Genomic DNA, 55,735 nt, shown 5'->3' on the forward strand with positions numbered 1-55,735 from the left:
TTTAATGTTTCAAGATGAATTACCATCTGATCAAGGAATGATATTTGTATTTGAACAATCTGGTCTTTATTCTCTTTGGATGCTTAATATGCAATTTCCACTTGACATGATTTGGTTTGATGAAGATGGCAAAGTTGTGCATATTGAAGAAAATATTCCGCCATGTAAAAGTCCTTTAGAAATTACAACTTGTCAAAGCGTAGTTCCTGAAAAAGAAGCAGTATATGTACTAGAAGTCACATCTGGATTTGTTAAACAAAACAACATTACTAAAGACTCTGTCTTGAGTATAATTTCTATCTGATTATAAAAAAAAGCTTTATGTGATATTCTCTTAATGTAATTATGATGAATAAATTAATCTTAATTTCAATTTTAATTGGACTTTTAATTATCGGTGCTGTTTCAATTGTAATTTTTTCTGAAGATTCTTCAGAATCACAAATCCAAAAAACTGTTTATGAAAACAATTTTACTTTTTATGATGTAGAAAAAATCGAAAAGTCTCTTGAAGAAAAGAATATTTTCATGTCTACTCCTGTTGCTATAACAGATCATACTGTTTCTCAATATTGTACCTATTTTGATTCTACAAACGAGCAAAAAACTGTAGAGTATTGTACGACTACGGCTCTCTTGAATTCTGATGATCAAACCATTGGTAATCTAAACATGGGTGGTACTACTGATGGCCCTGTAATGGCACTTGCAATTCTTGATGCATCTCCCTTTTTAGATTCAAGGTATGATGAGGTAAATTCTGTTTTTAAAATCATGGTTGAAACATTAGTTTGTGATTGCTGGGAACAGCGCCAACCCGGTGGCTTTGACACCGTCAAATCTTGGATTGATGCAGCTTCGGAGAAATATGAGAAATCCTCGCAAGCAACAATGAAGTCTGAAATTACTGGATTGGATAACAAGCGACTGATTCTAGAGATTACATCTAGTGGTGAATCCTACCTTTGGACGTTACTGGTGTTAAAGTAGCTTAATTATATATTGCAAAATTCTTTGATTGGCGATTACTATGATTGAACAATTTTGGTTTATCCTTTTAGGATTTGCAGCAGGTGTTTTGGGTTCGATGATTGGACTAGGTGGGGGAATTATTGTGGTTCCAGTCTTAACTTTTCTTGGTTTTCCACCTACTGTTGCTGCAAGTAACAGCCTTTTTGCAGCATTAAGCAATGCTGTAGCATCAACAATATCTTATTCTAAGCAAAAAAGAATTGAAATATCCCTTGGATTGAAACTAGGGTTACTTTCAATTCCTGGGACTGTTTTGGGTGCAATAATTTCAACTGATGTTGCACCTGAGATTTTTAAAATTTTATTTGGATTTGTTCTCATTGCCTCAGCATCTTACATTTTTTTGAGAAAAAAAATCGAAAGCAAAGAAAAAAGATTATCAAAACAAATTATGGTATTTGCAATTGGTGCAAGCTTTTTTGCTGGAATCATATCTGCATTTTTTGGAATTGGCGGTGGGATAATCTTTGTACCCTTAATGGTTGTTGGGATGGGAATGGTCATGAAAAGAGCAGCTCCTACATCTCAATTGATACTGTTGTTCTCTTCTTTATCTGGAGTTATTGTTCATAGTCTTTTGGGCCATCCTGATTTTACTCAAGCAGGATTTTTAGCGATTGGATCTTTTGCAGGTGGGTTAGTTGGCGCACGGTTATCGCTTGACATCAAAGAAAGATATTTACAAATTATTGTCTCTGTTGTAATTTTGGTAGCTGCTGCAAAATTATTTTTAGATTCTGCAACTGAAAATCCTGGCTTTTTTGGATTTTAGCCTTGAATTTTTTATTGTACTTTTATAGTTATTTTGTAATACATAATGTCTTTCAGGTCATTTGATCTGAGGGCTGGGGAGACTAGTCGGCTTCCCGGTATTTTATCTTGGTGGCTCTTTCTTTATTCTGTAAATGTTTCTTTTTGAAAGAACAATTATCTCTCCATCTTGGTTTGTTCCTTCATAATCAATCCCAATCTTGCCAAATTCTTCATCGATGTCATCCTTTTGTGATACTGTGAATTTCAATTTCAAAACTTGATCAGTGAATAGTGTTTTTAGAAATCTGGTATTTCTATTATCCCATTCTGGATCCCCATCTGTGCCAACAAAAACAATGTGGTTTCCATAAATTTGACTCAGCCTTGTAAATTCTCCCTCCATTCTTGATAGAATTGCTCTTCCTGAGACGATTTTCTGTTCGCCTTTCTTCCTTTCATCCAGAAATGCATTTCTTACTCTGGAAAAATTAAGATATTCTTCTAATTCTTTATCTGAAATACTGCATGTGGAATAAAATGAATCACCTATTCTGAATTCTGAAAATTTTTTCATTCTTATCTTGATTCATCAACACAGAAAACTATCTCTGATGATGACTCTGCATTGCCTGATACCAGAAAATTAAATGCATCTGCAATTCTTTGATTATTTGGCTCTGAACCTGTTACTGAACCTGGGAAAATTGTAAACATCCTGATTTTTGACTTTAAGACGTCACTTAATTCTTGATTGACTGTAGTCGTAAATGGTCTTAAAGCTCCTCTGAAAACCTCTACTTGTCCTCTCTGTGTACCTGTGACTTTTCTGCCCACTGGTAAATCTGGACCTATAATCATAATTGCACCTTTTACATCTTTGTAAAGACGTGGATCATTGGTTCCGCCTGGAACAAATTGTTCAAGTGTTCTTTGTGCAACTGTTGCAGGTGTTGTGATGAATTTTGCAATTAATGCCTCCCACTCTGCTCTTGATGATTCTGTTATTTTTGACATCTCTGGGAGTTTACCAGTAATGTGGATGACTCCTAGAATCTCTCCGATGTTGGTTTTTGCAGTGTTTAACCATTTTGTAACTTCATCTGGATTTTTAATATCTACAACATGAGAGTGAAATTTTCCACTGATGTATTCTTGAAGTTCTGTGGAAGTTGATTGGGATATGAAACATGCAACTTTGCCGCCATTTTTCTCAACGTGCTGTGCTAAAAATTCCACTCGTTCTGCATCTGCTTTATCTGTTGCATCAATTGTGAAGACAACGGCCTTTCCTGTAAAATCTGGTTGGTGGCAACCAGGTGTAGTAGTTCCAATGTATGGTTTGACTGGATAAAATACTCTGTCTCCAGGAATTACTTTACCGTTGATTATCTTTGCAATTTCATCATCGCAAAGATTGAGGACTGATTCTGCAACTTGTCCTTGTGATAGAAATTCTCTATTTGCAATCATATGTGATGTGTTATTTTGAACTTTTTCTGCAATCGTTTGAATTTTATTTAATAGATTTGTAAATGTCTCAGTTAATTTTGCAACATCTTTTCCGTTTGCAAGTTTTTCAGCTGCTTTTACAATCCCATCTTTGATTATATTCTCGTCTTCTCCCAATAATGGAAGTAGCTCTCTATTGGCCTCGTCAACTTCCGTTGGCACTAAATCTTCAAATCCACTAACTCTCATAAATTCAGCAGCTGCTTTAGGATATACTGTCTTGTAAATTCTATCTGAGTGAACTGGTCCTGGATTTGTTGCAATTGATATGATTCCTTTATCAGTTAGTTCCCATGACATTAATTCTGCTAATCTGTTCTTTGCACCTTGAGATGCTGTATATGGACTTCTAAACCTGTATGGTCTTTGCTCTAATGGCCTTTCTTCAGTAAAGAATGTTGAAATTGTAATTATTTTTCCTCCTTCTTTCATAATTTTTAATGCCTGAACAGAACCCCAGAATGTTCCTGTAAGATGAATTCCTATAGTACTTTTGAATTCATCAAGTGATGCATTTGCAAAACAAGTAACAGGTCCTGATACTCCTGCATTATTAATTATATAGTCTATTGTAATATTTTCATTTTTTAACGTATCAAACATGTTGTTCATTGCTGTTTCATCTGCAACATCAACTCCTGCAAAAATCCTAACTGATGAATTTGTACCTTGTGGGATCTTTCTTTCTAGTTCTTTGGCAGCTTCTTCTAATGGCTCTTTTCTTCTTCCAAGAATTATTACACTTGCCCCTTCTTCAATGAATTTTGTAGCAATGGCTTTACCTATTCCTGTTCCGCTTCCTGTTACTAGGGCAATTTTATTTTGGAATTTTAGCATTAGATAAAAACTCAAAACTTTTGTGATATTTAATTCGATTGATCTCCATGCCTTTTTTCTTGATATCTTTATTTGTGGGTACAGTTCATGATTTTTGATGCATGATACAGAGCCAGATACATTTGTTTATCAAACATGGCCTGAGAAATTTAGCAGTATGCTAAAAGAGATTGGGGTTGATTCTGAACCCAAAGAAATTGGAACTGATGAAGTTGAAAAAGGTGATTACTATAGTAGATATTTTGCTCATACAGCTAGAATGATAACAAACAGGGGCTGTCTTGATGTCAAGAACTCAAATATTGACACAATACAGATTATTCAAAAGGGATAGACATGCAAGATCCAAATCCACTTCCTTGGGGTGCTTTAGATAGATTTCAAGCACATTTTATTGTAAAAAAAGATGCTGGCAATTCAGTTGGAAACTTTGTTGCAAAAACTAAACTTACAACTAAAGGCCATTTTGCATCAAAGACTGTTCTAAAAGTTGAATGGATTGGAGCGGGCAGCCTAGCATCAAAACTCAATTCAGATGATGAACTAAATGAAATGATTGCAAAACAATCCGTAAATGATGCTACCATCTATGTTGAACCTACTGATGGTGCAATTAGAATTAGAAACAAGTGGAATAATCATTTGGCTTTTGGAATTACAAAAGAACTCTTTGAGATTTATGATCGAATTGCAGGCCACATAAAATCAGTTTAAGCTTTCCACCAGTCTAACGCAAGAAAATCAACTTTATCCTTTCCTTTAGGGATTGCCAAGATGAATTGTTTTCTAACAGTTGTTGCAAGTCTTCCTGCAAGAACAATTCCAGTAGCTGAAATTGATTCACTTCTGGTATAAACTTGAATTAAAAATGGTGCATGATCAATGCCTGGCCCTTTTTCATACACTGCAAAATCGCAACCGAATTTAATTCCTGGATTAATTATATATCCTTTATCTCGAAAATGTTTGTACACTAGAAATTTTTTATCAAACTCATGAACTTCTTTTTTACAAATCTCAGTTAATTTTTCTACAGTAATCTTTTGTTTTACATTAGTAATTGTGATTTTTTTATTTTCTAAAAGATACAACCCTTCAATCAAATCTAAAATTAAAGGTGCATCAATCTCTTCGATTTTTGGTTTTGGAATTCCAATTGGTTTACCATAATATCCTTGACTGAAAAGTTTACGAGAATCTTCGATATTCCAAACAATGATTCTATTTTCAATTAATTCACTCTTCATAACTTTCAAAATCCTTCTTTGTATATGAATTCTGTAGTTGTGATGGGATTTTTTTAAAATATTAAAAATAAAGTAAGATTTAGAATGAATTGTCTATAGACTCAATGCTAATAATATGAAAGAATCTGATACCCTCTGACACTTGTCTGACATCTCTTCGATTCCTTCAATCACATCTTTGATCAACATCAATTCTTTAGTAGATGACACTTCGTTGAGAAGTTTAATTGTAGCATCTCTGTATTTGATGTCTATTTCTCTCTCTATAGTCTGTGTTTCTTGAGCTAATTCAATCGCATTTGCAGTGTTTGTGTTTAGGCTTCTAATGATTTCATTTAACTTGTAGACTTCATCAACAACAAGTTCGATTAGTTTGGTGATGTCTTGATCAAGTTTTGAACTTTTTAGAGTAGCTGGTTTTACGTTTGATAGCTTAAACGAAATACCTGTGATGTATCCTGCAATTTCATCCATTGTATATGCAGTATTTAGAAGATTTTCTCTGTTCATGATTAATCCTCCAACGTCTGCCACTTCTCTTGTGATCTTTCTTCTTAGACTCTCTACTTCTTCCTCAATGGTTGAAATTTGCTCTAATGCATTTTTTATTCCTGTCTTATCTTTTTTCATCATAAGCTCAGGAAGTGTAGCCAGTTCTCTGGCAGCATTTAGAATTCTGTTAATTTCGTCTTGTAAAACTGCTATAGCCTTTCTTTTTGCTTGAACTTCAAGCTCTCCGCTATACATAACAGAATCTAAAAAATCTTCAGGTAATTTAAATCCTTTATGATTTTTGATGCTTTTAGTGCGTGATTACATCAAATTTTTATCATGTGCCACTTTTTTCTGACCTTTGTATAGTGTGATCACTTCTTCGTTGGTGGATGCATCTTCAACTGCTTTTTCAACTCTAATCTTTCCTGTAAACTTTGGAAATCTTAATGCAAGACCTGCACCTTTTCGTATCACATCTTTTGCAGCTTTGTGAATTGGACTCAGTGTAATTTCTGATGCAACTACTTCAATTACAAGCTCGGGTTCAAACCAAACATCTGCTTCCATCTCGCTAATGATGCGTGGGTTTTTTTTGATTGTAACTTTGGGATGCAATATTTGATATAACTGGTCTAGTGATTCATCTGAAAAACCTGTTCCGACTTTGCAGATGCTTGGAAATGTATCTTCGTCTTCATCATATGTTGCCAAAAGTAATGTTCCATAACTTCCTGTTCTTCTTCCTTTACCAAAAAATCCACCAATGACTACTAGATCAAGGCTGTCTCCTAATTCATTTTGGTATTCTCGTTTTAATTTTAGCCAATAATTTCCTCTGGAGCCTGCTTGGTATGGTTTGTCTAGCATTTTTAGCATTAGACCCTCGCTTCCAGCATTGATACTGTTTTCCATAAAGTCTTCGACCTCATTTTCATTTTTCACAATTGCCATTGGTATGTATTTGACAAATTCATCTTCTTTTACGACTTTTTCTAATTTCTCTCTTCTATCTTTGTAGCTCAACTCCAAACAGCTTTTCCCGTTACAATATAGAATATCAAATAAATTCACAGATATTGGATACTGCGTTACTGCTTTTTCTATTTTGTATTTTCTTCTTCTGTGCATTAATTCTTGAAAAGGAAGAAACTCTCCAGTGTTTTCATTCATTGCTACAGCTTCTGCCTCTAAAATAATATTGTCTGCTTGAATTGCTTTTGGGATTTTCTCTATGATGTCTGGATAATAGCTTGAGATATTCTCTAGGCTTCTTGAATACAATACAACTTTGTCTCCCTCAATGTGGAGTTGCACCCTTTCCCCGTCTAACTTGTACTCTGCTGCAAATTCTTCTCCCATCTTCTCCATTGCCTCTTCTTCGCTCTTTACTCTGTCTGCAAGCATTGGCCTAATTGGATTAAATAAAACAATTTCAAACTTCTCCATTCCCTCAATTCCTTTTGTTGCAATTACTTCGGCAACTTTTCCCAAGTCACTTGAGACACTATATGCATGCTCCAAACTTTTTCTATTTTCTTTACTGCCCGAGAATGCTATTGCCAATGCGTCCATTACAGTATTTTCTGCAACTCCCAGTCTTAACGTCCCTAACAAAATTTTCAGAATGTAACTTGCCTCTAATGGGTTTGCATCATTTAGTAGACTTGAAATGTATTTCATTTTCATGTCTTGAGAGCGTGAACCTTCTAGGTTTGCAATCTTGAATAATGTTTCATATACTCTTTCTATTGTAATGTCCTCTACAAGAAACGTTGTCTGTGTTTTTTGCTCCATTATTATTGATGCAGCTTGTCCCAAGTCTCCTCCCTTTCTATACTCGTCTTCAATTTTTTTAATTGTACTTCCTGATGATTTTGAAATTGCCCTTATTGCTAGCTTTTCAGCTACTCCTAATTCTACACCTTCAAAATCTGGTCTTAACTTTCCTTGTAGCAAGTAAACAATCTTTGCAATAACATCATGTGGAGTTTTTTCAAACAATTCTACTAGAAATTGTGTCAACTCTAATCTTTTTCTAGTTGATTCCATTTTGTAAAAAGCTTCAGCTAAAATAGAAAACTCCATTCTAATTCTCTACAAATCCTGAATAAAAGTTTGAATTCCTAGTATTATCATGTAATCCTTCATGTTTCTTTTTCTATTCTTACTTTGATGTGCATTCCTTTTCCGTGCGCTCTTTTATTTTGATTTATTTCCAAGACCTTCCATTTTTTTCCTTTAAATGTAATTCTTGGACTCTCCACATCAAGCTCATCTGTCATTTCTTTTGGAATGTCATCGAATTTTTCATATTGCTTGAGAGTTACCTCTTTGCCTTTTTCCCAAGTTGAAAACTCTATCAGTGTAGCTTCGAAAAAATCTTCGTGGGGCATTATTTTGATTAGATGTATCTGAAAATTGTTGGTCTATCTGTTTTTGGAAGTTCTGAAACTAGTGCAAAGTTGAAAAGCGGGTATACCTCTTTGTATTGTTTCATAAAACTCCATGCAACATCATGTGTTTTGAATTCTGTTCTTATTCCATCTATGTTACTGATTTTTCCAAACACATCAAAGACTACAACAGAATATTGCTTTGGACGATTATGTGGTTTTGCTTTAAGCAACCATGCAAGAGCAAAAATAAAGACTGCTCCTAATATCACATACTCTCCAGCTATTTTGAAAAACGCTAAAATCACTCCTGGAATGGTTTGCCCAAATAAGACTGCCATAAAATTTGAAAATGATATGACTGCTAATGCTGTGAAAATGTATGTCTTCCAATCAAAAATTTTCTGAAAAGAATTCAAAGATACTAAGTATACACTTCTTTTTGATTTAACTATTTCCTATGATTTACAAGAATTGAAAATTGTTAATCTGGATCTTCGTAATTCTCTTTTTTATCCCCGCTTGAGGATGACTCTTCCATTGGTTTCATCTTGGTTTCAAGAACATCCATTCTTGCTCTATATCCTTCAGCATATTCTAATTCTGATGGAACAAGTGTTGCTGGATGAATGAATCCTTGACTTCTGATTGCCATTGCTTTCTTTGTTGCAATCTCTCTTATGTAATCCCAATCAGGAGTTGAGAATCCATCAAACGGACCAGTTAGCTTCCCGTTATGCATACTAAACACTAATGCTTCAACAATTGGAATGCAAAAGTTGATTGTAGCTGCAGAGTTTAGCTTTACGGGCATCAATGGCATATTGTGACTGCCTCTAGTGTTTCCGGCCACATAATGTGGATTGTTAAACACACTTCCAACTTCTTCTGTTGCTGGAAAGTTTTTCTGAGTTCTTACTAGACAAATAGGATCATCTTTGCCAACATATGTTCCTGCAATGTTATGTAATCTATCAGTTGACGCATCTAAAATTGGTTCGCCGTCTTTAGTATATACTGAATCTACTACATATCTTCCTGGATACATTAGTGCTGCTTCGATTGTTGGCTTGTCTTGCCATAATTCAAGTTCTGCAATTTGTGCTTTTTCAACATCCATGATGTTGATCTTCACTCCCGCTGCAAGACTCTTGTTTACAATTAATCCTGTGTTACTTAGTGCGTCTACAAACATTCTGTAAATTGGATAGTTGAATGCGCCTGGTTCTGTTTTGTCAGCTGCAAATACTGTAAATGCTTCATTGGGTCTTTCTTCAAACTCCATCTCTGCAACTCCTGGACCCATTCCTTTTACATTTCCAGAGAAAGAATCTCGTAGAAGATCTTGTCCTGCTCCGTACAAACCTTCATCTTTTGCAACTTGGGTTCCTGCCATGAAAGCATCCCAAGCTAACTTGTGAATTTTTTCATTATCTACACCATGAGTATGTGTCATTACGATGTGGGTGTCGTCTCCGCAATATCCGATGTAATGATCGATAAGTAAATCTCCTGAATTTTTGACGGTATCTCTAATAGCTTGAATTAGTCCGTCACTTGGTTTTGTATGTCCTCCAACTCCACCAACATCTGCTTTGATAACTGAAACTGTAATTTTCATAATTTTTCTTTTTGCCCCTTTGATTTATGTGCTTTTGACAAAGTTCTGTGATCTATAATTAATTGAATTTTTTTTAATTTTTCTTCAAAAATTCATAACAGTAATAAATGCCCTCAGTTAGGCATTTCATATGGCAGATAAACCCCACTTGAACCTGATTGTTACAGGACATATTGATAATGGAAAATCAACTACTATGGGTCATTTTTTGATGGATCTTGGAGTTGTAGATGAAAGAACTATTGCAGCTCACGGTGCAGAATCCGAGAAGACCGGAAAAGGTGACACCTTCAAGTATGCATGGGTAATGGATAATATTAAAGACGAAAGAGAAAGAGGAATTACAATCGATTTAGCTTTCCAAAAGTTTGAGTCTCCAAAGTACTTCTTTACTTTGATTGATGCTCCTGGTCACAGGGACTTTATTAAAAACATGATTACAGGCGCTTCTGAAGCAGATGCTGCCATCTTAGTACTTTCTGCAAAAGAAGGTGAAACTGACACTGCAATTGCAGCAGGTGGACAAGCAAGAGAACACGCTTTCTTGCTCAAGACACTTGGTGTAAGCCAACTAATTGTTGCAATTAACAAGATGGATGCAGTTGAATACAAAGAAGACGCATTCAAAGCAGCCAAAGAGAAAGGCGAAAAATTAGTAAAATCTGTAGGTTACAAACTAGAGAACGTACCATTCATTCCAGTTTCTGGATGGAAAGGTGATAACTTGGTTAAGAAAACCGAGAACATGCCATGGTACTCTGGTAAAACACTACTTGAAGCATTTGATGACTTTACAGTAACTGAGAAACCCGTAGGTAAACCACTACGTGTACCAATTCAAGACGTTTACACCATTACAGGTGTTGGTACAGTTCCAGTAGGAAGAGTTGAAACCGGTATAATGAAAGCTAACCAAAAAATCATTGTTATGCCTTCTGGTGCTCAAGGTGAAATCAAATCTATTGAAACTCACCATACAGAAATGCCATCTGCAGAAGCAGGTGATAACATTGGTTTTAACCTCAGAGGTATTGAAAAGAAAGATATCAAGAGAGGCGATGTACTTGGAACTCCTGATGCACCACCAAATGTTGCAAAAGAATTCAAAGCACAAATTATAGTCATTCATCACCCAACAGCAATTGCTCCTGGTTACACACCAGTAATGCACGCACACACAGCACAAGTCGCAGCAACTGTTACTGAGTTCCTCCAAAAGATCAACCCAGCAACTGGTGCAGTTGAGGAAGAAAATCCAAAGTTCCTCAAAGTTGGTGACTCTGCAATTGTTAAAATCCGACCGGTGAGACCAACATGTATTGAAACATTCCAAGAATTCCCTGAAATGGGTAGATTTGCACTCAGAGATATGGGTGCAACTATTGCAGCAGGAATCGTTAAGGAAATTACCGAAGAGTACAAACCATAGGCGGATTTTTTATGACTCAAACCGCCCGTGTAAAACTCACCTCAACCAGTCTACCAAAACTAGATGGTGTATGTGGTGAAATTATGGGTATCGGTAAAAAAACCGGTGTTAAAGTAAAAGGTCCAACTCCATTACCTGTAAAAAGATTACATGTGGCAACTAGAAAATCTCCATGCGGCAGCGGAACTGAAACTTATGAGAAATGGGAGATGAAGATGCATAGAAGAATAATCAACATCAACGCTGACGATAAAGCTATAAGACAACTCATGAGACTTAAAATCCCTGATGATGTCTACATTGAATTATCTCTGACATAATCTGGTAGCCTTAAATTATAGAAATTTTGATGATAAACATGGTTGAAGAAAATTTTGATGAGGAAATAGAAGAAACTCCTGTTGAAACATTTGAAGTAAATTACTCTTGTTTGAGATGTGGAACTAATGTCTCAAATACCGAACTTTCAAGATTACCTGAAATCAAATGTATTTGTGGATTCAGAGTATTTACCAAAGTAAGACCACCAGTAGTTAAAACTGTAAAAGCAATCTAGTCTATCTGTCTTTTTTGTAACTGTGCTCTCTTTGCAAATGTGTTCTCATATCTTCCATATTTGAGAAAAATCTATTGCATTCTTTGCAATCATATTGCAAATCCTTACCGTGAATTATTTGCATGTGATTCATCATCTCTTCTTGCTTTGAAAATTTCTTATCGCACTTTTCACATTTTATTTTCTTAAAGAATCCCAACTTTATCCAAACTCTGCTTTCTTTTCATCCCAGCATCTTCTGCATAACTGACCTTCAATTTTCCAATGTCCTTTTGGATTATACCTGATAAGTCCCATCTTTCCGTTACATAATGAACAAAAGTTTTTCTTTTTTCCATGGGTCTCTTCTTTGTTGTCAAAACATTTCTTACATAACAGACCTTCCATGTCCCATTGCCATCTTGGCTCCCACAGATCAGTGATTTTTTGAGTTTGTCCACATACTACACATGGCTGTCTTACTTTTCCTTCATAGTATTCTTTTGATTTTTCAAAATGACAATCCCCGCACAGTGAACCTTTGATATTCCATTCTCTTTTTGGTTTGTGTTTGTGCGTTAACTCCTTGTTGCAAAGAGCACAGAATGATGGTTTTTTACTAAATAGACCCATTTTGATCATTATGATATGACTTATTCTATAAATGTAAACAAAATAAAAATCACAATAAAGTGTCTATTGGCTTAAGATTTTCTCAAGAGCTTGGCTTGCATTGAGCATACCGTTTCTCTTGGCAAACTCTTCGATCATTTTGTATTGTTTTTCTGTAAAACAAACTGGCATTGAACGTCTTTCCATACAATAATACTGTATTTTTTACTAATATCTTTTTCTCTCGGAAGATATTTCAAACCATTTTTGCAATATTCCATGTGGTAAAGAAAAGACAGATCTTAGTTATTGGCCATAACACAAATGGTTGTACTCCTGAACACGAAAAAATCGCATATGATGTTGGCATGGAAATTGCAAAATCAAACTCTGTGTTGATTTGTGGTGGGCTAGGTGGGGTAATGACAGCAGCAGCTCATGGTGCAAGTGATGGTGGTGGTTTGACTATTGGGATAATTCCACAAAATGACCCTTCTATGGCAAATGAATTCTGTGATATTGTAATTCCAACTGGAATGGGTCTTGCTCGTGATTTTCTTAATGCACTAAGTGCAGATGGTGTAATAATTATTGGTGGGGGTTCTGGAACTCTATCTGAGACGGCTGCTGCATACATGTACAAAAAACCAATGGTTGCAATTAGAAATTTGGGTGGACCTGTTGTGCCATTTATTGATGGGTTTATTGATCAGAGAGAAAATGTCAAAATCATTGGGGTTGATACTGCTCAAGAAGCAGTCAAGAAAATTTTAGAATTAATTACTGCATAGAAACTAGTAAAGGATCTGGTTTGTAAAACTCGCCATGCTCTGATGCTAACTTGTTTAATTCATCTATGATATTTTTGATCCCAATCTTTTTTGCAGTTTCAAACAATGGCTTTTTCAATCCTAGTCCTAACTGAGCTGCCTTTTCAATTTCCTCAATGTCACTTGCACCATTTGATACAAGCCATGCTGCATTGTTTAGAATATTTGCGACAAGCTGAATCGGATTGCACTTTTGTGCTAGCTCTTCTGAAAGTGTTACTCTTTCATATTTGTCATCAGAATATTTGTAAAATCCTTCACCTGATTTTTGTCCTAGCTTTTTCTCATCAAACATTTTTTCTACAAGTGGGTGTGGGTTGATTACTTTTTTGTCTCGTAGGTGCATCTCAACTGTTGCTTTGTGAATTACATCCATTCCAGTAAAGTCTGCCAGCTCAAAAATTCCCATTGGAAATCCTAGTTTGAATTTTACTGCTGAATCAATCTCTTCTAGTGTTGCACCAGTTCTGTCTTTGACAAAACAAGCTTCGTGAACCATTGGAATGAATAGTCTGTTTATGATAAATCCTGGAACATCTTTTCTACATAGAACTGCTACTTTGTTTACGGACTTTACATAGTCTTGAGTTAAATCAGTAATCGCTTGTGATGTTTTCTCACCTGGGATGACCTCTACGAGTTTCATTAATTGCGGTGGATTGAAAAAGTGAATTCCAATGAATTTTTCTGGACGTGATGTGGTGTTTGCAATTTCAGTGATTGGCAGTGTACTTGTGTTTGATGCGAAGATTACTTCTGGTGCTGCAACTTTATCTAATTCTGCATAAACTGTTTTCTTTAAATCCATAATTTCGGGAACAACTTCTATTACCAACTCTGCGTCTTTTACTGCTTCAGCTAAATCCACAACTGGCTTTATTCTCGAAAAGATGGAGTCGCCCTCATCTTTTGAAATTTTTTCTTTAGAAACGAGTTTATCTAAACTCCACTTGATTTTCTCCATTGCTTTGTCCAAAAATTCTTGTTTGATATCTCTCAAGACTACATTATATCCTGCAGTAGCTGAAACTTGTGCAATACCATGACCCATTACGCCGGAACCTAAAACTGTGATATTTTTAATTGCCACTGATTCAAAAAACTGAGTATCCTTTATAATGTATTTCAAAATTTTGTTACTTTATGGGCTTGTTCAAACGTAAGAAAGAAGATGAAAACCAAACAAAATGTGATGTATGTGGAACAGATCTGCATGATCCTGAACGCCTGAAAAGACACATGAAAAAAGCACATGGAAACGTACCTGCAAAGAAACTAGATCCAAATTCAGGCGATGGTGGACTCTGGTAGAATGGAGTTAAACTCTAGTCAAAAAACTAGTCTGGTCTTCATTGGTGCCTTTCTCACAGCAGGTATTGTTTTATCGACTATGGTCTTCCCGTTTTGGAATCTAATTCGTGAAGATGTTGTTGAAGAAGTTACGATTTTGACTAATGATGGTGGTGTCTGTTATGTTGAGGCCTTGGATAATATACCTAAAACAATTGAGGATTGCACTGCTAATCCTGGGGATAAGGTTACCATCAAATTCGGTGACGGTCTTGCTTGGGCAACCATAGTAACTCCATAATCGATGATTTAATATTTTAAAAAATTTATGGAAAAACTATGGATTGTATTTTTTGTAAAATTGTCACAGGGGAAATTCCTGCAAAACTTCTCAAAGAGACTGATCATTCCATATCGTTTTTAGATGCATTCCCACTTGCAAAGGGCCATATCCTTGTGATTCCAAAGAATCATCATCAAAAAATACAAGACTTGACTGAAAATGAAAACTCTGATTTATTTTCACTTGTACATACGATGATTTCAAAAGTTGATTCTATTTCTGGTTCAACTTTACTTGCAGTGCATAACGGCAAAGATGCAGGACAAGAAGTTCCACATGTTCATGTGCATTTGGTTCCACGAAGTGCCGATGATTCTGCAGGTGCCATCCACTCTATGTTTAATGGAACTCTAAAACTATCTGACTCTGAAATTGAAGAGATGTACAATAAATTAAAAATCTAATAAGGGAATAATCTTTCTTTTGTATCTGAATTTTCTACAATAATTGCTTTAGTTGGGCATGTTTCAGCTGCATTCATTATTTTATTTACGCCTGCACCTTTCTGATTTATTACAGACGACTTTGGATTTGATTTGCTCTGCTTGTTTATCTCAAAAACGTCTGGTGCAATTATCTCGCAACTACAACACCCAATACAACGACTTTCATCTACATCGACTGATAGATTTGGTTGTTTCTTTGGCTCTCTGGCTTTCTCGTATTCACCATTTCTTCCATCTGGACGTACTCGTGCATTGTAATCTTCCCAGAATTTTCTTTCATACTCTTTCCAAAAATCAGGGTCACCTTCTTCAAATTCGCGAGTGTATTTGCCCCAATCCTGCTCTGGTATGCTTCCATCATCAGGTGCTCCCCATTGCGGTTTTTTCTTGTATCTTTGTTGGGGGTTTGGCTTGGTTTCTGTTTGTTGATTTGGCGAATATCTTGTATTGCTGGGATTTTTCTTTAAAAAATTGTAAGCCTCTGTAATCTTTTTGAACTCTGTCTCTGACTGTGTGTTTTTGTTCTTATCTGGATGGTGCTCTAGTGCCAGCTTTCTGTATGCTGCCTTGATCTCATCTTGCGATGAATCTTGATCCACATTCAAAACTTTGATTGCCTGATATGCGTTCACTGAAATTATAGATTTCTCATATGATAAAAATAATTGCCACTGTTTGATTGTGTTTATTCTAGTAAAACTTCGTTTTCTGCCTTCCATGCAGGCTCTACAATACACAAAAATCTCAAGTCACCGGATCCAACATTTTTTATGAATTGCTTGGAATTTGGAGAAATGTACAATGAATCATCTTTTTCTATTTTGTGTGGTTCCTCATCCACGGTAAGTACTGCACTGCCTTCTAGGATGTAGTAAATTTCAGATGATTTTAGCTTGTGGGGTTTTGATTGCATTCCTGATTCCAAAGTAAATTGCGCAATGCTATAGTTTATTCCGTTTAGTGTATTGTGTGGGTGAAAATATTGTTTTATTTTTGTTCCTTCGTTTCCTTGGATTGATTTAATCTCAGAATTTCTTTGCACTGACATTTCATCTAAATGATTTCTGTTACACTTGATTTGAAATCTGATTCATACCATGTAGTTTTGTAGGGCTTGTTCTTTTTTGATAAAATGTTTATTGCGATATGGGAAAATGGTTTTTTCTTGTCAATTGAGCCATGAGTATGGAGTACTTTGGCTGGAATGTGTACAATGTCTCCTTCGTTCAATACAATTCTTTCAGTACGTTTGATTTTGAAATTACTTTTTGATGTTCCATATTTTTTAAAAATCTCAAGGCTTCCTTTGCCCTTTACTCCAATTAACACTTGATTTCCATCGTGCTGATGAATTTTTGTTCTAGAACCTTTCTCAAAATGAACATGGTAGATGTCTTGATCTTTTGATTTTATCTTCTCAGATAGAACCTTCATCCATGTCTTTCCTGTAAACCAATCAGGGTTTACTTTACGTTGATCACCAGTACCGAAGATGTTAGTTTTTTTCATTTTAAATTCTACTCAGAATCTTTGTTTTCTTTTCTCGGAACTCTTTTTCAGTAAGAATTCCTGCCTTTCGTAACTCTGCTAGTTTTTCAAGCATGTTCAAATCTTCCCTGGAGTTTGCACCGATTTTCTTGGCTGATGCTAGTCCCTCGTTAATCTTTGCCAATCCTTTTTTCTGAAACTCTTCGCTTTCTTTCTTTGCCATGGTTGTGAGTTCTTTGCTTGCCTTTGATGCTTGTTTTGCAGTTAGTTCTCCTAATTCTACTGCTTCATCCAAAGCCTCATCTGCTTTCTTGATTCCTTCTTGGATTGCTTCGTCTGCTTTTTTAAGAAATTTATCGATATACCCGCCTTTTTCTGGCATTGTTTTTACTTTTTTTGGAACTGTTTTTGATTTTTTAGCTGTTGCCATAATTGACTAAACAATTTCAAATCTATTATTTCTTTCCTAGTAGAATTGGTTTAATAGCCTGATTTAACAAGATATAGTGATTTTGGAAAACGATGATTATGGTGTAAAGACCATTGTGATAAGAAAAAATATTGAGGAAGACGAGGCACTCAAAATCGTTGAACAAAAAAAGACAGATCCTTTCAAGTCATTACTGTCAAGACCCAAAAAAGAGGACATTCATCTTGACTCTCTGAAACTATACTATGAGGCATCACTGATAGTATCAGGCAAATATGCTGCAAATTATTTTAGAAAAGCGTCACACACCATTGATGTTGATTCAAACGTCCATGGAGTAGTGATGGGTGATGCAGTATTTCCGGTTCGCTCAAAGTCAGGACTAGAGAAAGCATTTGTTGGGAAGAAGGGAAAGAACAAAGTTGACCTGAGTTTGGAGGAGCACGTCTTTGTTGAGGAAGAAGATGAACTGACATTTGATCATTTCGGATTGGAAGTTGAGTTGCCATTTAAAATTGATTCAAAGACAATAGAGAACTATCCTAAAAAAATCCTTGAAGACAATTCACTTACAATTAAAAAACCTGAATTCACATATGACTCTGCAATTGAGAAACTTCAAATTCATTTGAAAAAACCAATGGATCCTGACGTGCGAGATCTACAAGATGAATTTACTCTGCATGATATTACCGAAGTATACATTCCAATTTTCGAAGCTAGGCTATCTGATCCTAAAAAGCGTGTAGAGATTATCAGAATTGATGCTGTAAGAAAAAAAGTTATCTGATTTTATATTTTAATTAGTTTTCTGAACTGCTCATTGCTGTGTAGTTTCTCAAAGATTGGCTCTTCTTTTGCCCATGACCGAATAACTTTGGGATTTTTTGCAACTGCTTGTCTTAGCAGCTCTAATGACTCGGGATATTTTTCCAGTGCGGCTTTACTTCTTGATTTTGCATAAATGACATTTACATTGTCTTTGAATTTTCTTAAGATATCATCAAAGACATCAAGTGCCTTTTCATGCTGTCCCAACTCTGCAAGCTGAACTCCTTTTTGAAAAAACGCATCCTGATTGTTTGGATATTTTTTGCAAACATTTGAAAAGCAATTTAGTGCTTCCTCATGTTTTTTCATTTTACCGAGAACAATTCCTTTGTAGACCATTGCGTTAGGTTTTCTTGGCTCTAGTGTGATTGCCTTCTCTAATGCCTGAAGTGCATCTTCGTGCTCTCTTAGTTTGTCAAGTAAGACGCCTTTGTTAAAAAATGCCGCAGCATATTTTGGGTCCGCTTCAATTGCCTTGTCATAGCATTCAGCAGCTCCCTGAATGTTTCCTAATTCAGCTGATGCGATTCCCTTGTTGTTGTAAGCTTGCGCGTCTTTTGGATTAATCTCTATTAATTTTTCAAAACACGTAATTGCATCGCTGTATTTTTTTATCTGATTTAGTGCCAATCCCTTGTTAAATAATGCTGATGTATTTTCTGGCTCTTGCTTTAGGACTTTGCCAAATAGTGAGATTGCCCCCTTTGGTTGGTTCTTCTCCATTAGTGACATTGCATTGTATAGCAAATCTTCCACGTTTTCTTTGCCTCCAAATAAGCCCATAATTTCTAGAAAATGATATTGCTAATTACTTTTGTTACTGGAAATTAGTTTGATTGATGTTTTGAATTATTTCTTGTAATGCTTGGAATTTGTGTTGGATTTTAGTACGTATACTTTTGGTTTCGCATTCTACTGAATCTCATATTCTAAGACATGATGTTTGCCATTTGGTTTTAGTTTTAGTGAGAACTTTGTGTTTTTATCAACATCTATCATGTCTGCAATGTCTTTTGGGATTAACAGATACGTACTTTGCTTGATTTGAGTTGGTGAAATTTTTACTGTCATTCTTAGATTTTTCTTAGGTAATATTTAGGAAATATTTAGTTGTGTGTATTTTTTGAACATAATTGATTTTGATTTTTTTGATCGCTTTACCATTCCCTAATTTGGGATGTCGTCATTAATGTTATATTAGATCAGGATTGGCTCATTGTACTTTGCTATCAAAATTTCTTTTGATTCCAATAATTTTTAGCGTTTTACTTTTAGGATTTTCGTTTAATCAAGATGCATATGCAGCTACTATTACTTGGGATGGAGCTGGAGATGCAATTAATTGGTCCGATCCATTAAATTGGGATTCTAATACTGTTCCAGTTCCTACAGATACTGTAATCATCCCAGTTGGATTTTCGCCACGTGTTAATTCTGATCAGACCATAGATACTATTCAAAACTCTGGTATTGTTGGTATTAACAATGGGGTTACTCTTACAATTACTAATTCTTTAATTAATTCTGGAACTATCGACATCCATCCTGATTCTGGTGCATCTCAAACTACACTGGCATTCCAAGATGATGCAACACTTACCGGTGGCGGCATAGTTGACATGCTTGCAGCATCACCTGACAGAATTATTCAAACAGGTTCTCCAACAGGACCATTTGTCTTAGAATCAACTCACACACTAAACATTGACGGAACTGGCAATCACATCAAGAGACTGATGGATGATTCTGGTGACATGAGAAACGAGGGAATCATCAATGTCGCAGGTAGCATAATTCTTGATATCGATCCTGGAACTGGTTCATCTAGCACTGGTGGTACATTTGATAATTTAGGATCATTGAACTTACTTGGAACCCCATCACCAAGTTTGATAAGATTTGGAGCAGAATCTGGTGATGTATTCAATAATTTTAATTTGGTAGATAATAGTAATGGTGGTACATTTACCAATAATGAATTATTCATTAATCATTGTGGTGCTACAGTTCTAAATTCTATTTTAGATATTACGGGACCTGGGATTGAACAAACTAATGTTTGTACTGTGTCCATAAGTGATATTTCTCAACTAGAAGGAAATTCTGGACCTTCTGACTTTATCTTTACAGTTAACATCAATGATACCTCTCAAATTCCAATATCTTTTCAATTTACAACTGTAGATGATTCTGCAACTGTTGCAAACAATGACTATGACCTAAATTCTGCACTAGTTACAATTAATCCTGGAGAAACATCTGCTACTATTCCTGTAACTGTTAATGGTGATACTGATGTTGAATCTGATGAATCATTCTTTGTTAATTTACTCAACTTTGATAATCCTGCACAAAATGTAGCATTTGCAGATACTCAGGGAATAGGAACAATAGAAAATGATGATTTTCTAACTGCTGACCTTGCAATTATCAAATCTGTAGATAACACAACACCATTTGTTGGAGAACAAGTAACTTTCACTTTACAATTACAAAATCTAATTGGACCTGATGGTGCAACTGGAGTAGAGGTAACTGATTTACTCCCAGCAGGACTATCATTTGTATCTGCAATTCCAACTGAAGGCGCATACGATGATATCACAGGAGTCTGGTCTGGCATTGATTTGTCCTTTGGTGAAGGGCAGCAACTTGCAATTACTGCAACAGTTGACTCTCCTGGTGTGATTGTTAACACTGCAGCAATTACTGCGTCTGATTCGATTGATCCAGATGTTGTGAATAATTCTAGCTCTGAAACAATTACTGCAACTATTCAAACAGCAGACCTTACAGTAAACAAATCCGTTAATAACACAGCACCATTTGTCGGTGATGCAATTGATTACACTATACAAATTATCAACAATGGACCTGATGCAACAACTGGGGTAGAAGTAACTGACCTTCTACCCGTAGGAGTGTCCTTTGTATCTGCAACGCCAACTGAAGGTATCTATGATAATATCACAGGAATATGGTCTGGTCTTGCACTAAATCCAACTGAAGGACAAAACCTAGTAATTACTGCAACAGTTGATTCAGCCGGGCTAATCACTAACACAGCTGATGTCACAGCATCTGATGAATTTGATTCTGATAATACCAACAATTCTACATCTGCCGATATTACATCATCTGTTCAAACAGCAGACCTTGAATTATTCAAAACAGTCGACAACAACACTCCTTTGATTGGAGATACTGTGACATTTACTGTTCAAGTAGTAAATATAGGACCTGATGAGGCAACTGGAGTACAGATTTCTGATTTACTCCCAGCAGGATTAACTTTTGTCTCAGCAGCACCAACTGAAGGTACCTATGATGATGTCACAGGAATATGGTCTGGTCTTACTCTTAGTCCAACTGAAGGACAAAATCTTCCAATTACTGTAACAGTTGATCAATCAAACACGTCTATAACAAATTATGCAGAAGTTTCTGCATCTGATGTTGTTGATTCTGATTCTACTCCAAACAACGGTGTACCACCAGCTCCTGTTGAAGATGATGAGTCAGCAGTTACAATTGATGTTGGTAACAGTCCACCATTACTTGATCCAATTGGTGATCAATCCATTGATGAATTATCAACACTAGCATTCACTGTAACTGCAATTGATCCTGATGTTCCCTCTAACACATTGACCTTTAGCTTAGATGCAGCAGCAATACTAGCTGGAATGAGCATCTCTCCAACTGGTGACTTTACATGGACACCAACAGAACTACAAGGTCCGGGAACATTCACTGCAACAATTACAGTTACAGATGATGGTACGCCAAACCTTTCAGACTTTGAAACAATTACTATTACAGTAAATGAAGATGATATAGAGTCTCCCGTTCTTACAGTACCAGCTGATGTCTTTTTAGAAGCACCATCTAATACCTCTCCTGCAACAACTGGAACTGCTACAGCTACAGACAATATTGATCCTACTCCAGTAGTTTCGTTTATTGATGTTAACCTACTAGATTCACAAGGTCTTGGAACAATTACTAGAACTTGGACTGCAACTGATGCATCAGGAAACTCTGCATCCTCTGATCAAATAATAATTACACAAGATACAACAGCTCCATCAATTACCACACCAGCTGATGTGACACTAGAAGCACCAGCTGATACTACTCCGACATCCACTGGAACTGCTACTGCAACTGATGCAGTAGATCCAACACCGACAATTTCATTTGTTGATTCTGTAGTTGCTGGTACTCCGCCTCAAATTGATGTAATCACTAGAACTTGGACTGCAACTGATGCATCAGGTAACTCTGCATCCTCTGATCAAATAATAATTACACAAGATACAACAGCTCCATCAATTACCGCACCAGCTGATGTACTCGTTGAAATTACTGGTCCTGCTGGACAAGCAGTTGTATTAGGTACTCCGACAGTTTCTGATACCGTTGATCCTTCTCCCTCCGTAACTAATGATGCTCCAACATTATTCTTCTTAGGCTCTACAACCGTAACTTGGACTGCAACTGATGCATCAAACAATGCTGATACTAGTTCTCAAACTGTGACTGTACAAGACACAACTCCGCCTAGCATTACAGCTCCGGCAAACATTTCAGCAGGAAATGATCCTGGGCTTGCAACTGCAGTAATAACATTCCCAGATGCAACTGCAACTGACAACTCTGGAAGTGTATCCGTAATTCAAACTGCTGGACTTCCTTCAGGTTCTGCATTCCCAATTGGCACTTCTACAGTTACCTGGACTGCAACTGATGCTGCAGGTAATACTGCATCTGCATCAACTGCCATAACTGTCAATGATGTTGAAGCCCCACTACTAGTTGTCCCATCTGATATTTCAGTCGGAAATGATCCTGGAGCTAGTACTGCAATTGTATCATATGCCGCACCAACTGCAACTGACAATGTAGATATTCCATCTGACATTACCCTATCTCAAACTGCTGGACTTCCTTCAGGTTCTGCATTCCCAATTGGCACTACAACAAACACATTTACTGCAACTGACTTAGCTGGCAATGTTGTAACTGAATCCTTTGATGTTATTGTAACTGATGCAGAAGATCCAACATTTACCGCATTAACTTCTAATGTAACAGTAGAAGTATCAGGACCATCTGGTTCTACTGCAACATTTAGTACTCCCTCTGCAAGTGATCCTCAAGGACCAGTAACTGTAACTTGTGATGCAACATCAGACGTTACAATATTCCCATACACTTCCCCTAATCCAACACCTACATTAGTAACATGTACTGCTGAAGACTCTGCTGGAAACACTGCTAACACAAGTTTCAATGTAATAGTTGAGGATACAGCAGCTCCCTTCTTGACAACACCTTCTCCAATTAATATTGAAACCGTTGATCCTTTAGGAATTATAGTGTCATACACTGCAACGGCATCTGATGTGTTTGATGGCCCAGTCACTCCAACATGTAATCCTCCATCTGATACTTTCTTTGACTTAGGCACTACTACTGTTAATTGCACTGCAACTGACAGCTCAGGAAACACTGCAACTGAATCCTTTTTAGTTACCGTCACACTATCTAATCTTCCACCAACTGCAACTGATGACTCCTTTACACTAAACCAAGATACTATTGACAATCCACTTGATGTCTTGGCAAATGATACTGATGATGACAAACCAACACTATTCGTTTCTGCAGTTGGCCCAACTGATAATGGCGGAATTGTAACAAACTTGGGAGCCTCTTTGCAATATTCTCCAGCACCGGGATTCTACGGTGATGAAGTTTTTACTTATACTATAGAAGATAATGGCGGATTAGAAGACATAGCTACTGTTACGATAACTGTAGTTTCTGTAGATACTGATGGTGATGGACTAACTGATGAAGAAGAGGCTAATGCCGGAACTCATCCAAACAATCCTGATAGTGACTCTGACGGACTAACTGACGGTGATGAAATTAATGTTCACAACACAAATCCATTACTAGCTGATACTGATGGTGACGGACTAACTGATGGTGAAGAAATCAACACCACCGGAACAGACCCATTACTTATTGATACTGACGGAGACGGACTAACTGATGGTGATGAAATCAACACACACAACACAAATCCATTACTATCTGATACTGACAATGGTGGAGTAAACGATGGCGATGAAATTATCAACGGAACTGATCCGCTAAACCCAGCAGATGATATTATTACTGAAGTCTCAGTACAGGATCAAAAATCTGGATTCATTGAAACATTGAATGATAAAATTAATGATGCAGAAGACAAAAAGACCAAAAAGAATTTAGAAAAAGCAATCAAAGACATTGAGAAAAGCCTTGAATCTAAAAACTGGCAAGATGAGAACACTCTAAGTGTAAAGCATGGTCATAAGGCAATTCATTCAGAAGAAAAAGCAGTAAAAGACTTGATGAAGATAACTAGTGCTAAAAAGAATTCTGAATCAAATGGATTCTTGGTGATGATACAGGGTGTAATTGATAGTATTGTAGTAATTGATAGAGACTTTGCACAGACTGCTCTAGATGATGCACAAGCATTTGCAGGTGACAAAAAATCTGACAAAGAAATTGACAAAGCAATTGAAGAAATGGCAAAAGGTGATGCCAAAGTAGCTGATGATAAATTCGATAAAGGAATTCATCATTATGAAAAAGCATGGAAACATGCACAAAAAGCAATGAAACATGAGATGGAAGATGATGAAGAAGACGATGAAGAAGACGATGATGAAGACGATGATGAAGACGATGATGAAGACGATGATGAAGACGATGAAGAAGAAGACGATGATGAATAGCCTTTTCTAGAATGATCTAATTTCATTATTATTTATTCACAGAAAAGTTATTTCTAGTGAATTCCAATGTATCTAATATACCGATTTTTTTGTATGATTTGAAATGTATCTAAATTGGATTTTCAGGAATTTTAACTTTAAAAATTGTTGGTGAATTGGATACTGAAATAGTCCCTCTGTGAAATTCTACAATGGATTTTACGCTAGCTAGTCCAAGACCCGTCCCAATTTGTTTTGTAGTAAATAAAGGATCAAAAATATGTGGTAAATCATCATTTGGAATGCCTGGACCTGAATCTTGAATTTCAAAAATTACCCATTGCTCTTTCTTACTAACTTTGATGTTGATGATTCCCTCATTTCCAATAGCTTGAATTGCATTTAAAATTAAATTATTTATTGCAACAGATAATTGATTTTTATCACAAATTACATCATAATTATTTTTTGAAATAGTAATTTTAATGCCATCTGGAACCGTGACTGATTCGATAGAATTTGAAATAATTTCTGAAGTTTTAGTTTTTTCAATAATCCTTGGTCTTTCTTTTACATAGTCTAATACATTATCCACTTGTTGTGTAATCCGATCAATGGAATGTTTTATCCGCTCAATCTGTCTTTGTTTCCCATCATCAATTCCATAAAGCAGGATTAAATTTTCAACTGATACTTGAATAACTGAAAGGGGATTTCTTAAGTCATGAGATAATCTAGATGCCAATTCCCCAATGTATGCCATCTTTTTCTGTTTAGCTAATTCTTTTGATTGCATTTCAATAATTTCTCGTAATTCTTTTATAATTTCATGATGGGAATGATTCTGCATTACTGCATATTCATCCATATGTCAGTAGCATAATACTAGTATTTAATATATTAGTGTGACACTATTTATACCAGTGTATATATTGATAAGTCTAATCATTAATGAGTTTATAACACTATATTTACAAGTGTATAACTACATTTAATAATGTGTGTAGCTTGTTTGAATAGTATTATGTATTGTATGCATGATATGTTCATTTTTGTTGTCAGCATTGGTAAAAATATTGAAATTAATGATTGGGAGGTTGTTTCTTTTGCAAAATAGCATCTACAAATCACAGTTGTTTTTCTTGGGGATTGTGATCTTTACTGTATTTTTAATTTCATTATCAGAACAAGTTCAAGTAATCAACGGGTTTTCTGCATCAGGCCTAAAACTTGTATTCGAAACAAATCCAGGTGAAACTGTATCTGGCACTTGGGCTGTAATTAATGATGAACCCGAATCAATTGATTTAGAGTTTTATGCAGAAGGACCTGGTTCAGAATTACTAGTTTTTGAGGAATTTATGACGTTAGAACCAAAAACAAGAAAGGCTGTAGATATTTTTGTAATTGTACCTGAAAATCATGAAAATAATGTTGAATACCGCCCTACCCTTTATGCTCTAAAAAGAGGATATATTGATGAAAATGCGGGGGCAGCAATTGCAGTTAATCTTCAAATGAAAACTGTGCCAAGTATTAAGATTGGACCTGATGCTGTGTTTGTACCCGAAATTGCTGAAACTGTCAATGTCGTTCCTTCCCAGTCAGCCATCACTAAAGAAAAGAATTCAGAATCAGTAAAAGAAGAAGAAACACTAGAAGAAAAACTTGCACGGATACAAGCAGCTAATAAAGAAAATGTAAAAAATGAATCAGTTGTAATTTCCCCCCAATTTGATGAAAAAATAACTCCATCTGTTAATGAAGGATATGATCCTGAACCCATGCCTGATCCTGAACCAATACCTGATCCTGAACCAATACCTGATCCTGAACCAATTGTCACTGAAGTTGCAGAAATGGATAAAAATAATTGTAACTTTTTTGAAATGTTACTATATTGGTTTGGCATTGGTAAATGTTAGAATTTACTTCACAAAAAATTAGGATTAAGACATTATTTTAAATGGAATCATTTGCCCGCTGCCAAATCCTTTTTCATATACACTACTATTTATGGTGTCACACTACTAATATCGATTATTTTATTAATCCCCACATGGATCAACCTTTAATGACTCACAACACAAAAAATAGAATTGTTGTATTTGCATTTGCGACATTGTTAATGGCTCTGCCTTTAGCAAATTCCGCATTTGCAGATGGTGATGCGACATTAGATCCCACCTGTGGCGTAACAATACCTGGAACAATCAGTTTAGGATCATTCTCTGCAGGAGCAGACGGTACTGAGGTAGAAAGTTCTATGGCTACAACTGGATCACAAGCTGGTACATTAGAATTATCGGCAAGTGATTGGACAGGTGTTGGACAAAATGCAAGAGGATCTGTTCTTCTTGTTGGCGTAGTTGCTACAGAAACCATTACAATTAATGGTCTAGTGTATACAGCAGTAGCTGGCGCTAAAGCAGACAATACACAATTCTCTATTGATACAAGTATGGTGGCAGCAGCAACAGATCTTGCAGCTTCTATTAATGCAGATGTAAGAGCTGGAACTCTAAATGATGTTTCAGCAACATCTACTGAAAACCTTGTATTCCTAGAACAAACTGTTGTAGGAACTGGTGGTGATGCAACTACATTAGCTGAAGCAGTGGCAGATGCCGGTACACTAATTTCTGGTGCAACGTTCACTGGAGGTGAAAATAGTGGCGTAGTCCATATGCAAAGTGAAGTAACAAGATACGTAATCACAACTGATGGAACTGCAAGCACAGGTGTGGCATATGCTTCAAAAACCCCAATTGAAGTTGCAAGCACAAACAAGGTACTTACAATCCCAGCTGAACTAACTGATCCTGCACAAAATGTTAGATTGTCTTTACAAGTTTCAGGTGATGGAACTTTAGAAAATCTACCATATGATGGAGTATTACAGCAAACACTAACTTTCACAGTTACGTGTCAATAGATTGTATCCCTTCTTTTCTTTTTTATTGATTCCTTTGCTTGTGGCTACTGCCACATTATTACCATCTAATGAAGTGGCCTTTTCAAATAATGAAATTACTTTAGATGACACCCAAAACTTGGATTTATCAAGTAATGTTGCATCCGTAACTAGTTTTGAATCAAGTATTGGTGATACGACTACGACTTTAACAAAACAAGTTCAATTGGTTACTTCGCAAGCTGGTGGGAAAATTACACTAAAAAATTCTGTATTGCCTACAGTTACTGTATCCCTACCAGATAGAATAAAAATTTCAGGACCTGCTACGTGGGACAATATCATTACTCCACCTAGACAAATTAGTACATCTGGAACGGTACCATCAGGTTTTCAAACACCTACTGTCTCAATACAAGTAGGAAGTCAGGATGTTGTTCTAGTATTTGACACATCAGTAACAATTCTATTAACGGGCACTACGGGCCAAACTGCTTACAAATTACCAGGACAAAATACATGGGCACTAATCTCAACTTGTCTTGGAACCTATGAAAATCCAACAGATCCTCCTTTAAACGGAGAATGCTCAGTTAGTAATGGAGTAGACACAAAAATTGCCACTTTCCACTTTACAGAATTCACTGCGTTATCAACCATATCTGCAACTACATCCTCACCAGCAACGACTACGACCTCTTCTGGCACTGCTAGTTCATCAGGTGGTGGTGGGCGTACAGGTGTAGGTTCCTCGGGTGGTTCTGGATCTAGCTCTAGTGCAGGATTTGCAGGTAGATTACTCCCAGAAGGTGAATCTCAAATTCGTGTTTTTCCAAATTGGTTCCAAACATCTCTTGTTACATATTGGATAGAGGACTCTATTACGGATGATGAATTTAAAAATGCAATAAATTACCTTTTGAATAAAAATATAATCAAGATTAATGTTCCTAGCGAACAAAATGTACAATTATTAGATTTGGCCCCGTCCATTAAAAATTTGTTCAAATTGTGGACGATGGATAAACTAACGGATTCTGCAATAATAAAAATTATTACATATTACAGAGCAGTTGGAGTTTGGTAGCATTCGTTAAAACTCAATGTCTTACTGAAATATTTTTTTGAATTCTTTTTCTGTGTATTTCTTAATCTACCCTGCTGTTCAAAAAGAACGTCAAAACACTATTTTATTTTTAATAAAAATTTCTTAATGTCTTTGTTGCTTGTAAATTCTTCTAAATTATCTTCTATGGCTTTGACAATTTCTCTATGTTTTTTCTCATATGATTGTTTTAAAACTTGACTGATATAGTTTGGAGTTTCAAAGCAGTTTTCTAATTTGCAACTGTATTTGTGATTTAAATCCTCAGATACTTTCTTTATCATTTTTGCTCCTCCATTACCTAACAGTGCTTGCTCTACGGCATAACTTACAAGAGCTTTTTTGACTCCAGACAAATAATTTCTCCTCTTGACAATCTCATGATTTCTTTACCATCTTATATGGAAGAATATTTGATTTATAGTGACATGTTTGTTTATCTTGAACATAATATCTTTGTCTTATGGTGATTTTGTAATATGTGCGCATAATCTTATAATTCATATATATAATTATATGAGCTTATGATTAATAACACTTTTGTTAATGGTGTATAATGAAATTACTGGTGTATCACTTTTTACATATAAATTCAGACATTTTTTTACCCTTGTAAAGTGATTCTAATGCATTCAAATTACATTCTGAAATATATGGGTTGTCTGTTTGAATTTTTTGATACATGATATCATCAGGATCTGTGGAATGCTGTAACCCTAGTGCATGACCCATTTCATGTCGTACTATGTTTGCCATTTTACTCCCATCCAACTTGTTTGCCTCATAAATTATAATGTAAGATTTTAGTATCTGCCCCTTTTCTTGGTCAACCATTGAACGAGTATATCCTGAATAACCTTCTAGATTCCTTTCGTCTACTAGCATTATTGTCACGTCTCCTTCATCACTCATTGATTCATGTACGTGAAACCTTGTCGGTAATTGATGTTTTAATTCTCTTGAGGATATCTCGTTTATTGCCCCATTCCATCCTATGTAGAATTTTGATGAATTTGTTGCTGGTCCTTTGTGTAGCTGCAAATCATTAACCTCGATAATTTTTTTAGACATTATGGAATCTTTGATCATATCTAATGACTGCTCTGAAACCTGTGCGTGATTTTTAATATGGATGTGAAAAACTCTTTCTTTATCATATAGGTGCCACGTAAATCCTGTCTTTATTGAATCCCCTATCAGAGGTTGAGTGACAAAATGACCTCCTTCTATGAAAGTTTGATTTTGATTAAAAATGTAAAGAAAAATCACTCCTGATACAGTTAAAATTATCAAAAATACAACAAAGTATTTTTTTATATTATGTAATTCTGTATCGAGTTTTTTGTTTGTGGTGATGATCTCATTTGTTAATTGTATCAGTCTATGCTCTAAATTCTCTTGATTCTGGTTCTGTTTGTTCAAATAAATATACACCATGATTAATAGTGTTACACTATTAAATAAATTATGATCTGGCTTGACAGTGTACCTGAATTATGTATAAAAAACACCGATGTTCATAGTTTAAATAAAAATCCATTTAACCTAGGAATGGAGGATAGGTATTATGGATGATGGTGATTTTGTAATATTTCTACGTATGCTGTCTAAAAAGGGGTTTTTGGAAACATTATTTCACATAAATGATAAAAAAGATGTTCATTACAATGAACTGCAAAAGTACTTGATGAAGAAAAAAATTGTTAGCAGTCAGGCATCCGTTACTATAATTCTGAATGGTCTGACAAACCTTGGATTGCTTGATAGGTTCATTATTGATGGAAAACCTCCTAGAACTAGTTATTCGATAAGCAAAGCTGGTAAATCTGTTCTTACTCAACTAAGCAATTTGAAAAAAACCCTTTAAAAATACTAAACTGTTTTTAATATAACACTATATTTATTAGTCCTACACTACTATTAATGGTGTTCATTATGTTAACACAGGAGACTGAGTAAACATGAAAAATGAAGAATTTAAAAAAAGTCAAATGAAAAAGGCTCTGATCTCATTTGTTATAGAGCAAAGTCTCATAGATGCTGGCGATGAAATATTTGAAAAAACTCTAAAAAATTTAAAAAAGTTTGATTCCGACGTAAATGATTGTAACCAACATCCTGACTACTTGATAAAATCCATTACAGAATTTCCCAAAAAAACACGTGAACAAATACTTTTGTCTATTGCAAAAAAACTTGAAGAATTTGCTTATCAGCCTGAAATTAATGAATTTATAAAAATTATTTGTTGCAAACAATAACATCGGTTGTTTTTTGTGGAAAAATTCTGATGATATCGAATTTAAATAGACCATCAAATGGGTCTCAAAACTAATTTTTGCATAATTAGGATAAGCTTAATTTGAATTAGAAAATAATCTAATCGTGACTAGTTTTGAATTAACATGCATGGCAGACAAGGTCCATATTCATAGATGGCCTAAAGACTCTCCTGATTGGGATGAGGCAATCATTGAAGAGTTGGATAAAACTATCAACAAAAATCCTGGCAAAAAACAGATTACCGTTGGAGAATCCACTGTAAAAATACAGCATGTAAAGTTCTACTCTCTGAAAAAGGTTGGAGTTACTGTGCCTCTATTCAAAGATGAATGTACTATTATCTTTGAGGCTAAATTTGGGGAATTGTTTGCGCATGTCCACATTACAATAAAGAATGAAAACTATCTGGAGATATTCAACCAATTAATTGATTGGAGAAAGAAATTCTTTCCAGATTACAAATAATCATTTGTAGCTAAAATCATCTTCTTAATGTCTGCCTTGCTATGGGCATATGATATTGCACCTAGTTTTCCAGGCAAAAAGAATATTCCGTCATGGGCTATCATCTTAAAGTGATAATCATGCAATGTTTTGGTGTCACATTTTGAGGCTTGAGATGCATTAATGACTTGTGAAATTCCATCTTTTACAAAATGCGTCATAAACAAAGAGCCCTTACCAGTAACTATGACTTTGCCATCAAAGACTTTGGTTAACTCTTTTCTTGCATAATGGCCTAACTCATTAATTGTAGAATGAATTGACTTGTTGTTTTTCAAAACAGAAAGCGTTGCAAAGCCTGATGTCATTGATGTGGGGTTTGCAGAAAATGTCCCTCCCCCAACATAACTGCGTTCAGATTTTTTCTTTCCAGTGGTATCGGCATACTCCATGATCTCTTTTTTCCCACACATCACGCCAATTGCCATGCCGCCGCCAACAATCTTTCCTAATGTAACAATGTCAGGATCAAGCTTCATTGTAGGGTACAGGCATCCAAAGCGAAATCTAAACCCTGTAACTATCTCATCTAAAATAAACAATGAATTGTTTTTCTTGCAAAACTCTTGCACTCCTTTAAGATAATCTGCATCAGCTGGAATGCATCCGCCACCACCTAACACTGGTTCAATAATCACACCAGCTAAATCTTTAGAATGCTCTTTCAAAATGGACAGAGACTTTTCCAAATCATTGTAAGGAATTGATACAATTTTTTCTTCGTTTACAACACCTGAACTTTCAGATTCTGTAAATGGCCAGTTAACTGACTTTAACAAGTCAGATGTGTATCCATGCCATCCGCCATCTATTTTGGCAATTATTTTTTTTCCAGTAACAGAGCGTGCAAGTCTTACTGCATACATTGTAGCTTCAGTACCTGATGTGACATAACGAATCTTCTCAGCCACTGGAACTGCTTTTGAGATTATTTCCGATAGTGACACCGTCTGCTCATTAACTGTTCCATACATCCAGCTTTTCTCAATCTGTTTTTTTATGGAATCTTTGACATTTTTTTGTCCGTGCCCTAAAATCAGACTCCAGTGACCCATCCAGTAATCAGTATACTTGTTGGAATCAACATCTACCAAATTTTTTCCAGCAGATGATTTTACGACAAATGGATATGGCTCATAATATCTTATATTATGACTGACACCATTCACGTGAAGCTTTGCTGACTTTGCAAAAACTTTGGCAGACTGGGTAGTCTTTTTCTTGTATTCTTTAGTATAATCCAAAACCAAATTCACGTAATCTATCTGCCATTTTAACCCTCAAAATGGCCCAATTTTACGACTAGGAGGTGCCTAGGGGGGGGTCAAAAATAAAAGTTGTAATTTTTACAAAAAATAGCCCCGATCAGGCACAAATTCACGTATGGTTTATATGGATTCTACATACTTCACCATCTGCATACGTAACGCAATAGGCGGCGCTTGTGATGAAGTTTGGCAATATGCCATTTTGTGATTCATGGGCCTCCAGTTACGCATACAAGAATGAGGATTTGATTGAAAGATCAATATCTGAGATGTGAAGATTATGTGCATCCGTCAATTCCAATTAAAGTACAAATGTACTTCAATAATCAAAATACAAAATATATTCAGAATCCGGTTGATCCTGCCGGACCTGACTGCTATCGGATTGATACTAAGCCATGCGAGTCATTGTAGCAATACAAGGCAGACGGCTCAGTAACGCGTAGTCAACCTACCCTATGGACGGGAATAACCTCGGGAAACTGAGAATAATGCCCGATAGAACATTATGCCTGGAATGGTTTATGTTCCAAATGATTTATCGCCGTAGGATGGGACTGCGGCCTATCAGTTTGTTGGTGAGGTAATGGCCCACCAAGACTATTACAGGTACGGGCTCTGAGAGGAGTAGCCCGGAGATGGGTACTGAGACACGGACCCAGGCCCTATGGGGCGCAGCAGGCGAGAAAACTTTGCAATGTGCGAAAGCACGACAAGGTTAATCCGAGTGGTTTCTGCTAAAGGAACCTTTTGACAGTCCTAGAAACACTGTTGAATAAGGGGTGGGCAAGTTCTGGTGTCAGCCGCCGCGGTAAAACCAGCACCTCAAGTGGTCAGGATGATTATTGGGCCTAAAGCATCCGTAGCCGGCTCTGTAAGTTTTCGGTTAAATCTATACGCTCAACGTATAGGCTGCCGGGAATACTGCAGAGCTAGGGAGTGGGAGAGGTAGACGGTACTCGGTAGGAAGGGGTAAAATCCTTTGATCTATTGATGACCACCTGTGGCGAAGGCGGTCTACCAGAACACGTCCGACGGTGAGGGATGAAAGCTGGGGGAGCAAACCGGATTAGATACCCGGGTAGTCCCAGCTGTAAACTATGCAAACTCAGTGATGCATTGGCTTGTGGCCAATGCAGTGCTGCAGGGAAGCCGTTAAGTTTGCCGCCTGGGAAGTACGTACGCAAGTATGAAACTTAAAGGAATTGGCGGGGGAGCACCACAAGGGGTGAAGCCTGCGGTTCAATTGGAGTCAACGCCAGAAATCTTACCCGGAGAGACAGCAGAATGAAGGTCAAGCTGAAGACTTTACCAGACAAGCTGAGAGGTGGTGCATGGCCGTCGCCAGCTCGTGCCGTGAGATGTCCTGTTAAGTCAGGTAACGAGCGAGATCCCTGCCTCTAGTTGCCACCATTACTCTCAGGAGTAGTGGGGCGAATTAGCGGGACCGCCGCAGTTAATGCGGAGGAAGGAAGGGGCCACGGCAGGTCAGTATGCCCCGAAACTCTGGGGCCACACGCGGGCTGCAATGGTAATGACAATGGGTTCCAAATCCGAAAGGAGGAGGTAATCCCCAAACATTACCACAGTTATGACTGAGGGCTGCAACTCGCCCTCACGAATATGGAATCCCTAGTAACTGCGTGTCATTATCGCGCGGTGAATACGTCCCTGCTCCTTGCACACACCGCCCGTCGTTTCATTGAAGTGAGCTTTTAGCGAGGTGACGTCTGATTGGCGTTATCGAACTTGAGGTTCGTGACAAGGGAAAAGTCGTAACAAGGTGACCGTAGGGGAACCTGCGGTCGGATCACCTCCTTAGACATGGAAAGTGTACGGATGCACTATAATCTTCACATCAAATCATCGATGCAATGCATCACGAAAGTGATGTATGAAGGATGTAGCAGGTCTCTGCCAGGAGGCATGCAATGATCGTCGTGCATAGTCGTGTAATATGTGGCTGAATTTGCCGGTGTAAAGACGGTAATAGGTGGATTGCTAGGCTTGAGGAGAGATGAAGGACGTGGCAAGCTGCGATAAGCTCGGGGTAGGCGCACGCATCCTATGATCCCGAGATGTCCGAATGAGAATCTTACACATTTGTGTATTCCAGTACACTAGTATTGGAAGTCGAACCGTGGGAATTGAAGCATCTTAGTACCACGTGGAAAAGAAATCAATTGAGATTTCCCAAGTAGAGGCGATCGAAAAGGAAAGAGCCCAAACTGAATCCTTCGGGAGATGTGGTGTTTTGGTATGATAATATGGAAACTTGGAACAAAGCTGAAATGATCTGAAAAGTTCTGGCATAGAGGGTGATACCCCCTTAAGCGAAATGGGAAGAGTCCTATTCATACCCGAGTAGTTGTCCTTGGTAGTGGGCAATGAATATGGGTGAAAGTAGCATCCGAGGCTAAATATCTCTCAAGACCGATAGTGGACTAGTACCGTGAGGGAAAGCTGAAAAGTACCCCGGAAGGGGGGCGAAAAGTGCATGAAACCTATTACTTACAGACGTGCGTGGCATGGAAGGTGATTTTTTCAGATTAGAGATTCTAGCAATAGAGTTGAAGATTTGATGTTCAAATCATCAGTGTTACGCGTTCCGTCTCGAAACACGGGCCAAGGAGCTAACCGTTATGGCAAGCTTAAACCTGTAAAGGTGGAGGCGAAGGGAAACCGAGTTCTCGCAGCATTGTGAGGAGAAGCGTGTGAAAGTGCGTTGAGTCATAGCGGCTAGGCTAGAAGCCAGTCGATCTATTCCTGAGCTAGATGAAGGCGGGCGAAAGCCCGCTGGAGGTCTTAAGACGTTCTGACGTGCAAATCGTTGTTGTGACTTGGGAATAGGGGTCAAAAACCAATCTAGACTGGCGCTCGCTAGTTCCAACCGAAGCGTCTCGCAGGGCGTGCTTTGTGGAGATAGTGTTTCCGGTAGAGCACTGATAGAGAGGCGCGGGGGAGAAATCCCTCACCTCTCATTCAAACTCCGAACGGATATACATCGTAGAAGCAAGGACACGGGTTCATGTGGCGTAAGGCTCATGACCGAAAGGGGTTTAACCCAGACTGAAGTTAAGGTCCCCAAATCTTTGCTAAGTGTCAAGCTAAAGAGCGTATTCTCGCCAAGACAGCAGGGAGGTAAGCTCAGAAGCAGCTATCCTTTAAAAAGTGTGTAACAACTTACCTGCCGAGGGGGGATGCCTCAAAAACGGACGGGGCTAAAGCAAAGTACCGATACTTTAGATAATCATCAGTGGATGATTCGTGGTAGGTTGGCGTAGTGATTGGGTCGAAGCAGGGCGGTGACGTCCTGTGGACCGGTTTCTATTGCAGATCTTGGCGGCAGTAACAGCATAGTATAGTGAGAATCTATACCACCGCAAGCGTAAGGGTTTCCAGGCAATGCGTTATCAGCCTGGAGGTAGTCGATCCTAAGGTTTGCCTCAAAAGAGTAAATCGAATGGGAAACTAGTTAATATTCTAGTACCTTACATGGAGCGTTTGAGCTATATGGTTCGCTTTCGGATAGGGGTTGTACAACCATCGTTGTATCTAACTATTCAAGGATTGGGGAGTGTCGTAATGACGAGAACCAGTCCGAGGTAGGAATGGCTTCGCGTTAGCGAAGTTTTCTCGAATCCAGGAGACCATGAAAGACTGTGTAGTTAGCAAAATGTAAGTTCGTACCCAGAACCGACACAGGTGCGCTGGCTTAGAAAGCTAAGGTGCTACGGGTATACCGTATGGCGAGGGAATTCGGCAAATTAGTCCTGTAGCTTAGGTATAAGGGATGCCTGCGGTCTTCATGAGGAATGGGGATCGCAGGTTGCAATGACAAGGGGGTTTCGACTGTTTAATAAAAACACAGGCGACTGCTAGTCCGAAAGGATTTGTATAGTCGCTGAATCCTGGCCGGTGCCGGTACCTAAAACTTGGGTTCAACCGAGCTAAGGGCCGGTTAACGCCGGGAGTAACTCTGACTCTCTTAAGGTAGCCAAATGCCTTGTCGGGTAAGTTCCGACGCGCATGAATGGAACAACGAGAGCCCCACTGTCCCCGCCTACAACCCGGTGAAGCCACATAAGGTGGACGAACAGTCCATCAACTTCCATCGGGGAGAGAAGACCCCGTGGAGTTTTACTGCAGCTTGTGCTTGTGGTATAGTAAGAATTGCACAGGGTATCTGGGAGCCATGCTTAACATTCCCCGGGATGTTAAGAAGCAACGATGTAACACCAGACTCTTTTTGCAGTACCACTTATCCAGTGAAGACCGGAGACACGTGCAGGTGGGCAGTTCGGCTGGGGCGGCACCCCTTTGAAAAGATATCAAAGGGGCCCAAAGTTGAGTTCAAACGGGGCAGAAATCCGTTGAAGAGGGCAAAGCCAAAAACTCGACTGAATGGATTTCCAAACGCACGGAATTCATAGACGAAAGTCTGGCTTAGCGATCCTTCGTGTGCCCACTATTGGGGCCCGGAGGTGACAGAAAAATTACCCCAGGGATAACAGGCTCGTCGCGGGCGAGAGCTCCTATCGACCCCGCGGTTTGGTACCTCGATGTCGGCTTTTCCTATCCTGGTCCTGCAGCAGGGGCCAAGGGTGAGGCTGCTCGCCTATTAAAAGGGAACATGAGCTGGGTTTAGACCGTCGTGAGACAGGTCGGTCTCTGCCTGATGGAAGCGCGAATAACTGAGGGGAAGTTGCTCTCAGTACGAGAGGAACAGAGCAGCGTGGCCACTGGTTTACCGGTTGTCTGATAAGGCAGGCCGGGCAGCTAAGCCATTTAGGCTAAGTGCTGAAAGCATCTAAGCACGAATCCTATCCCGAGACAAGTTATTCTTTCGTAAGATGAAGGTCGGCAGCAGAATACTGCGTTGATAGGAAGGTGGTGTAGATCACAAGCTTCGGCGAGTGGTGAGCCAGCCTTTACTAATAGACCAACACATCGGTTCAGCCACTTACATAGAGACTATGCGCGATGAATCATTTTCATTCATCAAGTGGAAAAATATACACGACTTGTACGATGATTATATTTTTAATCACTCTATATCTAATGCTATGCATTTTTTTGTGATTTGAAATTCTCTAGTGAATACTATACACGACAAAAAAAAATTCCTGGCAATATTTTATCTAATTTTAATTTGATGACATAAAGAAATTCAATTTTTGTGATGGTCACCAACAAAACATTGTTTACAAATTTCACTTCCGACTCTTGTCTTTAAGAATGAAATTTGATCAGAATTTAATCGTCCGTGCTGAATTAGGTTAATCAATTCTTCAGTTTCAATAATTTCAAATGTCTTTTGACACTTACATTGTGTACATTTACAATTAATTTTTGTGCCCATTACTCAACTCTCCTAAATCATTTTAAAAACAATCTTTGCATTATGTGATGATTCTTTAGATGTGACTCTTCCCTTCCTTTTCAACCTGTTTCTCTATTGCTTTGATGCAAACATGGCATATTACTGATCTATCACCCAAATCTCGTATTATCTCATTATTTTGAAATTCTGAATTGTATGTCGCACCTATGACAATCTTGTTAGTCCAAACCTCATAATCTTTTTTCTTTTTCCCACAAACAAAACAATTCACAATTTTTCTCAAACTAGAACAAACTTAAGGTTATTGCTAGAGTTTAGGCAAATTTCCGGATTTGTCTAAATTTGATTTACAAACTTTACAATAGAGTCTAACTTCTGTTGATGGAAATTCTGTTCCGCAATTTTTACAAATGTAAAATTTCGTTTCAACCATAAATTTCTTAAAAAATATGTGAACTTAAGCTTATGGTTAGAGTTTGAAATGGGGGGATGCTTTAATCATTAAATTAGATTGCCAAAGAATAATTGAATCATTTTCTAGGATGAGTGTGATACACCAGAATTTGATCAAATAATAAAATTATCCATGTTTATTGATGATATTTATCCGAAATAGATCTCAAAAGGCATTTTGGAATTTGATTTGTGCCTGAAATACTTGATAATTTACTTTGTTATCGAAAAATACACACTAGAGCTTGTATTATATCGAAATATAAAATCAAATCATCATGGGGCTTGTCTCGTCATTAAAAAATCTAAATTTGAATTTGTCTGACTTGGAAGAAATACTTGCAGAACACTCCATTGCTTCAGTAACTGATGAACAGGGGACTATTGTATATGCAAATAAAAAATTCTGTGAAATCTCAAAATATCCTCAAGAAGAATTATTGGGACAAAATCATAGAATTTTAAAATCTGATGAGCATAATTCTGACTTTTTTACTGATATATGGGAAAAAATAACTTCGGGCAATATTTGGGTTGGTGAAATAAAAAATCGTGCAAAAGATGGAACATTTTATTGGGTTAAAACTACAATTATTCCCGTTAAAGATTCTCAAGGGCGTATAAAATATTTTGTTGCAATTAGGACTGATGTCACTAAAGAAAAACAAATGTATGAAAAACTCTTGCAAGTTGAACAAGAACTTATCCAACAAAATTTGTCGCTAGCAGCTAAAGTTGCAACAAAAAGCTCTGATATTGTAAAAAATGAACGACTTGCTACAATTGGAACTATGGCCAGTAGGATAGCTCATGATTTGAAAAACCCTTTGACTATTTTACACACTTATGCTGACATGCTGACCCCTGAAATTCTTTCAAAATTAGATTCTAAGGATAAAGAAAAATGGTTCAGACTACAAAACTCAATTTTTGATATGCACAGAATAGTTGACGACGTTTTAGATTTTGCACGTACTAGTGAACTCAATAAGAAAAAAACATCGTTTATGAGAATTTTACGATTGTCTCTGAATAATGTTCGCTCTACTTATGGCATTGTAATTAAACTGCCTGAGAATGATATTACTTTGAATTGTGATCCTAGAAAAATTGAAGGAGTGATGTCTAATTTGATTAATAATGCTGTTCATGCATTGGATGGACAAGGTGAAATTGAAATTACGCTCTCATTTGATTCAAACAACATAATCATACTAGTAAAGGATTCTGGTCCTGGAATTCCTGATGAAAACATGGAGAAAATTTTTGAGCCTATGTTTACAACAAAAAATACTGGTACCGGTCTGGGATTAGTAATTTGTAAAAGCATTATTGAACAACACGGTGGGACTATCTCTGTAGATAATAATCCTACAACTTTTACAATCAAGTTGCCTGCTTGATTAATTGTTGATTTTACTCTTCTAGTTCTATGTCTTTTTGTAGTTCGTTAGGTAATCCAATCCACCATTCTTTCTGATTCTCAGACATTGTGCTAATTGATCTAAAGTTGCTAATAGATCTGTTGGTTAATTCTTCACAGTAATTATTCAAGAAAATATGACAAAATCTAGTCTTTTAAAAATTTGATATCTGAAACACTATCTTGCCCCTTGGTTTTTACAACCACAGTGTCACCTAGTTTGTTGAAAATTCTTTGGCGTTTTTCATTTGTTAAAATCCAGCCCAAAATTACATCGATTGGTAAAAGAAAAGCTTTGCCAAAACTGCTAATCATAATTCCTTTCAAACTTGGTTTTTTCCCATTAATGTTAATTATTTTCAAATTCATAATTTTCTTCCCAACTGTTTGGCCAATTTTATATTCTAAAACAGTCCAATAAACGAAAAATAAAACACTAGTTGGAATGTAGTGTATATTCTCTACCCAAAATGAATTTCCTTCAAGCTCATAATCTAATGAACCAAATGATGCAAAAATTATTGCTGTTGATACACTTGAAATGATGATAAAATCTACTAGCCATGCAAAGAATCTATCCGTCCATTTTGCTAAAACTAACTTTGATGATATGTCTGAATTTGGAGGTTTCATGAGGTGTCTTTTCATTTCAAATTAATAAAATGTGTTAATCTTTAGCTAATGATCATTCAAACACAGATGATTTATTCGGTAAGAATTATGGCCTAACATGAAAGCAAAATTTGCAACATCCTGCATTTCCTGCGGGGATAAAATCCAACCAGGAAAAGAGATCTCAAAAAATAAGGATGAAGTTTGGGTCCATAAGCATTGTGCTGAGGATTCAGAAGGATTACCCTAGAGATTAATATCCCTCATTTTTAAATAAATTTGAAATTATTTTTGGTATCGATTAATCCTATCCAATTATTACTGTGGACATTTCGTAGAAACGAAAAAGATGTAGTTAATCTTTACAGTGCTTTATCTCCTGTTATGCAGATTGCTACAGGTGGCTCAATGCTGAATTTTGGTTATTGGTCATCGAACCACACTGATCCTATTTCTGCTCAAAATAATTTATGTGTGATATTTGCAGACATGGCCGAATTATCTTCTGCAAAATGTGTAGTTGATGTTGGGAGTGGATTGTCTGCCCCTTCTAAACTATGGCGAGATAATTTTCCAAATGTTGTTTTCTATGATGTAAATATCAATTTCAAGCAATTGCTTTTTTCTGGACTTCAGAAAAATATAGAATTCGTAAACGCGACTTCTACCAAATTACCAATAGCTAGTGAGAGTGTTGATCGTGTACTGGCATTAGAGTCTGCACAACATTTCAAACCTTTATCTGATTTTATTTTAGAATCAAAAAGAATACTGAAAAAATCTGGATTACTTGTAATTGCAATTCCTATTACTACTGAAAAATCCTCTTTTGGGAAGTTAGGTGTTTTGAAATTTACTTGGTCGTCTGAGCATTATACTCTGGATTACTTGAAACATATTCTAACCACTGCGGGTTTTACTATTTCTGATGAACGATTAATTGGTCCAAATGTTTATCCTCCTCTGGCCAATTATTATATTGAAAATAGATCTAAACTAAAAAAATTAATTTTATCTGAATATTCTCAATATGTCGAAAAAATTCTTCTCAAATCTCTTTTGAAAATGAAAAAAACATCTGAAGAAAAAATAATTGATTATGTTTTGTTAAAATGTAAACTTTAGTTATACTTTGATGACTCCTCTGGAAATTAAATTCTCCATTGCCCGTAAATATTCAGAGTCTGAAATTCTTTCATTTAACATCCACATTGTTGTTTTTTTCCACCACTCTGGGATTTCTATGTCAAATTTTTTCATATCGTATTTTGAATCAAAAAAATTGGAATCTGTAATTTTTGTTTTTTCTCCAACTGATAATACCTCTGTTTCATGATGCTCATGTAGGAATACTAGTCCCGTGTTTTTATCAATGATTTTAGTATTTTGACCTGTGCTGTCAGTTGCAAACCATGATTGCTTATGTTGATCTTCAAAAGTATATGTTGTCTCACTAACAATTTTAATTTTTTCTGAGATGTTATCCCCTAAATTTTTTGGAGTTGGTATTAAAAATTCATAATACTCACAGCAATCTTTTGATTTAACAAGTCCATCGTGTTCCAAAACTATCTCCTCGTTAATTTTACCCTCTGAGGATGTTTTCTCTTCCTTCAAAATAATTTCATTTTTGTCAATTGATTCTACAGTGTGTTTTATTGTTGAAATATTTCCAAATTTATCAAAATGAGAATATTTTATAAAATCTCCTTCTTGGAGACAAATCTTATTTTCTTCACAATTTTTTTCAATAAAATCTAATTTTAAAATTCCTGATTCTAACATTGTTCTTACTACATAAGCAAATCCTGCATCTTGATTTTCATCATTGATCCATAATTTTGCTTCTCTTTTTGCCCATTCAGGAATGATATCTGGAATTACGATATGTCTTTCTTTGATGTAGCTTGAATCGCCCAAATATTTTTCAATTTCATTAATCAGTACAATGTCTCTTGCTTCATGGGTACTATTCCATGCTACATGATTATACAAAATTCCACATGCCCTCAAATTTGGAAACTGTGGATGTTGTAAAGTTAAATCATATATTCCAAGTAATTGATATTCTTCATAAAAAACTCACAAAACTCTAGAATGTCTTCATTTGTACTAATTTTAAAATCAGGGCTGTGGGCAAAAACGCTTTGAGCACTAAAACCCGCAATTAGAACAATTACAAAGAATCCAAAAATTGCTCTTTTCAATATTGAACTATCTCTCGTTTTTGCTTATTAATTCAATGTAAAAAATTCTTAAACATTAAGACCGATTTGGAATTTAATCATAAACGTCATCTTGAAATTGACTAGGTTTTTATTTTTGATATCTTAACTAATACTATGTCTAGTCCTGAAACTGCTCTGAAACTATATGGTGAAAAATGTAATGAATTACTTGGTGAAGAAGAGATACGTTTTGCAGGTATCGTTGATAAGGATGGCCAACTAATAGCCGGTGGTTTTAAGGAAGGTCTTGTACCTCATGAAGGGGATGAGACTAGATTGCAGTCTTTTTTGGAGTTTGTATCTAAAGCATCTATACGAAAAGAATACGATGAGAGTTTGGGACCAATTAATTACCTTGCAGCAAGACGAGACAAGGCAGTTTTGGTGAGTTTTCCATTCCCTATTACACAAATCCTATTGTTAATATCTGCAGAGCCAACTGCAAATATTGAAACTCTGGCAAAAAAAGTTGTTGAAATATTCACCGATGTCACTTAGATCTTTCAGAACTGTTTGTAGAATTGTTTAATTATATCTGATCAAATTAGCATTCAAACATGAATCACTATTTTATTCTTTTTTTGATGTTAGCTCTAATTTCATTTTCTTTTAATTCCTCTTTTGCAGACGTTACAAATTTCACAACTGATAAATCATTATATCGTCTTGGTGACTCGATCAAAATTACTGGTAATGTTGTGTATGATTCTGCAATTCCAACAATAATTATTCAAATCATTACTCCTAGTGGCAGTGGATTGGCCCATATTGATAGTGCGATTCCAAAGAATGATGGCACTTTTACTAAAACCATTCATGCTGGTGGTCCTACTTGGAATGAGGATGGAAAATATACTATCAAAATCTCTTATGCTGGAAATCTTGAAAAATTAATCGATTATGAAGAAATATCGTCTGATTCAGAATCAAACAGTGCCGAATCAAACAACTCAGAATCAAATAATCCTAACCCAACTTCTTCGTTACCTGAAACAACTATTCCAAAAACTCCTTCATTGACTGAGATGGAATCTGAAATTTCTTTTACAGAAAATCCTAAAATGAGAATTTTAGGCTTTCCATCCTTCGATAAATCACCACAGTATTACATCGACCGATATTATACTGAACCTGAATACAAATCATGGTTTGATTCACAATTCCCATTATATTCTATTGATGATGTTGTGGGGTATAGAACTACTACAATTGAAAACTTTCCTTCCTTCGATAAATCACCACAGTATTACATCGACCGATATTATACTGAACCTGAATACAAATCATGGTTTGATTCACAATTTCTAGATAAAACAATTTATGATGTCTTGGGATTTTCTACAGATATTCCTGATTGGATAAAAACTCATGCAAAAAATTGGGCAACAGGCGATATCTCTGATTCTGAATTTATGTCTGGATTGGATTTTATGATAGAAAACAAGATAATTGTAATACCTGGTATTGATTATGTTGATTCAAGTATAGATGACGTTCCATCATGGTTTAGAAATACTTCTCATTGGTGGGCTAATGATTTAATTTCTCAACAAGAATTTATTAATTCTCTTAAATTTCTTATTCAAAAAGATATCATTTTAATTTAATAATTTAGAATGGTTTTAATTCTATAATTAGTAAATAATTTTATGAAAGCAACATTTGGCGCAGGATGCTTTTGGCATGTTGAGGATTTACTAAATAAAACTAAGGGTGTAAAATCAACACAAGTGGGATACATTGGTGGTCAACTTCCAAATCCCACTTATGAAGAAGTATGTACTGATAAAACCGGTCATGCAGAAGCTGTAGAAGTAGAATATGATCCTAATGAGGTATCCTATGAGGAACTTTTGGATGTGTTTTGGAATAATCATAATCCTACAACTTTGAATCGCCAAGGGCCTGATATTGGAAATCAATACCGTTCTGCAATTTTTATTCATGATGAAGAACAAAAAAAAATTGCAGAAAAATCAAAACAAGAACTTGAAAAATCAGGTAAATTTGATAAACCTATAGTAACTGAAATAGTTCCTGCTCCAACCTTCTACAAAGCTGAGGAATATCATCAAAAATATTTCAAAAAACACGGATTCTCTTAAAAATTATTTAACAATAACTACTGGAATTTTGGATGTGTGTACCACATAGTTTGATGTGCTTCCAAAAAACATCTCTTTTCCTAACTTCTACCTCGTGAACCAATTACTGTCATATCAAATTTTTCTTTTACGTGAGCCATCTTGATGATGTTATATCTGACTTCATCTCTCCTTATGGGATTTTTTGAACCATCCATGGAACTAAAATTTTGCAGATTTTCTTTTGTATCTACAGATCTCGTATTTTAGAACTTAAAAAAGAAATCTGTTTATTAATTTAGAAATTAAACACTGTTGTTTTCTTGATCGATATTTTCATTAAATTTATCTAGTGATTTAATGGTGCATCAACAGTGGAAGAAAAATTTCTTCAGATCGATGAAAATAAGATCCGATACTTAGAATCTGGAAATTCTCAAAAAACACTGGTACTTATTCATGGTTTGGGAGCTTCTGCTGAACGATGGGATAAAGTGATTCCTATTTTTGCAAAAAACTATCGCGTATTGGTTCCTGATCTTATTGGGTTTGGGTATAGTGACAAACCTCTAGTGGATTATACACCTGAATACTTTTCAGATTTTTTAAGTAAATTCTTCTCTTTGACCAATACTGAGAGTGCAAGTGTAATTGGCTCTTCTTTAGGGGGACAAGTTTCTGCTGAATTCACATTATCTAATCCTGAGAAAGTTAAGAAATTGATTCTTACATCTCCAGCTGGAGTTATGGAGCATTCAACTCCTGCCCTTGATGCATACATTATGGCAGCTTTGTACCCAAATGAGATAAATGCAAAAAAAGCATTTGAACTAATGGAAGGTTCAGGAGAAGAAGTTCCTGAAGATATTGTTAATGGTTTTGTCGAGCGAATGAAATTGCCTAATGCAAAACTTGCATTCATGTCTACTATCTTGGGATTGAAAAACTCAAAACTTGGTTCATCAAAACTTGAATCGATTGTCACCCCAACTTTAGTACTTTGGGGCGCCAATGATCCTGTAATCCCAATTGAAAATGCTGATATATTTATCTCTAAAATCCCTGACTGCCAACTTTGTATAATGGAGGGATGTGGCCATACTCCGTATGTACAAGATCCGCAGACTTTTGCCAATAAATCCTTAGAGTTTCTAGGCGACTCTTAGATCATTTAAATACAACTATTTCCTATGATTGCCAATGAATGGTAATCAAAACCTATACGATCCTAGTGAAATGTTCAAATCTTGGATTAAAAAAAGTGGTCAAGCTCAAGCAGAATTTATGAAAAATTTTGGAGCTTTGATGACAAATCAACCTGGTAAAACATTTGATCCATTAGAAACACTCAAAGGAGTTTCTGACAGTACTCGAAAAGCCCAATCAAACATTATGGAGAATGTTGCATCTATGCAAAACAAAAGCATGGATACCATGTTTAACATTGGACAAATGCTTCCATCTTTCATGAATTGGGGTGCATACAAAACTACCATTAGTAGTAATGGGCGAATCTCAATTCCTGAAGCTGAACGTAATGCACTTGGCTTGAGTGACGGTGACTTGGTTCAAGTTATCATCCTACCAATTGCAAAAAAATCAAAAACTAAGGAGGTGAAACAATGAGTAAGAACGAAACAACCAGTAATCCAAAAGATCTATTTTCTACATATCAAGAAAATATAGACAAAATCTTCAATGGTATCAAACAATCAGTACCTCAGTATCATCAATCAATTACTAACGTACAACAAGAATACCTACAAGCATATGAAAATGTCGTAGATTCAACTATCACATTACAAAAAGAATATGCAAAGAAATCAGGTATTGCAGCAAATATTCCTGAAACTGCACTTAAAGTAATTCATGATACAACAGAAGAAATTGTAAAGGCAGCTTCTATACAAAATCAAGTAGCACTTGCAACTATCGATGCAACACAACAAAATATCAAAACATTCAACGATAATGCAAAGTCATTTGCTGACCTAAACAGAAACATTCTACAATCTTGGATTTCTGTATTCACTACAAAAACTAATTAGAAAGAATTTTTTTCTTTTTCTTTTTTTATGATCTTTCAGCTAACCATTTTCCCAACTCTGGTAGTACCTTCTTTTGTGATAATGAGCTGGCAATCATCCCTACATGCCCTGTTGGATACATTCTCAATGTTTTATCCTCACTTCCAATGGCATAATGTAACGGCATGCTGCATTCTGGTGATACTAGGTGATCTCCTACTGCCACTTGCGTAAATACAGGCATGTCAATTTTCTTCAAATCAATTCTTTGCCCTTCTATGTGCATCTTATTTTGAATCAATAAATTATCTTGATAGATATCTTTAATCCATTGTTTGAATAATTCTCCTGGGATTGGAGGTGTATCTCCTAACCATTTTTCTACTCTTAGGAAATTATCTACAAATTTTTTATTATCAATATTTTTGAAAAATTTAACGTATTTTTCAATTCCTTGCTCAAATGGTTTGAGCACTGAAAAACAATAGTACATGAATTCAGGAGGCATATTTCCAATTATTTCAACCATTTTATCCACATCCATGTGTTTTGCAAGATTACTTATCACAGTAGTATCTCGCCATCCATCTATTACTGGTGCAGTTGCAATGTAATTTTTTACACTTTCAGGATGTAAAGATGCGTAAGCTGTTGCTATAGTTGCACCCGTGCAATATCCTTGTAATGAAATTTTTTCATTTGATGATTCATTTTTGATATATTCAACATACGAATCTAAATACCCATTAACATAGTCATCAAAATCAAGATATTTGTCCATGCTAGTGGGTGTTCCCCAATCTAACATATAGACATCAAATCCTTGTTGTAGTAAATTCCTCACCCAACTTTTTTCTGGTTGGATATCTAGAATATGGTATCTGTTTATCAGTGCATATGAAATCAATAATGGTGTTTTGTGTTGTTTTTCAGTAAGAGATCTATAGTGTATCAATCTAGTTTTATCCATCATTTGTACCGTATCGTGTGGGGTTACTTCCAAAACAATCTCGTCAGGTGCTGAAACTAATTTTGGAGCATTAATTACATTTTTACTAAATTTCAAAATTTCTTCAATGATTTTTGGATCTACTTTGGACTCACTTTGCATTTTTCTTCATCTCTCTTTTCTTTAATTCTAATTCTAACTTCCCAACTCTTTTTTTTAATGAATGCATCTCTTTGTAAACTTCATCTATCTCTTCCTTACTTGGAAGATTTACTGATTGTAAAATTACATTAGCTATGTTATTCCAATGCTTTGTCAATTCAAGTTCTTTTGAAACTAGTTTTCCATAATTGTCTCCAAAATTTTCAGAATCAAATAATTCTGTAAAATCGTTATCAAAAATGTCAATCCAAATTCTTTTGAATGCCTCTATTTGCTCAACATCCTGAGGTACTTCAGGAGCTTTTAGATTCACTTTCTTTTGAGCAACACCCCAAGCTTCTGAGAGCTGCTTGTAGTATTGAGTGAGATATTTGTTGAATTCCATCAAATCTTCATTAATTTCTATTAACTCTGTTGAAATTTTCTTAGAGTTTGCAGCAAATGCTCGCATGGGACCAATTGAAGTGAGTGCCTGGGGCTTGCTTGCCATCAAATGCATAATATCTGTCCAAAATAATGAAAGATGTTTGAATTGATCTGCAATCTCTTTAGTTGGTTCTACCTTTTCTTTAGTTTGCTCTGGCTGCACAGATATCATTTATCACAGCTCGCAATAAATAGATCGCTTGTAAAGTTAGACTAATGGAGAATGCTGAAGAGCTAGAAAAAATATGCCAAAAAATCATTAAACTTGATCCTAAAATGCGCTCTGCAAGAATTATCAACAGCCGTGGGCACCTTACAGCGGGTGGAATGAAAAAAGGTCTACTGTCACTTGAAGCCCAAAAACAAGATGAGATGATGTTCATGGAATTGGCCTTACGTGTTAGAATGAGACGTGAATTTGATCATGAATTTGGTAAAGTTCATTTTTCAATGTCTTACAGAGATAAGGTCATTGTAATGAGCTTTCCACTAAATAACGATGATGTACTACTTTTATCATCTGAAAAAGATCTAGACTTTGGAAAATTACCATTCAAAGTTCTAAAAATCCTCGAGCCTTTGAAAAAATCTCCAACAAAAACTTTCTGAGCAAACTACTAAATCACCTTTTTTCAAATCAAAACTATGATATCAAGTCAGAATGTCAATTGGAGTGAGATAGAATCACTGGTGAAAATACTTTCAAAAACTATTTCAAAATTACCTAGAACATTTACAAGCATTTCAACTGTTAGTAGAGGTGGGTTAATCCCATCGCGTTTACTTGCAGATCATCTTGGAATTGAAAAAATTTTAGTTGACAAAAAAAGATACCCTCAGATTCCTTATTTGTTGATGATATTTTTGATACCGGTGATGTGTTTAAGAAAATTATTTCAAAAGTTGATGAACCATCAAAACTTGTCTTTGTTACTTTGTTTGCAAGATGTGGTAAGAAATACCCCAAACAATTAATCTATGCTGCAAAAACAAAAAGTTCTGGATATGTTGTTTTCCCATGGGATAAATTAGAATTTCAAAGATCTAGAGATTAACTCATGCATTGAGGAAAATTGCCCTCATGTCTTTTTTTGTAGTCTGAAAGCAACTTATTTTTTATTTGATCATAATTCGCCTCTTCACAAAATCTAATTCTCGTTGAATTTGAAACACATTTCTCCATCAGTGCTTCATTAATTGATTTTTTCATGTTTTGAGAGCCTTCAATTAGCAATATTTTCATTGATTCATGCATCATATACACCCCGGGTTTTTCAGGGATTTGTGAAATAATTTCTTGATTGTTATCTAACCATTCAGACCATTTGCTTTCTAGCATTTCAATCATTGAGCATTTTTCTTAATCCCGCACATCTGTTTCTAATCGTAACTTCTGTTACTCCTGATGCAATTGAGATGTCCTTTTGAGATTTTATTTCTCCTGTACTGATACATGCTAGGTATAATGCAGCTGCTGCAATACCCATGGGATCTTTTCCTGCAACTATGCCAATTGTTTTTGCCTGATTTAGAATCTCAATTGCTTTTCGTTTGCTTTTTTCACTTAGCTCTGCAATACTTGCAATTCTTGAGATCCCTTTGACAGGATCAACTACTGGCATTTTTAATTCTAATTCTCTGAAAATCAATCTATAACATCTTGCAACATCTTTTCTTCTGATGTTGATTCCTTTTGCAATGTCATCTAGTGTTCTGGGAGTCTCTGTGTTTCTGCATGATGCATAAAGACATGCTGCAACTAATCCTTGAATTGATCTACCTCTGACTAATTTTCTCTCCATTGCTTTTCTGTAAATGTAAGCTGCTTTCTCTACTACTGCATCAGTTAACGCAAGTTTATCTTTTAATTTATCCATCTCATTTAGTGCTTGTCTTAGATTCCTGTCTGCAGATGAATGTGCTTGCGTTCTACTATCCCAAGTTCTTAGTCTTTCAATGGAACTTTTTACACTGGCAGATAATGGCTTTCCAGTAGAGTCTTTGTTGGCAGCTCCTATTACAGTTGATAATCCCATGTCATGCATTGTTAATGATGTTCCAGCTCCTACTCTTGTTCTGTTTGTTTCATCATTTGAAAAAGAGCGCCACTCTGCACCTGTATCTGCAACTTTGTCTGTAACTACAAACCCACATTTTCCACAAAACAATTCTCCGGTGTCCTGATCTGTCACAATCTTTTGATTTCCACATGATGGGCACTTTGGACCTGAGATCATTGTATTTTTAAGCATAATATTTCATTATCGTTCAATTACCTTATTATTCATTTTACCTAATTTCTGCAGGTTAATTGTGTGTAGGTTAAGCTAATACTTGTTCTCAATTTTTAGAATATGATTGTATATTTTTGAAATTAGCTCAATAAGCAATAAGCATATGATGGTGTGTATGATGGATACATTATATTCATTTGATCTTCTACGTGCTTCAATCCTATTGAATGCCCTAATTCATGTGTCATGATTGTCTCTACACTTTTTACATCATACAATTGAAAACTTCCGTCACAATTGTAATCTCCTAATGTCACTTCGACTACTCCCTTTCCAAGATGTGCATGGCCTAAAACTCCTTCTCCGATATCTCGAACTACCCATGTTACCCATACGTTTGCTTCATGTTTTTGATTTGTTATTTCAAATTTTATCTTGGCCTTTTGATCATTTGTATTCAATTCTTGCTTCTCCCAAAATTCTAAGGAGTTTTGCAGCGTGTTTACATGATCCAAAGGAAGCCCTGTTGGCTGCTCATTGATGAATACTTTGTAAAAAATATTGTACGTTCCATCGACTATCTCATACGTAGGATCTGGAAAACTACTGGATGCTTTAGATACTTCTGCCTCAAAATTCCATTTAATGTAATCTCTTAGAAATTTCTTTATTACATCTTGGCTGGGATTAGGGAATTCAATGTATCTTTTTTCTTTAGCAATATTGTTTGAAACATCTCTTAGATATTTTCCAAACAAGTAAAACTCATGTTCTAACTCTTCTTGTGATTTTTTATCTGAACTTTGAGTATTTACCGTTATGATTCCTTGTTCAATCATGTACTGAATTCCTGATACAAACGAATCATCGTCAATTTCTCCATCTGCCCACCATCCTGCATTGTTTTTTATCCATGGGGGTATTTCATTTGAAACATTTTGTGTTTTTACAGGTGGAATCTGGATTATTTGATTATCAATAAGATACAGTAATGCTGAAACAAACTCTGTATCGTCAATTTTTTCTTCAGACCACCATTTGGCTATTGGCTTTACCCATTCAGGAATTGTGGTAATGAATTCTTTTTCTAAACCTTTTGGCTTTTCTGTTGGTGTGTATGGGTATTTTGAAATAACTTTTTCGATAAATTCTTTATAATTATTAATTACTACACTATTGGGCTTTTCATCATGTGCTCTTTGAATATATGCAATGGCTTCTTGATATTCTCCAAGATTACCAAATCCTACCCCCATACCAGTTAATGCTAATGGATCATTTGGAGAATATTGCAAAACTTTGAAAAATTGTTTTAATGAATTTGTATGATCTTCGAGATTACTTTGTGCTATTCCTTTCATTTTGAGAGTTGAAATATTGTTAGGTGCAATCTCCAAAATTTCGTCATAAATGGTAATTGCTTGATTGTAGTTTCCATTTACAAACAAATCTGTGGCTTGGTTAAACATCTCTTCAGCCTCTTTTTCTGTTTGGGCAAAAACAGGTGTTGTAAGAATAAATGAACTAAACAAAACTATGGCTAGAAAATGATTATGTTGCATTGTATCATTTTTCATATTCTTCGTTTTAGATATAATCTATTTCTATTTTGTACCAAGTAAGGCCTTGTTATTTTACATAGCCGGTCCTTGGCACTATTAGAAAATCTTTAATTTATTCATCAATACGTCTTTTGTATTGGCAAAAGTTGGAGCGGGTGAAATAATCTATGATTTACGAAAAAAAATACAAGAAATCACGTATGATTTGAACCAATTAGGTGATTTACCGACTGATATCCGAGAAATGATCACTTCTGCAAATTTGGTGCGTTCAAACGAATTTCTATCAAAATCAAATGATAAGAAAACTGAATTAATTTCTGCATATGCAAAGTATTCTGAGGCTCTAGAGGAAATGCTTTCATCTGTTTTTGAGATACAAAAAGATCTAAAAGAGATTCTTAAAACACAATCCTCCATGATCGAATCGAAAAAGAAACCATCAAAAACCAAAAGAACTAGAAAATAATCTATTTTGATAAATGAATTATATCCCCTGCAATAACCCTGCTTGTTTTATTTTTCTCTGATATAATTAATGCACCGTCATCATCAATTTTAATCGCATCGCCTTTTATTTTGCCATCTGCTGTATTGAGTTCTACTTTCTTCCCAATAGTGGATGATCTTTCTGTCCAGTTGGAAATAATGTTCTTTGTTTGTTTTTTATTTAATGATTCATAAATTTTTTCTAATTCTAATAAAAATGTCTGAACTAACATTTTTGGCTTTATTTTTATTTTTTGCTCACTTAGTGACGCAACTCCATAAAAATTAGGTGTATCCTTTAGAATTCTTTCAATCTGTTTGACATCTACATTAAAATTTATTCCCACTCCTAAAACTAAACTTTCAATCTTGTTTGACTCTAGTGATACGTCAACTAGCATTCCTGCAACTTTTTTCCCTTTAACTGTCAAATCATTTGGCCATTTCAACTCTGGTTTAATCTTGAATGTTTTCTCTATTGCATATGATAATGCAAGTGATGACGCAATTGGAAATAGTGTGGTGATTGAAATATCGAATTTTGGTTGTAACATTATTGAAAACCATATGCCTCCTTTGGGAGAGAGCCATTTTCTTCCTGATCTTCCTTTACCTCCAGTCTGTTTTGCTGCAATTATTATGGTTCCGTCATTTGAAGAGTCTTCAGACATTTTAAGCGCCTGTTTTTGAGTGGAATCTATTGAATCAAAATAATATGCTTTCTTGCCAATTTTTTTTGTTTTTAATCCAGATGTAATCTCCCATGGTAAAAGCGCATCAGAATTTGATGTAAGCTTGTATCCTAACTTTTGTTTTGATTCAACTGTGTATCCTAATTCTTGAATTTTTTTTATGTGCTTCCATATTGCCACTCTGCTAATTCTGAGAACATCACTCAAATCTTGGCCTGACAAATACTCTGTGTTATGTGTCTGCAAAAACGTTAGAACTTTAACTAACCCTGGACTGTCAAATGAATTGTAAATCAATCAAGTTCTGTTTTAATTTCGAGTATAAAATATGAACTAGAATCCAATATCTATATCAAATCCGCCGTCATCCATACCGGCATCCGTGCCGCCATCATCCATAGCTGCGTCCCCTCCATCTGGCATACTTTCTGCTGGTACATAATCTGACATTGCCATTCCCATCATGCTGAACATCATTGAAAACATCATCATATCCATTACTCCGAAAAACATCATCATAGGTAAAAATGACTTGTTATCATCCATACTTTGTTTCATTTTTTCCTTATCGCCTGTTTTGTAAATTTGGGACATTTCGTTCCATCTTGTTTGCAATTCGTGTACTCTTTCATCTACTTCCTTGGACCCCTTTTCAGTAACATTCATCTCTATTTTCTTTCCCAACCATCCTTTTTTCTCCACAACCTCAATTAACCCTCTATTTTCTAATTGCTCTAAAATTTTATTCAATTCTTCGGCTTCAATTTGAGTAGTTTTTTGAATTTTTTCAAATTTATTGATTCCGTGCTTGATTGCTCCCAACACTATGACGTCTTTAGGTTCTTCTTCCATGCGATTTTTAGTTTTTTCTGGGTAAAAAATTCTTTGTTTTAAGCAAAACTTCAAAAATTATATTCTCCAACTATATCTTTCTTTTATGGAACAAGACAAACACACTGATGATCAAATACGTCAAATCCTTACTATGCAAAAAGTTGCAGTTATTGGAATGTCTAAAAACTCTTCAAAAGCAGCACACTATGTGCCCAAATACCTCTCTGATAACGGATATGACATAAAGCCTGTCAATCCAACAACTGATAAAATACTGGGAAAAAAATGCTATACTTCTGTTTCAGAAATTGAGGAAGACGTTGAAATCATTGATATCTTTCGACCTTCAGAACAAGTTTTATCCGTAATACATGACGCAATCAAGAAAAAACCCAAAGTAATTTGGCTCCAAGAAGGAATACATAATTCTGAAGCTGAGGAACTTGCTAGAAAAGAAGGAATCGACGTTGTATTCAATAGATGCATGTTGGCAGAGCATCAGAGATTGATGAAATAATGACGTTTGAAAATTTTTATCATGATTTACTTGATTTGGCAAAAAAATATGAGAAACAAAACATCCCTTTAAAGATTGAACAGGATCTTGAAAATAACATCATCAAAATCTTTGGTGAGAATATTACCTCTCTTTCAAGAGCAAAAAATGGTCTTAATGATGTAACTGAACTGGCATATGCTACAGCTGAGCATCATCCCTATTGGAACTTACTTTACAATTCTTCTGAAATAGCAAATAATGTCTTGGATAAATGGAAAAGTAATCTATCTGACGATGATATATCTGATATTGATTGGGCATTAAAAGAACTTAAACAGGCAATTGATAAAATCAAAAATAAAAAATCTGTTAACTCCTAGGCAGAGATAAATATTCTGGACTGAAAATTATTCTATGCCTATCAAACTTGGTTTAATTGGTAAAACCAATACTGGAAAAACTACTTTCTTTAATTCTGCAACATTATCCTCTGAAGAAATCTCATCTTACCCATTTACTACAAAAGCACCCGTATCTGGAATTGCTCATGCTATTACCTTGTGTGTCCACCCTGAATTCAAAATTCAGGATAACCCAAACAATTCAAAATGTCTTGATGGATGGCGCTACATTCCAATAGAATTGATAGACTTGCCAGGATTGATCAAAGATGCCTGGAAAGGAAAAGGATTGGGAAATCAATTCTTGTCCATTGCTGCTCAATCTGATGCATTACTTCACGTTGT

At 35.9% G+C, this 55,735-nt stretch carries 68 protein-coding genes and 2 rRNA genes (2 of these 70 only partly in view); 36 read left to right on the forward strand and 34 right to left on the reverse strand.

The features are described from left to right. The 3 genes in view from NADRNF5_RS04265 to NADRNF5_RS04275 are tightly spaced (at most 44 nt apart) and all read left to right on the forward strand, a layout consistent with a single transcriptional unit that may run on beyond the window. Positions 1-304 carry the 3' portion of a DUF192 domain-containing protein gene (locus NADRNF5_RS04265; RefSeq protein ID WP_048115937.1) on the forward strand. Its footprint begins 188 nt before the window's first position, so 304 of the gene's 492 nt are visible here — the last part of the coding sequence; the start codon falls outside the window, past its left edge; it ends in the stop codon at positions 302-304. 44 nt (positions 305-348) lie between these two features. Beyond that, entirely contained in the window at positions 349-990 is a 642-nt protein-coding gene (locus tag NADRNF5_RS04270) for a hypothetical protein (protein ID WP_048118993.1), read from the forward strand. Between the two features lie 40 nt (positions 991-1,030). Then, complete coding sequence (locus tag NADRNF5_RS04275; protein WP_048115938.1) at positions 1,031-1,804, forward strand: sulfite exporter TauE/SafE family protein; 774 nt, start codon at positions 1,031-1,033, stop codon at positions 1,802-1,804. Positions 1,805-1,906: 102 nt separating this feature from the next. Here the strand turns inward: NADRNF5_RS04275 and NADRNF5_RS04280 are convergent, their stop codons facing one another. Both NADRNF5_RS04280 and NADRNF5_RS04285 read right to left on the reverse strand, forming a co-directional pair. Then, positions 1,907-2,359 (reverse strand): nuclear transport factor 2 family protein, encoded by a 453-nt coding sequence (locus tag NADRNF5_RS04280; protein WP_048115939.1) that lies wholly within the window; start codon positions 2,357-2,359, stop codon positions 1,907-1,909. Between the two features lie 2 nt (positions 2,360-2,361). Next, complete coding sequence (locus tag NADRNF5_RS04285; protein ID WP_048115940.1) at positions 2,362-4,131, reverse strand: SDR family NAD(P)-dependent oxidoreductase; 1,770 nt, start codon at positions 4,129-4,131, stop codon at positions 2,362-2,364. A gap of 97 nt (positions 4,132-4,228) precedes the next feature. On the opposite strand from NADRNF5_RS04285, the gene NADRNF5_RS04290 reads away from it, so the two are divergent. Beyond that, a complete protein-coding gene (locus NADRNF5_RS04290) occupies positions 4,229-4,465 on the forward strand; it encodes a hypothetical protein (protein WP_048115941.1) in 237 nt (78 codons plus the stop codon). 2 nt (positions 4,466-4,467) lie between these two features. Then, complete coding sequence (locus NADRNF5_RS04295) at positions 4,468-4,845, forward strand: hypothetical protein (protein ID WP_048115942.1); 378 nt, start codon at positions 4,468-4,470, stop codon at positions 4,843-4,845. Here the strand turns inward: NADRNF5_RS04295 and endA are convergent. From endA to fbp, 6 genes are all read right to left on the reverse strand, one after another. After that, positions 4,842-5,378, reverse strand: coding sequence for a tRNA-intron lyase (gene endA / locus NADRNF5_RS04300; protein ID WP_048115943.1), 537 nt, complete (start codon positions 5,376-5,378; stop codon positions 4,842-4,844). The genes NADRNF5_RS04295 and endA overlap by 4 nt on opposite strands. A 93-nt stretch (positions 5,379-5,471) precedes the next feature. Then, a complete protein-coding gene (locus tag NADRNF5_RS04305; RefSeq protein ID WP_048115944.1) occupies positions 5,472-6,125 on the reverse strand; it encodes a DUF47 domain-containing protein in 654 nt (217 codons plus the stop codon). Positions 6,126-6,191: 66 nt separating this feature from the next. Next, positions 6,192-7,958, reverse strand: a complete 1,767-nt coding sequence (locus NADRNF5_RS04310) for an ATP-dependent DNA ligase (protein WP_048115945.1) — start codon at positions 7,956-7,958, stop codon at positions 6,192-6,194. A gap of 59 nt (positions 7,959-8,017) precedes the next feature. Beyond that, on the reverse strand, positions 8,018-8,266 hold the full coding sequence (locus tag NADRNF5_RS04315) for a hypothetical protein (protein ID WP_048115946.1): 249 nt from the start codon (positions 8,264-8,266) through the stop codon (positions 8,018-8,020). An 8-nt stretch (positions 8,267-8,274) separates the two neighbouring features. Then, entirely contained in the window at positions 8,275-8,685 is a 411-nt protein-coding gene (locus NADRNF5_RS04320) for a membrane-associated sensor domain-containing protein (protein ID WP_048115947.1), read from the reverse strand. Between the two features lie 65 nt (positions 8,686-8,750). After that, positions 8,751-9,887, reverse strand: coding sequence for a fructose-1,6-bisphosphate aldolase/phosphatase (gene fbp, locus NADRNF5_RS04325; protein WP_048115948.1), 1,137 nt, complete (start codon positions 9,885-9,887; stop codon positions 8,751-8,753). A 130-nt stretch (positions 9,888-10,017) separates the two neighbouring features. Between fbp and tuf the strand changes: the two genes are divergently transcribed. From tuf to NADRNF5_RS04340, 3 genes are read left to right on the forward strand one after another with little or no spacing between them, the layout of a single operon-like run. After that, complete coding sequence (gene tuf, locus NADRNF5_RS04330; RefSeq protein ID WP_048115949.1) at positions 10,018-11,316, forward strand: translation elongation factor EF-1 subunit alpha; 1,299 nt, start codon at positions 10,018-10,020, stop codon at positions 11,314-11,316. An 11-nt stretch (positions 11,317-11,327) separates the two neighbouring features. Then, on the forward strand, positions 11,328-11,636 hold the full coding sequence (gene rpsJ, locus NADRNF5_RS04335; RefSeq protein ID WP_008299200.1) for a 30S ribosomal protein S10: 309 nt from the start codon (positions 11,328-11,330) through the stop codon (positions 11,634-11,636). A gap of 29 nt (positions 11,637-11,665) precedes the next feature. Continuing rightward, the gene (locus NADRNF5_RS04340; RefSeq protein ID WP_048115950.1) at positions 11,666-11,872 is read left to right on the forward strand and encodes an RNA polymerase Rbp10; all 207 of its coding nucleotides are present in this window, start codon (positions 11,666-11,668) and stop codon (positions 11,870-11,872) included. Between the two features lies 1 nt (position 11,873). Here the strand turns inward: NADRNF5_RS04340 and NADRNF5_RS04345 are convergent, their stop codons facing one another. From NADRNF5_RS04345 to NADRNF5_RS11770, 3 genes are all read right to left on the reverse strand, one after another. Beyond that, positions 11,874-12,071, reverse strand: coding sequence for a C2H2-type zinc finger protein (locus NADRNF5_RS04345; protein ID WP_048115951.1), 198 nt, complete (start codon positions 12,069-12,071; stop codon positions 11,874-11,876). Between the two features lie 2 nt (positions 12,072-12,073). Continuing rightward, complete coding sequence (locus NADRNF5_RS04350) at positions 12,074-12,484, reverse strand: hypothetical protein (RefSeq protein ID WP_048118995.1); 411 nt, start codon at positions 12,482-12,484, stop codon at positions 12,074-12,076. Positions 12,485-12,547: 63 nt separating this feature from the next. Beyond that, positions 12,548-12,670, reverse strand: coding sequence for a hypothetical protein (locus NADRNF5_RS11770; RefSeq protein ID WP_257719708.1), 123 nt, complete (start codon positions 12,668-12,670; stop codon positions 12,548-12,550). Between the two features lie 74 nt (positions 12,671-12,744). On the opposite strand from NADRNF5_RS11770, the gene NADRNF5_RS04355 reads away from it, so the two are divergent. After that, positions 12,745-13,254, forward strand: a complete 510-nt coding sequence (locus NADRNF5_RS04355) for a TIGR00725 family protein (RefSeq protein ID WP_048115952.1) — start codon at positions 12,745-12,747, stop codon at positions 13,252-13,254. On the opposite strand, the gene NADRNF5_RS04360 is transcribed toward NADRNF5_RS04355, so the two are convergent. After that, positions 13,244-14,383, reverse strand: coding sequence for a 3-hydroxyacyl-CoA dehydrogenase (locus tag NADRNF5_RS04360; protein WP_048118996.1), 1,140 nt, complete (start codon positions 14,381-14,383; stop codon positions 13,244-13,246). The genes NADRNF5_RS04355 and NADRNF5_RS04360 overlap by 11 nt on opposite strands. A gap of 53 nt (positions 14,384-14,436) precedes the next feature. Between NADRNF5_RS04360 and NADRNF5_RS11295 the strand changes: the two genes are divergently transcribed. From NADRNF5_RS11295 to NADRNF5_RS04370, 3 genes are read left to right on the forward strand one after another with little or no spacing between them, the layout of a single operon-like run. Next, the gene (locus tag NADRNF5_RS11295) at positions 14,437-14,604 is read left to right on the forward strand and encodes a hypothetical protein (RefSeq protein WP_182128143.1); all 168 of its coding nucleotides are present in this window, start codon (positions 14,437-14,439) and stop codon (positions 14,602-14,604) included. A gap of 1 nt (position 14,605) precedes the next feature. Continuing rightward, complete coding sequence (locus NADRNF5_RS04365) at positions 14,606-14,884, forward strand: hypothetical protein (protein WP_048115953.1); 279 nt, start codon at positions 14,606-14,608, stop codon at positions 14,882-14,884. A gap of 38 nt (positions 14,885-14,922) precedes the next feature. Beyond that, complete coding sequence (locus NADRNF5_RS04370; protein WP_048115954.1) at positions 14,923-15,330, forward strand: HIT family protein; 408 nt, start codon at positions 14,923-14,925, stop codon at positions 15,328-15,330. On the opposite strand, the gene NADRNF5_RS04375 is transcribed toward NADRNF5_RS04370, so the two are convergent. Genes NADRNF5_RS04375 through NADRNF5_RS04390 form a run of 4 tightly spaced genes read right to left on the reverse strand, consistent with a single transcriptional unit; the run spans position 15,327 to position 17,290 of the window. Beyond that, entirely contained in the window at positions 15,327-16,004 is a 678-nt protein-coding gene (locus NADRNF5_RS04375) for a DnaJ domain-containing protein (protein ID WP_048118999.1), read from the reverse strand. The two genes, NADRNF5_RS04370 and NADRNF5_RS04375, sit on opposite strands and share 4 nt — an antisense overlap. A gap of 53 nt (positions 16,005-16,057) precedes the next feature. Next, on the reverse strand, positions 16,058-16,420 hold the full coding sequence (locus NADRNF5_RS04380; protein WP_048115955.1) for a cupin domain-containing protein: 363 nt from the start codon (positions 16,418-16,420) through the stop codon (positions 16,058-16,060). Positions 16,421-16,425: 5 nt separating this feature from the next. Next, the gene (locus tag NADRNF5_RS04385) at positions 16,426-16,881 is read right to left on the reverse strand and encodes a cupin domain-containing protein (RefSeq protein ID WP_048115956.1); all 456 of its coding nucleotides are present in this window, start codon (positions 16,879-16,881) and stop codon (positions 16,426-16,428) included. 1 nt (position 16,882) lies between these two features. Continuing rightward, complete coding sequence (locus tag NADRNF5_RS04390; RefSeq protein WP_237089339.1) at positions 16,883-17,290, reverse strand: SHOCT domain-containing protein; 408 nt, start codon at positions 17,288-17,290, stop codon at positions 16,883-16,885. Between the two features lie 76 nt (positions 17,291-17,366). On the opposite strand from NADRNF5_RS04390, the gene NADRNF5_RS04395 reads away from it, so the two are divergent. Continuing rightward, positions 17,367-18,080 (forward strand): hypothetical protein, encoded by a 714-nt coding sequence (locus tag NADRNF5_RS04395; protein ID WP_082051984.1) that lies wholly within the window; start codon positions 17,367-17,369, stop codon positions 18,078-18,080. Between the two features lie 2 nt (positions 18,081-18,082). Here the strand turns inward: NADRNF5_RS04395 and NADRNF5_RS04400 are convergent, their stop codons facing one another. Together NADRNF5_RS04400 and NADRNF5_RS11105 are read right to left on the reverse strand one after the other, a co-directional pair. Continuing rightward, positions 18,083-18,904 (reverse strand): tetratricopeptide repeat protein, encoded by an 822-nt coding sequence (locus NADRNF5_RS04400; RefSeq protein WP_048115958.1) that lies wholly within the window; start codon positions 18,902-18,904, stop codon positions 18,083-18,085. 129 nt (positions 18,905-19,033) lie between these two features. Beyond that, entirely contained in the window at positions 19,034-19,192 is a 159-nt protein-coding gene (locus tag NADRNF5_RS11105; RefSeq protein WP_160289383.1) for a hypothetical protein, read from the reverse strand. 152 nt (positions 19,193-19,344) lie between these two features. Here NADRNF5_RS11105 and NADRNF5_RS04405 point away from each other — a divergent pair, with 152 nt between their 5' ends. Next, positions 19,345-24,918, forward strand: coding sequence for an HYR domain-containing protein (locus NADRNF5_RS04405; protein ID WP_048115959.1), 5,574 nt, complete (start codon positions 19,345-19,347; stop codon positions 24,916-24,918). 109 nt (positions 24,919-25,027) lie between these two features. On the opposite strand, the gene NADRNF5_RS04410 is transcribed toward NADRNF5_RS04405, so the two are convergent. Further along, complete coding sequence (locus NADRNF5_RS04410; RefSeq protein ID WP_052661876.1) at positions 25,028-25,765, reverse strand: sensor histidine kinase; 738 nt, start codon at positions 25,763-25,765, stop codon at positions 25,028-25,030. Between the two features lie 238 nt (positions 25,766-26,003). Here NADRNF5_RS04410 and NADRNF5_RS11110 point away from each other — a divergent pair, with 238 nt between their 5' ends. The 3 genes from NADRNF5_RS11110 to NADRNF5_RS04425 all read left to right on the forward strand — a co-directional run bounded on the left by NADRNF5_RS11110 (position 26,004) and on the right by NADRNF5_RS04425 (position 28,898). Beyond that, positions 26,004-26,822 (forward strand): hypothetical protein, encoded by an 819-nt coding sequence (locus NADRNF5_RS11110; RefSeq protein WP_160289384.1) that lies wholly within the window; start codon positions 26,004-26,006, stop codon positions 26,820-26,822. A 134-nt stretch (positions 26,823-26,956) separates the two neighbouring features. Next, complete coding sequence (locus tag NADRNF5_RS04420) at positions 26,957-27,832, forward strand: hypothetical protein (RefSeq protein WP_048115961.1); 876 nt, start codon at positions 26,957-26,959, stop codon at positions 27,830-27,832. A 40-nt stretch (positions 27,833-27,872) separates the two neighbouring features. Continuing rightward, entirely contained in the window at positions 27,873-28,898 is a 1,026-nt protein-coding gene (locus NADRNF5_RS04425; protein ID WP_148313066.1) for a hypothetical protein, read from the forward strand. Between the two features lie 98 nt (positions 28,899-28,996). On the opposite strand, the gene NADRNF5_RS04430 is transcribed toward NADRNF5_RS04425, so the two are convergent. Both NADRNF5_RS04430 and NADRNF5_RS04435 read right to left on the reverse strand, forming a co-directional pair. Next, on the reverse strand, positions 28,997-29,272 hold the full coding sequence (locus NADRNF5_RS04430; protein ID WP_048115963.1) for a hypothetical protein: 276 nt from the start codon (positions 29,270-29,272) through the stop codon (positions 28,997-28,999). 217 nt (positions 29,273-29,489) lie between these two features. Next, positions 29,490-30,338: a matrixin family metalloprotease gene (locus tag NADRNF5_RS04435; RefSeq protein WP_160289385.1), complete on the reverse strand. Its 849-nt coding sequence runs from the start codon at positions 30,336-30,338 to the stop codon at positions 29,490-29,492. 145 nt (positions 30,339-30,483) lie between these two features. Between NADRNF5_RS04435 and NADRNF5_RS04440 the strand changes: the two genes are divergently transcribed. The 3 genes from NADRNF5_RS04440 (at position 30,484) to NADRNF5_RS04450 (ending at position 31,664) form a co-directional block, all read left to right on the forward strand. Further along, positions 30,484-30,783 (forward strand): winged helix-turn-helix transcriptional regulator, encoded by a 300-nt coding sequence (locus NADRNF5_RS04440; protein WP_048115965.1) that lies wholly within the window; start codon positions 30,484-30,486, stop codon positions 30,781-30,783. 94 nt (positions 30,784-30,877) lie between these two features. Continuing rightward, entirely contained in the window at positions 30,878-31,177 is a 300-nt protein-coding gene (locus tag NADRNF5_RS04445) for a hypothetical protein (protein ID WP_048115966.1), read from the forward strand. 124 nt (positions 31,178-31,301) lie between these two features. Beyond that, entirely contained in the window at positions 31,302-31,664 is a 363-nt protein-coding gene (locus tag NADRNF5_RS04450) for a hypothetical protein (RefSeq protein WP_237089340.1), read from the forward strand. On the opposite strand, the gene NADRNF5_RS04455 is transcribed toward NADRNF5_RS04450, so the two are convergent. Beyond that, complete coding sequence (locus tag NADRNF5_RS04455; protein ID WP_048115968.1) at positions 31,655-32,953, reverse strand: aspartate aminotransferase family protein; 1,299 nt, start codon at positions 32,951-32,953, stop codon at positions 31,655-31,657. The two genes, NADRNF5_RS04450 and NADRNF5_RS04455, sit on opposite strands and share 10 nt — an antisense overlap. A gap of 366 nt (positions 32,954-33,319) precedes the next feature. On the opposite strand from NADRNF5_RS04455, the gene NADRNF5_RS04460 reads away from it, so the two are divergent. Further along, positions 33,320-34,790: ribosomal RNA gene (locus NADRNF5_RS04460) — 16S ribosomal RNA — on the forward strand. 149 nt (positions 34,791-34,939) lie between these two features. Beyond that, a 23S ribosomal RNA gene (locus NADRNF5_RS04465) occupies positions 34,940-37,929 on the forward strand. Together the 16S and 23S rRNA genes form the textbook arrangement of a ribosomal RNA operon. Before the next feature lie 459 nt (positions 37,930-38,388). Here NADRNF5_RS04465 and NADRNF5_RS04475 read toward each other — a convergent pair. Continuing rightward, the gene (locus NADRNF5_RS04475) at positions 38,389-38,586 is read right to left on the reverse strand and encodes a hypothetical protein (RefSeq protein ID WP_048115970.1); all 198 of its coding nucleotides are present in this window, start codon (positions 38,584-38,586) and stop codon (positions 38,389-38,391) included. 460 nt (positions 38,587-39,046) lie between these two features. Between NADRNF5_RS04475 and NADRNF5_RS04480 the strand changes: the two genes are divergently transcribed. Further along, a complete protein-coding gene (locus tag NADRNF5_RS04480; protein ID WP_082051985.1) occupies positions 39,047-40,171 on the forward strand; it encodes a two-component system sensor histidine kinase NtrB in 1,125 nt (374 codons plus the stop codon). 13 nt (positions 40,172-40,184) lie between these two features. Here NADRNF5_RS04480 and NADRNF5_RS11300 read toward each other — a convergent pair whose 3' ends face one another. Continuing rightward, positions 40,185-40,322, reverse strand: a complete 138-nt coding sequence (locus tag NADRNF5_RS11300; protein WP_192828355.1) for a hypothetical protein — start codon at positions 40,320-40,322, stop codon at positions 40,185-40,187. A gap of 16 nt (positions 40,323-40,338) precedes the next feature. Further along, entirely contained in the window at positions 40,339-40,824 is a 486-nt protein-coding gene (locus NADRNF5_RS04485; RefSeq protein WP_192828356.1) for an RDD family protein, read from the reverse strand. Between the two features lie 270 nt (positions 40,825-41,094). Here NADRNF5_RS04485 and NADRNF5_RS04490 point away from each other — a divergent pair, with 270 nt between their 5' ends. Then, on the forward strand, positions 41,095-41,928 hold the full coding sequence (locus tag NADRNF5_RS04490; RefSeq protein ID WP_237089341.1) for a class I SAM-dependent methyltransferase: 834 nt from the start codon (positions 41,095-41,097) through the stop codon (positions 41,926-41,928). Here the strand turns inward: NADRNF5_RS04490 and NADRNF5_RS04495 are convergent, their stop codons facing one another. After that, complete coding sequence (locus NADRNF5_RS04495; RefSeq protein ID WP_237089342.1) at positions 41,929-42,798, reverse strand: hypothetical protein; 870 nt, start codon at positions 42,796-42,798, stop codon at positions 41,929-41,931. It abuts the gene before it with no gap. A 347-nt stretch (positions 42,799-43,145) separates the two neighbouring features. Between NADRNF5_RS04495 and NADRNF5_RS04500 the strand changes: the two genes are divergently transcribed. The 3 genes from NADRNF5_RS04500 (at position 43,146) to msrA (ending at position 45,136) form a co-directional block, all read left to right on the forward strand. Next, positions 43,146-43,529 carry a DUF6659 family protein gene (locus tag NADRNF5_RS04500; RefSeq protein WP_048115971.1) on the forward strand — a complete coding sequence of 128 codons (384 nt, stop codon included), beginning with the start codon at positions 43,146-43,148 and terminating at the stop codon, positions 43,527-43,529. Between the two features lie 86 nt (positions 43,530-43,615). Next, entirely contained in the window at positions 43,616-44,638 is a 1,023-nt protein-coding gene (locus NADRNF5_RS04505) for a hypothetical protein (protein ID WP_237089343.1), read from the forward strand. Between the two features lie 42 nt (positions 44,639-44,680). After that, positions 44,681-45,136: a peptide-methionine (S)-S-oxide reductase MsrA gene (msrA, locus tag NADRNF5_RS04510; protein WP_048115973.1), complete on the forward strand. Its 456-nt coding sequence runs from the start codon at positions 44,681-44,683 to the stop codon at positions 45,134-45,136. Positions 45,137-45,139: 3 nt separating this feature from the next. On the opposite strand, the gene NADRNF5_RS11900 is transcribed toward msrA, so the two are convergent. Then, entirely contained in the window at positions 45,140-45,208 is a 69-nt protein-coding gene (locus NADRNF5_RS11900) for a universal stress protein (RefSeq protein WP_425339010.1), read from the reverse strand. A 281-nt stretch (positions 45,209-45,489) separates the two neighbouring features. Between NADRNF5_RS11900 and NADRNF5_RS04520 the strand changes: the two genes are divergently transcribed. The 3 genes from NADRNF5_RS04520 to NADRNF5_RS04530 are packed head-to-tail and all read left to right on the forward strand — an operon-like array spanning position 45,490 to position 47,163. Further along, the gene (locus tag NADRNF5_RS04520) at positions 45,490-46,281 is read left to right on the forward strand and encodes an alpha/beta fold hydrolase (protein WP_048115974.1); all 792 of its coding nucleotides are present in this window, start codon (positions 45,490-45,492) and stop codon (positions 46,279-46,281) included. 34 nt (positions 46,282-46,315) lie between these two features. Continuing rightward, positions 46,316-46,741, forward strand: coding sequence for an AbrB/MazE/SpoVT family DNA-binding domain-containing protein (locus NADRNF5_RS04525; RefSeq protein ID WP_048119030.1), 426 nt, complete (start codon positions 46,316-46,318; stop codon positions 46,739-46,741). Beyond that, positions 46,738-47,163 (forward strand): hypothetical protein, encoded by a 426-nt coding sequence (locus tag NADRNF5_RS04530; protein WP_048115975.1) that lies wholly within the window; start codon positions 46,738-46,740, stop codon positions 47,161-47,163. The genes NADRNF5_RS04525 and NADRNF5_RS04530 overlap by 4 nt, the downstream gene beginning before the upstream one ends. 25 nt (positions 47,164-47,188) lie before the next feature. Here NADRNF5_RS04530 and phaC read toward each other — a convergent pair whose 3' ends face one another. Both phaC and NADRNF5_RS04540 read right to left on the reverse strand, forming a co-directional pair. Next, the gene (gene phaC / locus NADRNF5_RS04535) at positions 47,189-48,253 is read right to left on the reverse strand and encodes a class III poly(R)-hydroxyalkanoic acid synthase subunit PhaC (RefSeq protein ID WP_048115976.1); all 1,065 of its coding nucleotides are present in this window, start codon (positions 48,251-48,253) and stop codon (positions 47,189-47,191) included. Then, positions 48,243-48,851: a poly(R)-hydroxyalkanoic acid synthase subunit PhaE gene (locus NADRNF5_RS04540; RefSeq protein ID WP_048115977.1), complete on the reverse strand. Its 609-nt coding sequence runs from the start codon at positions 48,849-48,851 to the stop codon at positions 48,243-48,245. The genes phaC and NADRNF5_RS04540 overlap by 11 nt, the downstream gene beginning before the upstream one ends. 44 nt (positions 48,852-48,895) lie before the next feature. Here NADRNF5_RS04540 and NADRNF5_RS04545 point away from each other — a divergent pair, with 44 nt between their 5' ends. Both NADRNF5_RS04545 and NADRNF5_RS11545 read left to right on the forward strand, forming a co-directional pair. Next, a complete protein-coding gene (locus tag NADRNF5_RS04545; RefSeq protein ID WP_048115978.1) occupies positions 48,896-49,288 on the forward strand; it encodes a DUF6659 family protein in 393 nt (130 codons plus the stop codon). A 269-nt stretch (positions 49,289-49,557) separates the two neighbouring features. Further along, positions 49,558-49,734 (forward strand): hypothetical protein, encoded by a 177-nt coding sequence (locus NADRNF5_RS11545; RefSeq protein ID WP_237089344.1) that lies wholly within the window; start codon positions 49,558-49,560, stop codon positions 49,732-49,734. Here NADRNF5_RS11545 and NADRNF5_RS04555 read toward each other — a convergent pair. From NADRNF5_RS04555 to NADRNF5_RS04565, 3 genes are all read right to left on the reverse strand, one after another. Further along, positions 49,731-50,027 carry a hypothetical protein gene (locus NADRNF5_RS04555; RefSeq protein ID WP_237089345.1) on the reverse strand — a complete coding sequence of 99 codons (297 nt, stop codon included), beginning with the start codon at positions 50,025-50,027 and terminating at the stop codon, positions 49,731-49,733. The genes NADRNF5_RS11545 and NADRNF5_RS04555 overlap by 4 nt on opposite strands. Next, positions 50,020-50,931 (reverse strand): transcription initiation factor IIB, encoded by a 912-nt coding sequence (locus NADRNF5_RS04560; RefSeq protein ID WP_048115979.1) that lies wholly within the window; start codon positions 50,929-50,931, stop codon positions 50,020-50,022. Before NADRNF5_RS04560 ends, NADRNF5_RS04555 begins: the two co-directional genes overlap by 8 nt. 122 nt (positions 50,932-51,053) lie before the next feature. Continuing rightward, positions 51,054-52,475, reverse strand: a complete 1,422-nt coding sequence (locus NADRNF5_RS04565) for a M57 family metalloprotease (protein ID WP_425339011.1) — start codon at positions 52,473-52,475, stop codon at positions 51,054-51,056. Between the two features lie 136 nt (positions 52,476-52,611). Here NADRNF5_RS04565 and NADRNF5_RS04570 point away from each other — a divergent pair, with 136 nt between their 5' ends. Beyond that, positions 52,612-52,944: a hypothetical protein gene (locus tag NADRNF5_RS04570; RefSeq protein WP_048115981.1), complete on the forward strand. Its 333-nt coding sequence runs from the start codon at positions 52,612-52,614 to the stop codon at positions 52,942-52,944. 1 nt (position 52,945) lies between these two features. On the opposite strand, the gene NADRNF5_RS04575 is transcribed toward NADRNF5_RS04570, so the two are convergent. Then, a complete protein-coding gene (locus NADRNF5_RS04575) occupies positions 52,946-53,953 on the reverse strand; it encodes a biotin--[acetyl-CoA-carboxylase] ligase (protein WP_048115982.1) in 1,008 nt (335 codons plus the stop codon). Between the two features lie 36 nt (positions 53,954-53,989). Next, positions 53,990-54,508 (reverse strand): hypothetical protein, encoded by a 519-nt coding sequence (locus NADRNF5_RS04580; protein ID WP_048115983.1) that lies wholly within the window; start codon positions 54,506-54,508, stop codon positions 53,990-53,992. An 85-nt stretch (positions 54,509-54,593) separates the two neighbouring features. On the opposite strand from NADRNF5_RS04580, the gene NADRNF5_RS04585 reads away from it, so the two are divergent. The 3 genes in view from NADRNF5_RS04585 to NADRNF5_RS04595 are tightly spaced (at most 34 nt apart) and all read left to right on the forward strand, a layout consistent with a single transcriptional unit that may run on beyond the window. Further along, positions 54,594-55,007 (forward strand): CoA-binding protein, encoded by a 414-nt coding sequence (locus NADRNF5_RS04585; protein WP_048115984.1) that lies wholly within the window; start codon positions 54,594-54,596, stop codon positions 55,005-55,007. Next, positions 55,004-55,369 carry a hypothetical protein gene (locus NADRNF5_RS04590; protein WP_148313109.1) on the forward strand — a complete coding sequence of 122 codons (366 nt, stop codon included), beginning with the start codon at positions 55,004-55,006 and terminating at the stop codon, positions 55,367-55,369. Before NADRNF5_RS04585 ends, NADRNF5_RS04590 begins: the two co-directional genes overlap by 4 nt. Positions 55,370-55,403: 34 nt before the next feature. Further along, on the forward strand, positions 55,404-55,735 hold the 5' portion of the coding sequence (locus NADRNF5_RS04595) for a redox-regulated ATPase YchF (RefSeq protein ID WP_048115985.1). It continues 883 nt past the right edge of the window; the window shows 332 of its 1,215 coding nt (coding positions 1-332); the start codon lies at positions 55,404-55,406; the stop codon falls past the right edge of the window.

The organism is Nitrosopumilus adriaticus (assembly GCF_000956175.1).
Lineage (GTDB): Archaea > Thermoproteota > Nitrososphaeria > Nitrososphaerales > Nitrosopumilaceae > Nitrosopumilus > Nitrosopumilus adriaticus.

Excerpts from the sequence above, each read along its gene's own strand:
- NADRNF5_RS04485 (WP_192828356.1), bottom strand. The coding sequence starts at position 40,824 with ATGAAACCTCCAAATTCAGACATATCATCAAAGTTAGTTTTAGCAAAA.
- NADRNF5_RS04540 (WP_048115977.1), bottom strand. The coding sequence starts at position 48,851 with ATGATATCTGTGCAGCCAGAGCAAACTAAAGAAAAGGTAGAACCAACT.
- NADRNF5_RS11770 (WP_257719708.1), bottom strand. The coding sequence starts at position 12,670 with ATGGAAAGACGTTCAATGCCAGTTTGTTTTACAGAAAAACAATACAAA.
- NADRNF5_RS04305 (WP_048115944.1), bottom strand. The coding sequence starts at position 6,125 with ATGTATAGCGGAGAGCTTGAAGTTCAAGCAAAAAGAAAGGCTATAGCA.
- NADRNF5_RS04580 (WP_048115983.1), bottom strand. The coding sequence starts at position 54,508 with ATGGAAGAAGAACCTAAAGACGTCATAGTGTTGGGAGCAATCAAGCAC.
- NADRNF5_RS04480 (WP_082051985.1), top strand. The coding sequence starts at position 39,047 with ATGGGGCTTGTCTCGTCATTAAAAAATCTAAATTTGAATTTGTCTGAC.
- fbp (WP_048115948.1), bottom strand. The coding sequence starts at position 9,887 with ATGAAAATTACAGTTTCAGTTATCAAAGCAGATGTTGGTGGAGTTGGA.
- NADRNF5_RS04525 (WP_048119030.1), top strand. The coding sequence starts at position 46,316 with ATGAATGGTAATCAAAACCTATACGATCCTAGTGAAATGTTCAAATCT.
- tuf (WP_048115949.1), top strand. The coding sequence starts at position 10,018 with ATGGCAGATAAACCCCACTTGAACCTGATTGTTACAGGACATATTGAT.
- NADRNF5_RS04410 (WP_052661876.1), bottom strand. The coding sequence starts at position 25,765 with ATGGATGAATATGCAGTAATGCAGAATCATTCCCATCATGAAATTATA.
- NADRNF5_RS04270 (WP_048118993.1), top strand. The coding sequence starts at position 349 with ATGAATAAATTAATCTTAATTTCAATTTTAATTGGACTTTTAATTATC.
- NADRNF5_RS04400 (WP_048115958.1), bottom strand. The coding sequence starts at position 18,904 with ATGGGCTTATTTGGAGGCAAAGAAAACGTGGAAGATTTGCTATACAAT.
- NADRNF5_RS04555 (WP_237089345.1), bottom strand. The coding sequence starts at position 50,027 with ATGATTGAAATGCTAGAAAGCAAATGGTCTGAATGGTTAGATAACAAT.
- phaC (WP_048115976.1), bottom strand. The coding sequence starts at position 48,253 with ATGCAAAGTGAGTCCAAAGTAGATCCAAAAATCATTGAAGAAATTTTG.
- NADRNF5_RS04315 (WP_048115946.1), bottom strand. The coding sequence starts at position 8,266 with ATGCCCCACGAAGATTTTTTCGAAGCTACACTGATAGAGTTTTCAACT.
- NADRNF5_RS04420 (WP_048115961.1), top strand. The coding sequence starts at position 26,957 with ATGGATCAACCTTTAATGACTCACAACACAAAAAATAGAATTGTTGTA.
- NADRNF5_RS04280 (WP_048115939.1), bottom strand. The coding sequence starts at position 2,359 with ATGAAAAAATTTTCAGAATTCAGAATAGGTGATTCATTTTATTCCACA.
- NADRNF5_RS04500 (WP_048115971.1), top strand. The coding sequence starts at position 43,146 with ATGTCTAGTCCTGAAACTGCTCTGAAACTATATGGTGAAAAATGTAAT.
- NADRNF5_RS04545 (WP_048115978.1), top strand. The coding sequence starts at position 48,896 with ATGGAGAATGCTGAAGAGCTAGAAAAAATATGCCAAAAAATCATTAAA.
- NADRNF5_RS04390 (WP_237089339.1), bottom strand. The coding sequence starts at position 17,290 with ATGGCAACAGCTAAAAAATCAAAAACAGTTCCAAAAAAAGTAAAAACA.
- NADRNF5_RS04380 (WP_048115955.1), bottom strand. The coding sequence starts at position 16,420 with ATGTCAGTGCAAAGAAATTCTGAGATTAAATCAATCCAAGGAAACGAA.
- NADRNF5_RS04285 (WP_048115940.1), bottom strand. The coding sequence starts at position 4,131 with ATGCTAAAATTCCAAAATAAAATTGCCCTAGTAACAGGAAGCGGAACA.
- endA (WP_048115943.1), bottom strand. The coding sequence starts at position 5,378 with ATGAAGAGTGAATTAATTGAAAATAGAATCATTGTTTGGAATATCGAA.
- NADRNF5_RS11295 (WP_182128143.1), top strand. The coding sequence starts at position 14,437 with ATGGGCTTGTTCAAACGTAAGAAAGAAGATGAAAACCAAACAAAATGT.
- NADRNF5_RS04585 (WP_048115984.1), top strand. The coding sequence starts at position 54,594 with ATGGAACAAGACAAACACACTGATGATCAAATACGTCAAATCCTTACT.
- NADRNF5_RS04275 (WP_048115938.1), top strand. The coding sequence starts at position 1,031 with ATGATTGAACAATTTTGGTTTATCCTTTTAGGATTTGCAGCAGGTGTT.
- NADRNF5_RS04560 (WP_048115979.1), bottom strand. The coding sequence starts at position 50,931 with ATGCTTAAAAATACAATGATCTCAGGTCCAAAGTGCCCATCATGTGGA.
- NADRNF5_RS04310 (WP_048115945.1), bottom strand. The coding sequence starts at position 7,958 with ATGGAGTTTTCTATTTTAGCTGAAGCTTTTTACAAAATGGAATCAACT.
- NADRNF5_RS04530 (WP_048115975.1), top strand. The coding sequence starts at position 46,738 with ATGAGTAAGAACGAAACAACCAGTAATCCAAAAGATCTATTTTCTACA.
- NADRNF5_RS04365 (WP_048115953.1), top strand. The coding sequence starts at position 14,606 with ATGGAGTTAAACTCTAGTCAAAAAACTAGTCTGGTCTTCATTGGTGCC.
- NADRNF5_RS04295 (WP_048115942.1), top strand. The coding sequence starts at position 4,468 with ATGCAAGATCCAAATCCACTTCCTTGGGGTGCTTTAGATAGATTTCAA.
- NADRNF5_RS04565 (WP_425339011.1), bottom strand. The coding sequence starts at position 52,475 with ATGCAACATAATCATTTTCTAGCCATAGTTTTGTTTAGTTCATTTATT.
- NADRNF5_RS11105 (WP_160289383.1), bottom strand. The coding sequence starts at position 19,192 with ATGACAGTAAAAATTTCACCAACTCAAATCAAGCAAAGTACGTATCTG.
- msrA (WP_048115973.1), top strand. The coding sequence starts at position 44,681 with ATGAAAGCAACATTTGGCGCAGGATGCTTTTGGCATGTTGAGGATTTA.
- rpsJ (WP_008299200.1), top strand. The coding sequence starts at position 11,328 with ATGACTCAAACCGCCCGTGTAAAACTCACCTCAACCAGTCTACCAAAA.
- NADRNF5_RS04350 (WP_048118995.1), bottom strand. The coding sequence starts at position 12,484 with ATGGGTCTATTTAGTAAAAAACCATCATTCTGTGCTCTTTGCAACAAG.
- NADRNF5_RS04370 (WP_048115954.1), top strand. The coding sequence starts at position 14,923 with ATGGATTGTATTTTTTGTAAAATTGTCACAGGGGAAATTCCTGCAAAA.
- NADRNF5_RS04385 (WP_048115956.1), bottom strand. The coding sequence starts at position 16,881 with ATGAAAAAAACTAACATCTTCGGTACTGGTGATCAACGTAAAGTAAAC.
- NADRNF5_RS04445 (WP_048115966.1), top strand. The coding sequence starts at position 30,878 with ATGAAAAATGAAGAATTTAAAAAAAGTCAAATGAAAAAGGCTCTGATC.
- NADRNF5_RS04505 (WP_237089343.1), top strand. The coding sequence starts at position 43,616 with ATGTTAGCTCTAATTTCATTTTCTTTTAATTCCTCTTTTGCAGACGTT.
- NADRNF5_RS04440 (WP_048115965.1), top strand. The coding sequence starts at position 30,484 with ATGGATGATGGTGATTTTGTAATATTTCTACGTATGCTGTCTAAAAAG.
- NADRNF5_RS04290 (WP_048115941.1), top strand. The coding sequence starts at position 4,229 with ATGCATGATACAGAGCCAGATACATTTGTTTATCAAACATGGCCTGAG.
- NADRNF5_RS04340 (WP_048115950.1), top strand. The coding sequence starts at position 11,666 with ATGATAAACATGGTTGAAGAAAATTTTGATGAGGAAATAGAAGAAACT.